61 protein-coding genes and 1 other annotated feature (2 of these 62 running past the window's edge) are annotated in these 56711 nt (G+C 50.7%); of the genes, 17 read left to right on the top strand and 44 right to left on the bottom strand.

Going from position 1 to position 56711, the window contains the following annotated elements; translation table 11 throughout:
• The 15 genes from uvrB to ACRPK8_RS02025 all read right to left on the bottom strand — a co-directional run.
• On the bottom strand, positions 1 to 1494 hold the 5' portion of the coding sequence (uvrB, locus tag ACRPK8_RS01955) for an excinuclease ABC subunit UvrB (protein WP_294743812.1). 474 nt of this gene lie to the left of the window's left edge; 1494 of the gene's 1968 nt are visible here — the first part of the coding sequence; the start codon lies at positions 1492 to 1494; its stop codon lies off the left edge, out of view.
• Between the two features lie 199 nt (positions 1495 to 1693).
• A complete protein-coding gene (locus ACRPK8_RS01960) occupies positions 1694 to 2857 on the bottom strand; it encodes a PDZ domain-containing protein (protein WP_432236663.1) in 1164 nt (387 codons plus the stop codon).
• A 22-nt stretch (positions 2858 to 2879) separates the two neighbouring features.
• Positions 2880 to 4304, bottom strand: a complete 1425-nt coding sequence (locus ACRPK8_RS01965) for a S41 family peptidase (RefSeq protein ID WP_432236664.1) — start codon at positions 4302 to 4304, stop codon at positions 2880 to 2882.
• Positions 4305 to 4398: 94 nt separating this feature from the next.
• Complete coding sequence (locus tag ACRPK8_RS01970; protein ID WP_432236665.1) at positions 4399 to 5775, bottom strand: peptidoglycan DD-metalloendopeptidase family protein; 1377 nt, start codon at positions 5773 to 5775, stop codon at positions 4399 to 4401.
• A 40-nt stretch (positions 5776 to 5815) separates the two neighbouring features.
• Positions 5816 to 6715, bottom strand: coding sequence for a permease-like cell division protein FtsX (gene ftsX, locus ACRPK8_RS01975; RefSeq protein WP_432236666.1), 900 nt, complete (start codon positions 6713 to 6715; stop codon positions 5816 to 5818).
• Entirely contained in the window at positions 6705 to 7391 is a 687-nt protein-coding gene (gene ftsE / locus ACRPK8_RS01980) for a cell division ATP-binding protein FtsE (protein ID WP_432236667.1), read from the bottom strand. Before ftsE ends, ftsX begins: the two co-directional genes overlap by 11 nt.
• Before the next feature lie 194 nt (positions 7392 to 7585).
• Entirely contained in the window at positions 7586 to 7957 is a 372-nt protein-coding gene (gene cccB / locus ACRPK8_RS01985) for a cytochrome c551 (protein WP_432236668.1), read from the bottom strand.
• Between the two features lie 115 nt (positions 7958 to 8072).
• Positions 8073 to 8942, bottom strand: coding sequence for a YitT family protein (locus ACRPK8_RS01990; protein WP_023469242.1), 870 nt, complete (start codon positions 8940 to 8942; stop codon positions 8073 to 8075).
• A 97-nt stretch (positions 8943 to 9039) separates the two neighbouring features.
• Positions 9040 to 9543 carry a GNAT family N-acetyltransferase gene (locus ACRPK8_RS01995; protein ID WP_432236669.1) on the bottom strand — a complete coding sequence of 168 codons (504 nt, stop codon included), beginning with the start codon at positions 9541 to 9543 and terminating at the stop codon, positions 9040 to 9042.
• Positions 9543 to 10310, bottom strand: coding sequence for a class I SAM-dependent methyltransferase (locus ACRPK8_RS02000; protein WP_432236670.1), 768 nt, complete (start codon positions 10308 to 10310; stop codon positions 9543 to 9545). Before ACRPK8_RS02000 ends, ACRPK8_RS01995 begins: the two co-directional genes overlap by 1 nt.
• A gap of 60 nt (positions 10311 to 10370) precedes the next feature.
• Entirely contained in the window at positions 10371 to 11471 is a 1101-nt protein-coding gene (prfB, locus tag ACRPK8_RS02005) for a peptide chain release factor 2 (RefSeq protein ID WP_432236671.1), read from the bottom strand.
• A 68-nt stretch (positions 11472 to 11539) separates the two neighbouring features.
• Positions 11540 to 14059, bottom strand: coding sequence for a preprotein translocase subunit SecA (gene secA / locus ACRPK8_RS02010; RefSeq protein ID WP_432236672.1), 2520 nt, complete (start codon positions 14057 to 14059; stop codon positions 11540 to 11542).
• A 3-nt stretch (positions 14060 to 14062) separates the two neighbouring features.
• Entirely contained in the window at positions 14063 to 14191 is a 129-nt protein-coding gene (locus ACRPK8_RS02015) for a hypothetical protein (RefSeq protein WP_432236673.1), read from the bottom strand.
• Between the two features lie 85 nt (positions 14192 to 14276).
• Positions 14277 to 14840, bottom strand: a complete 564-nt coding sequence (gene hpf, locus ACRPK8_RS02020) for a ribosome hibernation-promoting factor, HPF/YfiA family (RefSeq protein WP_035410035.1) — start codon at positions 14838 to 14840, stop codon at positions 14277 to 14279.
• A 286-nt stretch (positions 14841 to 15126) separates the two neighbouring features.
• Positions 15127 to 15327, bottom strand: a complete 201-nt coding sequence (locus ACRPK8_RS02025) for a cold shock domain-containing protein (RefSeq protein ID WP_023469248.1) — start codon at positions 15325 to 15327, stop codon at positions 15127 to 15129.
• Between the two features lie 251 nt (positions 15328 to 15578).
• Between ACRPK8_RS02025 and ACRPK8_RS02030 the strand changes: the two genes are divergently transcribed.
• From ACRPK8_RS02030 to ACRPK8_RS02065, 8 genes are all read left to right on the top strand, one after another.
• Positions 15579 to 16085 carry a competence protein ComK gene (locus ACRPK8_RS02030; RefSeq protein WP_029342501.1) on the top strand — a complete coding sequence of 169 codons (507 nt, stop codon included), beginning with the start codon at positions 15579 to 15581 and terminating at the stop codon, positions 16083 to 16085.
• Positions 16086 to 16193: 108 nt separating this feature from the next.
• A complete protein-coding gene (locus ACRPK8_RS02035; RefSeq protein WP_432236674.1) occupies positions 16194 to 18035 on the top strand; it encodes a hypothetical protein in 1842 nt (613 codons plus the stop codon).
• A 15-nt stretch (positions 18036 to 18050) separates the two neighbouring features.
• Entirely contained in the window at positions 18051 to 18341 is a 291-nt protein-coding gene (locus tag ACRPK8_RS02040) for an EscU/YscU/HrcU family type III secretion system export apparatus switch protein (protein WP_432236675.1), read from the top strand.
• Positions 18338 to 18730, top strand: coding sequence for a flagellar export chaperone FliS (fliS, locus tag ACRPK8_RS02045; protein WP_432236676.1), 393 nt, complete (start codon positions 18338 to 18340; stop codon positions 18728 to 18730). The genes ACRPK8_RS02040 and fliS (ACRPK8_RS02045) overlap by 4 nt, the downstream gene beginning before the upstream one ends.
• Positions 18727 to 19617 carry a flagellin gene (locus tag ACRPK8_RS02050; protein WP_432236677.1) on the top strand — a complete coding sequence of 297 codons (891 nt, stop codon included), beginning with the start codon at positions 18727 to 18729 and terminating at the stop codon, positions 19615 to 19617. The genes fliS (ACRPK8_RS02045) and ACRPK8_RS02050 overlap by 4 nt, the downstream gene beginning before the upstream one ends.
• A gap of 13 nt (positions 19618 to 19630) precedes the next feature.
• Positions 19631 to 20071 (top strand): YaaR family protein, encoded by a 441-nt coding sequence (locus ACRPK8_RS02055; protein WP_432236678.1) that lies wholly within the window; start codon positions 19631 to 19633, stop codon positions 20069 to 20071.
• A gap of 24 nt (positions 20072 to 20095) precedes the next feature.
• On the top strand, positions 20096 to 20758 hold the full coding sequence (locus tag ACRPK8_RS02060) for a DUF2225 domain-containing protein (RefSeq protein WP_432236679.1): 663 nt from the start codon (positions 20096 to 20098) through the stop codon (positions 20756 to 20758).
• Positions 20759 to 20845: 87 nt separating this feature from the next.
• Positions 20846 to 22585, top strand: a complete 1740-nt coding sequence (locus tag ACRPK8_RS02065) for a diguanylate cyclase domain-containing protein (protein ID WP_432236680.1) — start codon at positions 20846 to 20848, stop codon at positions 22583 to 22585.
• Between the two features lie 50 nt (positions 22586 to 22635).
• On the opposite strand, the gene ACRPK8_RS02070 is transcribed toward ACRPK8_RS02065, so the two are convergent.
• The 11 genes from ACRPK8_RS02070 to ACRPK8_RS02120 all read right to left on the bottom strand — a co-directional run bounded on the left by ACRPK8_RS02070 (position 22636) and on the right by ACRPK8_RS02120 (position 32827).
• Entirely contained in the window at positions 22636 to 22812 is a 177-nt protein-coding gene (locus ACRPK8_RS02070; RefSeq protein ID WP_169738097.1) for a hypothetical protein, read from the bottom strand.
• 27 nt (positions 22813 to 22839) lie between these two features.
• A complete protein-coding gene (locus ACRPK8_RS02075) occupies positions 22840 to 23193 on the bottom strand; it encodes a hypothetical protein (RefSeq protein ID WP_432236681.1) in 354 nt (117 codons plus the stop codon).
• The gene (fliS, locus tag ACRPK8_RS02080; RefSeq protein ID WP_432236682.1) at positions 23190 to 23558 is read right to left on the bottom strand and encodes a flagellar export chaperone FliS; all 369 of its coding nucleotides are present in this window, start codon (positions 23556 to 23558) and stop codon (positions 23190 to 23192) included. Before fliS (ACRPK8_RS02080) ends, ACRPK8_RS02075 begins: the two co-directional genes overlap by 4 nt.
• Before the next feature lie 15 nt (positions 23559 to 23573).
• Entirely contained in the window at positions 23574 to 25142 is a 1569-nt protein-coding gene (gene fliD / locus ACRPK8_RS02085; RefSeq protein ID WP_432236683.1) for a flagellar filament capping protein FliD, read from the bottom strand.
• A 17-nt stretch (positions 25143 to 25159) separates the two neighbouring features.
• On the bottom strand, positions 25160 to 25516 hold the full coding sequence (locus tag ACRPK8_RS02090) for a flagellar protein FlaG (RefSeq protein WP_432236684.1): 357 nt from the start codon (positions 25514 to 25516) through the stop codon (positions 25160 to 25162).
• A 505-nt stretch (positions 25517 to 26021) separates the two neighbouring features.
• Positions 26022 to 27209 carry a flagellin gene (locus ACRPK8_RS02095; protein WP_432236685.1) on the bottom strand — a complete coding sequence of 396 codons (1188 nt, stop codon included), beginning with the start codon at positions 27207 to 27209 and terminating at the stop codon, positions 26022 to 26024.
• A 214-nt stretch (positions 27210 to 27423) separates the two neighbouring features.
• Positions 27424 to 28707, bottom strand: coding sequence for a methyl-accepting chemotaxis protein (locus ACRPK8_RS02100; protein WP_432236686.1), 1284 nt, complete (start codon positions 28705 to 28707; stop codon positions 27424 to 27426).
• A 163-nt stretch (positions 28708 to 28870) separates the two neighbouring features.
• Positions 28871 to 30379: a peptide ABC transporter substrate-binding protein gene (locus tag ACRPK8_RS02105; RefSeq protein WP_432236687.1), complete on the bottom strand. Its 1509-nt coding sequence runs from the start codon at positions 30377 to 30379 to the stop codon at positions 28871 to 28873.
• 98 nt (positions 30380 to 30477) lie between these two features.
• Positions 30478 to 30715 (bottom strand) — a binding site (T-box leader).
• Between the two features lie 62 nt (positions 30716 to 30777).
• Complete coding sequence (locus tag ACRPK8_RS02110; protein ID WP_064299399.1) at positions 30778 to 31170, bottom strand: hypothetical protein; 393 nt, start codon at positions 31168 to 31170, stop codon at positions 30778 to 30780.
• Between the two features lie 280 nt (positions 31171 to 31450).
• Positions 31451 to 32281 carry an N-acetyltransferase family protein gene (locus ACRPK8_RS02115; protein WP_432236688.1) on the bottom strand — a complete coding sequence of 277 codons (831 nt, stop codon included), beginning with the start codon at positions 32279 to 32281 and terminating at the stop codon, positions 31451 to 31453.
• A 63-nt stretch (positions 32282 to 32344) separates the two neighbouring features.
• Positions 32345 to 32827: a hypothetical protein gene (locus tag ACRPK8_RS02120; RefSeq protein WP_432236689.1), complete on the bottom strand. Its 483-nt coding sequence runs from the start codon at positions 32825 to 32827 to the stop codon at positions 32345 to 32347.
• A 136-nt stretch (positions 32828 to 32963) separates the two neighbouring features.
• Between ACRPK8_RS02120 and ACRPK8_RS02125 the strand changes: the two genes are divergently transcribed.
• Positions 32964 to 33467 carry a hypothetical protein gene (locus ACRPK8_RS02125; protein WP_432236690.1) on the top strand — a complete coding sequence of 168 codons (504 nt, stop codon included), beginning with the start codon at positions 32964 to 32966 and terminating at the stop codon, positions 33465 to 33467.
• Between the two features lie 259 nt (positions 33468 to 33726).
• Here ACRPK8_RS02125 and ACRPK8_RS02130 read toward each other — a convergent pair whose 3' ends face one another.
• Positions 33727 to 34992, bottom strand: a complete 1266-nt coding sequence (locus tag ACRPK8_RS02130; RefSeq protein ID WP_432236691.1) for a histidine kinase dimerization/phospho-acceptor domain-containing protein — start codon at positions 34990 to 34992, stop codon at positions 33727 to 33729.
• Entirely contained in the window at positions 34989 to 35645 is a 657-nt protein-coding gene (locus tag ACRPK8_RS02135; protein WP_432236692.1) for a response regulator transcription factor, read from the bottom strand. Before ACRPK8_RS02135 ends, ACRPK8_RS02130 begins: the two co-directional genes overlap by 4 nt.
• 130 nt (positions 35646 to 35775) lie before the next feature.
• On the opposite strand from ACRPK8_RS02135, the gene ACRPK8_RS02140 reads away from it, so the two are divergent.
• The 5 genes from ACRPK8_RS02140 (at position 35776) to ACRPK8_RS02160 (ending at position 42026) form a co-directional block, all read left to right on the top strand.
• Complete coding sequence (locus tag ACRPK8_RS02140) at positions 35776 to 36930, top strand: hypothetical protein (protein WP_432236693.1); 1155 nt, start codon at positions 35776 to 35778, stop codon at positions 36928 to 36930.
• A 197-nt stretch (positions 36931 to 37127) separates the two neighbouring features.
• Positions 37128 to 39953: a sensor domain-containing protein gene (locus ACRPK8_RS02145; protein WP_432236694.1), complete on the top strand. Its 2826-nt coding sequence runs from the start codon at positions 37128 to 37130 to the stop codon at positions 39951 to 39953.
• Between the two features lie 86 nt (positions 39954 to 40039).
• Entirely contained in the window at positions 40040 to 40921 is an 882-nt protein-coding gene (locus ACRPK8_RS02150) for a YitT family protein (RefSeq protein ID WP_432236695.1), read from the top strand.
• 23 nt (positions 40922 to 40944) lie between these two features.
• On the top strand, positions 40945 to 41841 hold the full coding sequence (locus ACRPK8_RS02155) for an alpha/beta hydrolase (RefSeq protein WP_432236696.1): 897 nt from the start codon (positions 40945 to 40947) through the stop codon (positions 41839 to 41841).
• A gap of 17 nt (positions 41842 to 41858) precedes the next feature.
• Positions 41859 to 42026, top strand: coding sequence for a hypothetical protein (locus tag ACRPK8_RS02160; protein ID WP_432236697.1), 168 nt, complete (start codon positions 41859 to 41861; stop codon positions 42024 to 42026).
• A gap of 51 nt (positions 42027 to 42077) precedes the next feature.
• On the opposite strand, the gene ACRPK8_RS02165 is transcribed toward ACRPK8_RS02160, so the two are convergent.
• From ACRPK8_RS02165 to ACRPK8_RS02230, 14 genes are all read right to left on the bottom strand, one after another.
• Positions 42078 to 42902 (bottom strand): squalene/phytoene synthase family protein, encoded by an 825-nt coding sequence (locus ACRPK8_RS02165; protein WP_432236698.1) that lies wholly within the window; start codon positions 42900 to 42902, stop codon positions 42078 to 42080.
• Between the two features lie 194 nt (positions 42903 to 43096).
• Positions 43097 to 43321, bottom strand: a complete 225-nt coding sequence (csrA, locus tag ACRPK8_RS02170; protein ID WP_035410102.1) for a carbon storage regulator CsrA — start codon at positions 43319 to 43321, stop codon at positions 43097 to 43099.
• The gene (gene fliW, locus ACRPK8_RS02175) at positions 43321 to 43761 is read right to left on the bottom strand and encodes a flagellar assembly protein FliW (RefSeq protein WP_432236699.1); all 441 of its coding nucleotides are present in this window, start codon (positions 43759 to 43761) and stop codon (positions 43321 to 43323) included. Before fliW ends, csrA begins: the two co-directional genes overlap by 1 nt.
• A 4-nt stretch (positions 43762 to 43765) precedes the next feature.
• Complete coding sequence (locus tag ACRPK8_RS02180) at positions 43766 to 44344, bottom strand: DUF6470 family protein (protein WP_432236700.1); 579 nt, start codon at positions 44342 to 44344, stop codon at positions 43766 to 43768.
• Positions 44345 to 44357: 13 nt separating this feature from the next.
• Entirely contained in the window at positions 44358 to 45296 is a 939-nt protein-coding gene (gene flgL / locus ACRPK8_RS02185) for a flagellar hook-associated protein FlgL (RefSeq protein ID WP_432236701.1), read from the bottom strand.
• Between the two features lie 7 nt (positions 45297 to 45303).
• Positions 45304 to 46830 (bottom strand): flagellar hook-associated protein FlgK, encoded by a 1527-nt coding sequence (gene flgK, locus ACRPK8_RS02190; protein WP_432236702.1) that lies wholly within the window; start codon positions 46828 to 46830, stop codon positions 45304 to 45306.
• Positions 46831 to 46842: 12 nt separating this feature from the next.
• Positions 46843 to 47250, bottom strand: a complete 408-nt coding sequence (locus ACRPK8_RS02195; RefSeq protein ID WP_432236703.1) for a flagellar protein FlgN — start codon at positions 47248 to 47250, stop codon at positions 46843 to 46845.
• A gap of 98 nt (positions 47251 to 47348) precedes the next feature.
• Positions 47349 to 47597 carry a flagellar biosynthesis anti-sigma factor FlgM gene (gene flgM, locus ACRPK8_RS02200; protein ID WP_432236704.1) on the bottom strand — a complete coding sequence of 83 codons (249 nt, stop codon included), beginning with the start codon at positions 47595 to 47597 and terminating at the stop codon, positions 47349 to 47351.
• A gap of 36 nt (positions 47598 to 47633) precedes the next feature.
• Positions 47634 to 48014 carry a hypothetical protein gene (locus ACRPK8_RS02205; protein ID WP_432236705.1) on the bottom strand — a complete coding sequence of 127 codons (381 nt, stop codon included), beginning with the start codon at positions 48012 to 48014 and terminating at the stop codon, positions 47634 to 47636.
• A 42-nt stretch (positions 48015 to 48056) separates the two neighbouring features.
• Complete coding sequence (locus ACRPK8_RS02210; RefSeq protein ID WP_432236706.1) at positions 48057 to 48461, bottom strand: ComF family protein; 405 nt, start codon at positions 48459 to 48461, stop codon at positions 48057 to 48059.
• Between the two features lie 233 nt (positions 48462 to 48694).
• Positions 48695 to 49903, bottom strand: a complete 1209-nt coding sequence (locus ACRPK8_RS02215) for a helicase-related protein (RefSeq protein ID WP_432236707.1) — start codon at positions 49901 to 49903, stop codon at positions 48695 to 48697.
• Between the two features lie 221 nt (positions 49904 to 50124).
• Entirely contained in the window at positions 50125 to 50973 is an 849-nt protein-coding gene (locus tag ACRPK8_RS02220; protein WP_432236708.1) for a DegV family protein, read from the bottom strand.
• 133 nt (positions 50974 to 51106) lie between these two features.
• The gene (locus tag ACRPK8_RS02225; RefSeq protein WP_432236709.1) at positions 51107 to 51799 is read right to left on the bottom strand and encodes a response regulator; all 693 of its coding nucleotides are present in this window, start codon (positions 51797 to 51799) and stop codon (positions 51107 to 51109) included.
• A complete protein-coding gene (locus tag ACRPK8_RS02230) occupies positions 51796 to 52968 on the bottom strand; it encodes a sensor histidine kinase (protein ID WP_432236710.1) in 1173 nt (390 codons plus the stop codon). The genes ACRPK8_RS02225 and ACRPK8_RS02230 overlap by 4 nt, the downstream gene beginning before the upstream one ends.
• 100 nt (positions 52969 to 53068) lie before the next feature.
• On the opposite strand from ACRPK8_RS02230, the gene ACRPK8_RS02235 reads away from it, so the two are divergent.
• From ACRPK8_RS02235 to ACRPK8_RS02245, 3 genes are all read left to right on the top strand, one after another.
• The gene (locus tag ACRPK8_RS02235) at positions 53069 to 53710 is read left to right on the top strand and encodes a YigZ family protein (protein WP_432236711.1); all 642 of its coding nucleotides are present in this window, start codon (positions 53069 to 53071) and stop codon (positions 53708 to 53710) included.
• A gap of 68 nt (positions 53711 to 53778) precedes the next feature.
• On the top strand, positions 53779 to 54807 hold the full coding sequence (locus ACRPK8_RS02240; RefSeq protein WP_432236712.1) for an LCP family protein: 1029 nt from the start codon (positions 53779 to 53781) through the stop codon (positions 54805 to 54807).
• Positions 54782 to 55198, top strand: a complete 417-nt coding sequence (locus ACRPK8_RS02245; RefSeq protein ID WP_432236713.1) for a GNAT family N-acetyltransferase — start codon at positions 54782 to 54784, stop codon at positions 55196 to 55198. The genes ACRPK8_RS02240 and ACRPK8_RS02245 overlap by 26 nt, the downstream gene beginning before the upstream one ends.
• A gap of 51 nt (positions 55199 to 55249) precedes the next feature.
• Here the strand turns inward: ACRPK8_RS02245 and chrA are convergent, their stop codons facing one another.
• Both chrA and ACRPK8_RS02255 read right to left on the bottom strand, forming a co-directional pair.
• Positions 55250 to 56401 carry a chromate efflux transporter gene (gene chrA, locus ACRPK8_RS02250; protein WP_432236714.1) on the bottom strand — a complete coding sequence of 384 codons (1152 nt, stop codon included), beginning with the start codon at positions 56399 to 56401 and terminating at the stop codon, positions 55250 to 55252.
• A gap of 52 nt (positions 56402 to 56453) precedes the next feature.
• Positions 56454 to 56711, bottom strand: partial view of a DUF418 domain-containing protein gene (locus ACRPK8_RS02255; protein ID WP_432236715.1) — the final stretch only. It continues 846 nt past the right edge of the window; 258 of the gene's 1104 nt are visible here — the last part of the coding sequence; the start codon falls outside the window, past its right edge; it ends in the stop codon at positions 56454 to 56456.

Here is a 56711-nt window from a genome sequence, read left to right on the forward strand (position 1 = left end):
GACGAGGACATCGTATTTCCCGAGCCGCAAGTCGCGGATGATTTCAATCCGTTCCAGTGTCTTGATTTCCGAGTGCATGTAGTTGACCTTGACACCATTCTCTTTCAAGTAATCGGTTAAGTCTTCCGCCATCTTCTTCGTCAGTGTCGTGACGAGGACACGTTCATTCTTCGCCACCCGGTCACGAATGTTATCCATCAAGTAATCGATTTGACCCGTGATCGGATGAATCTCGATCGTCGGATCGACGAGACCGGTCGGACGGATGATTTGTTCGACCATCTCTTTCGAATGTTCGAGCTCATACGGTCCTGGTGTCGCCGAGATATAAATCGCTTGACTGACCTTTTCCTCGAACTCCTCGAACCGTAGCGGTCGGTTGTCTTTTGCGGACGGGAGACGGAAGCCGTGGTCGACGAGGACTTGTTTCCGCGCCTGGTCGCCGTTATACATCCCGCGAATTTGTGGCAACGTGACGTGCGATTCATCGGCTACGAGCAAGAAGTCTTTCGGGAAGTAATCGAGCAACGTATACGGTGTTGCTCCTTCCGGCATCAAGTTCAAATGACGTGAGTAGTTCTCGATTCCGGAGCAATAGCCCATCTCACGCATCATCTCGAGGTCATAGTTCGTTCGTTGCTCAAGGCGTTGCGCTTCAAGTAGCTGATTGTCTTCGCGTAATTTCGCGAGTTGGACTTCCAGTTCCTTCTCGATGTTCGCGATCGCTTTCTGCAGACGGGTATCCCCCGTCACGAAGTGGGACGCCGGGAAGATCGAGATGTGTTCGCGGTCCGCGACGATCTCACCTGTCAGCGGATCCATGTCACGAATCCGTTCAATCTCATCACCGAAGAACTCGACCCGGACACACTGTTCATCGCGTGACGCCGGGAAGATTTCAACGACGTCTCCACGGACGCGGAACCGTCCGCGCTGGAAGTCGATGTCGTTTCGCTCATACTGAATGTCGATCAAGCGACGGAGCATCTCGTTGCGCCCCATCTCATTACCGACACGCAGTGACAAGACGTGGTTGTTATACTCTTCCGGGTTACCGAGACCATAGATGCACGAAACGGACGCGACGATCAAGACGTCCTCCCGTTCGAACAGGGCGGACGTCGCCGAGTGACGCAGTTTATCAATCTCATCGTTGATCGAAGAGTCTTTCTCAATGAACGTATCCGTCGATGGGACATACGCTTCCGGTTGGTAATAATCATAAAAACTAACGAAGTATTCGACCGCGTTATTCGGGAAGAATTCCTTGAACTCCGAGTAGAGTTGTCCCGCTAGTGTTTTGTTGTGGGCAAGGACGAGCGTCGGTTTCTTGATTTCCTTGATGACGTTCGACACCGTGAACGTCTTCCCGGTCCCGGTCGCCCCAAGCAATGTCTGATGTCGTTCGCCTTGCTTCAGTCCAGTCACCAATTTCTCGATTGCCGTCGGCTGATCACCGCCTGGCTCAAATGGTGAAACGAGTTCAAAATCCATCGTTTGCTTCCCCCTCATCACGTTAAAAAATCTATTTCTATTGTATCACTTTACGAACAAACATTCGATTATGAAGTGCTCCTTTTAGGAAGTTACCCTTTTTTTCGAAAATGCAAAAGTTTCTTTTTGTCCGGACAAGCATTCCTCGTTCCTTCCGACTAAAAAATCCCCATCACGCGTTTGCGTGACAGGGATCTCTTTAGTGCAGGGAGCGAATCTTCGTCCGACCATGGACCGGCTCGTTGACGAACAGGATACCGAGCTCATGGTGGTCTTGTTCGTAAAAGGCACGTTGCGCAAACCGGATGTCACCGTTATGGTTCATGACTTCAAGACGGAGATACGGTTTGTGTTTTTGAATGGCTTCGTAGAAGGACGTTTCCGAATCGACCTTCTCTCCATTGACCTTATAGATCGCTTCGCCCGGAATCAAGCCCATCTCGGCTGCCGGTTTATCGGGAAGCGTCCCGAGAATGACAGCACCACGTGTTCCATTGAGGAACAATGGTGTCTGCGCCCGGTTCAAGCGTTTGACCCGCTGATGTAACACAATGTGCAGGACGAGCAACAAAACGATCCCGTACAGCCATTCGGCTTGACCGGTGACGTATGCAAGGACTGTCAACAGAATCGCGACAAGACTCGTGATCAAACGCCCTTGGACGAGCGGACGCATCAATTCTTTCGGCAACTTGCCCGTAAAGAGGAAGCTGAAGCCGATCGGTAACCAGAGCACGATCGGAACGAGCTCCGGGAAACTGTAGCGTGGCCACCACGTCTCAAGGACGTCACCTGGAACGAAGACGAGCAGTGGCAACAGCCAAAGTTTATTCGCTGACAGCCCACCGATGAAGCGACCGCGCTTTGAGACGACGAGTGACGGCGACAGGCGCCGCTGCCCGCGCCAAAAGACGAGGAGACCTTCCGCGACGAGCGTTAACGTCGCAAGCAATAAAATCATTTTCGGCTCAACCGCTCGAACCGGATCAAGACGTGAATCCATTAGGAACCAGCCGGCAAGTCCAAGCAAGACGATCGGCCAAAGCGGCAGATTCAAGCGGACGATGCCGATTAGTAACAACAGACTCGAGAGTCCGAGTAACAACAGAACGTATTGCGGCGTCAGCGTCAATCCGAGCCAGCCACTGACGACGGATAAGATGAGACCGACGAGTAAACCAGGTAAAAGTGTTTCGAGGACATCGCTTCGTTTTCCATGTGTCCGGGAGCGGAACAGTCCACGTTCCCGTTTGACACGCCGGATGCCGATGACCCAACTGACAAGGAGTGCTAACCACAAGGTCGGACTGGCGATGAGACTAATCGCGGTCCAACCAATTTCATCGAGTAATTCCACGCGCATTCAGACCTCTTTCCATTCCTTATTATTGAGCAGCGACCTCGAGCGCTTTTTTACGCTGGACATCATTCTTGTCGTCCTCGAGTTTCTTCAGGAGACGTGTCTCCATCTCACCCGCTGTCTGCTGATCGATTTTTCCAGTGACGTCGAGTTTCGCATCCTTCTGCAAGGCTTCGACGGCTTGTTTCATCGTGTCACCGAAATACCCATCCTGTCCTTTTGGCTCGTAGCCGATCGCTTCGAGCACGAGGTGGGCGTTTTCGACGGATTTTCCGTAATCGCCGACAGCAAGTGACTTTTTGTCAGTCAGAATCTTCGTGACGTTGAAGTAGGCCGGTTGTTTGACTTCGACCGTCGGCTTGACCCCTTTTTTGTGAATCCAGTTGCCGTCTGGTGTCAGCCATTTATTCGTCGTTAACTTCAAGTCGCTACCATCCTTCAAGTCATACGCACTTTGAACGATCCCTTTACCGAACGATTTTGTACCGACAACCTCTGCTCCAGCGCCTTCCTTCAGACCGGCTGCCAGAATCTCGGACGCGGACGCCGATCCGCCGTCTTCCAGAACGACGATGTTATAAGGCTTCTTCTCGTCTGCCTTACCGAATTCCTGCTGGCGTTCGTCTTTATTGTTCTCGACTTGATAAATCGGAACATCCTTCGGAATGAACGGGGCAATCATTTTCGAGACGGCCGTCAAGAGACCACCCGGATTTCCCCGGACATCGATGACGAGTCCATCGATGTTCTGACTTTCGAGTTTCGCAAGCCCCTTCTCGAACTCTTCCGCTGTTGGTTCCGAGAACTGTGTCACTTGCAAGACACCGATCTTCTTCCCGTTGACATCCTCCGTCGACGTATAGACTGTCTCAATCGGAATCGTATCCCGCTTGATCGTGATGTCCATTGCATCCTGTCCGCTGCGTTGAATCGTCAAGACGACGTTCGTTCCTTTTTCACCACGGATTTTTTTGACGGCTTGATCCGTCTTTTGCCCTTTCGTCGACTTGCCATCAATCTTTAAGATGACATCGCCCGGCTTGATCCCGGCTTTTTCAGCGGGTGATCCTTTAATCGGAGAAACGATGACGATCGATTCCCCTTTTTGTTCAAGCGTCGCACCAATCCCTTCGAAGGAAGACGATAGATTCGTATTGAACGATGCCGTCTCCGACTCATCCATATAGACGGAATACGGATCATCCAGCACTTCCGCCATACCGGACAATGCACCGTCCAGCAGTTCTTTATCTGTCACGTCTTCGAGATAATTCTGCTCGATCATTTGACGGACCTGATCAACTTTTTTCCAATCGCCCGTCGCATTCGAAGACGACGATGACGTCGAGACAGAATCCGTTCCGCCCGCTGCCAACATCCCGACGGCGCCTGCCCCTAAACCAAGCCCGAAGGTACTGACCGCGATGACTGCTGTTGTAGATTTTTTCACGCTTGATTCCCCACTTCCGTTAAAAAACGCAGTATTTTTTTCAGTATAGCAAAAAAAGATAGGTTACCCTATCTTTTCGGTATTCTATGGGATATCAAAAGATGTACGGTGCTGGGTCAACCGCATTCGGTTGTCCGACTGCCCATTCTCCCTTATGCAATTCGAAATGCAGATGTGGTCCTGTCGACCAGCCAGTTGAGCCAAGCGTCCCGACCGTTTGACCCGGCATGACGGTTTGCCCCGCCGACACACTGATTGAGTCGAGGTGGGCATAGACGGTCGTGTACACTTGCTGATCAATCAAATGTGTCACCATGACGACATTCCCATACCCGGTCGCAGTTCCTGCCCGGAGGACGATGCCACCTGCTGCCGCATGAATCGGTGTTCCCTTCGCATTGACGAGATCAATCCCTTTATGAATTTCCGGTTTTCCCGTCAACGGATTGTTGCGTGGTCCAAACGGCGACGAGACGTATCCTTTGACCGGTAAGTGGAACGGTCGACTCACATCGACATCAGTGCTCGTATCTGGTGTTTCGCTTGGCGCCTCGACTTCAGGAACCGACGTCTCTGCTTTAGGTGACTCACTCTGTTTCTCTTTCTCCGCCGCAGCACGCGCAGCTTCATCCGCTTCTGCCTGACGCTTGGCTTCTGCCGCCCGGGCGGCTTCTTCGGCTTTGCGTTTCGCCTCTTCTTTGGCTTTACGTTCCGCTTCTTGCAGCGCGATCAATTCGTTTTGGATCAATCGGCGCTGATCCGCGAGGATTTCTGCTTCCTCGGCCTTTGAGAACTGCTCTTGCTGCAGTTCCTTCACCTTCGTGTTCAACTGGACGACGAGTTTTCGCTTCAGCTCGGACTCTGAGATGATCCGCGTCTGGAAAACGAGTAACTTTCGCTGTTCTTGTTTCATGCTCTCGAGCAGTAACGCCTGCTCAGAACGCTGCTCGTTCAATTGTTTGACATTCCCCTTATAGGCTTGCAGCACACTATCGTCTTGTTTGATGATCTCACTGACGGTACTGAAGCGCGAAATCAAATCCCCGAAATCCTTCGCGTCGAGCAGGACCTCGATGTATTTGACGTCTCCTTTTTGCTGGACGGCACGCAAGCGGCTGCCGAGCAGCTCTTCTTGCTGATGGAGTTCCTGTAGCGTCTCGGAAATCGCTGCTTCCGTCAGGCGCAATTGTGCCTTGGATGCAGCAACAGCCGCTTGTTGATCGGCTATTTTAAGCGCTAAATCATCCAAACGGCTGTTGACTTCATCCAGTTGCGCACGGGCTTCCTTGCGCTCCTGTTTCGTCAAGATCAACTTCTCTGATGTCTGATTCTGTGATCGTTCCGTCTCTTTCAAACGGCTTTCGACCTCCTGTTGTTCCTTCAGCAAATCTTCTTTCGACGTGGCATCAACGGACACACTAGTTCCAATCAAAGCTAGGCTCAGGACGGCAGAATAGAATCGGACTTTCATGAGAAGCATCTCTCCTCTATTTTATTTTTGAGTAACTGATTTAAATCTTCAGGAAACGACCGAGTGATGTCGTTGATCCCCATACGCCGATGAATGCACCGAGTCCAAGTAGGATCAAGACGACTTGCGCCGACAGTTCACCTGGTGGAATCAAGGAGAAGATTCCCGCATTCACGGTAGCGAGCTGCGGTTGGATTGCGTTATAAGAGACTTCATAACCGAAGTAAACGACAGCAATCGGGATGAGGGCACCTAATATCCCCATCAATAATCCTTCGACGAAGAACGGGGCACGGATGAATCCGTTTTTCGCTCCGACGAGGCGCATGATTTCGATTTCCCGGCGACGTGAGAAGATCGTGACTTTGATTGTGTTCGAAATGAGGAACATCGCCATGAACGTCAATCCGACGATCAGGATGATTCCACCGATCCGAACTCCTTCAAGGAAGTTAAACATCTTTTTAACATAGTCCTTACCATATTCGACACTATCTACATTTTCCATTTTTTTGATGGAATTTGCAAGTGTTTCTGTCTCTTTTGGTGAGGTAGCTTTGACGATGTACCGATCGTGAAGCGGGTTATCCTTTTCAACCGACTGGTAAGCTTGTGAACCTTCGCCAAGTTGCTCCTTGAAGCGGTCCAGTTCTTCTTCTTTCGAACTGTAACGAACAGAGTTGACACCCGGCATCTGCTTGAGTGATTCACCGACTGCATCAATTTTCGACTGGTCTGCTTCGCGTTCGACGAACACTTGGATTTCTACGTCTTTTTCGACATTATCGGAAATCTTGTTGACGTTGAACATGAGCATCGCGAATATTCCTACGAGAAGTAACGTGACGGTCACGGCACTGACGGAAGCGAATGTCATCCAGCCGTTCCGGACGAGACCTTTTGCCCCTTCCCGTAAATGACGGAATCCATTAAACTTCATAACCGTACATTCCTTTCTCTTCGTCTCGGACGATTTTTCCTCCATCGATCGCTAAGACACGGTGACGCATCTTGTTGACGATGTCGCGGTTGTGAGTCGCCATTACGACCGTTGTCCCACGGCGATAAATTTCTTCGAATACTTCCATGATCTCCCATGCTGTATCCGGGTCCAGGTTTCCGGTCGGCTCGTCAGCGATTACGAGTGACGGACGGTTGACGATGGCTCTCGCGATCGAGATTCGTTGCTGTTCTCCCCCGGATAATTCGTCCGGATAGTTACGTTCCTTGTGCTTGAGCTTCACGAGTTCGAGGACCTCGAGCACTTTCTTCCGGATTTGTGCTTTGTCATCCCCGACGACTTCGAGGGCAAACGCAACATTTTCATAAACCGTCAATGACGGGAGTAATTTAAAATCTTGGAAGATGACGCCGATTTGGCGACGCAGTTCAGGAATTTGACGGTTCTTCAGCTTCCCGACTTCAATTCCTTTAAACAAAAATGAACCGCTCGTCGGTTTCTCTTCGCGGTACATCATTTTCATGAATGTCGACTTACCCGCACCTGACGGACCGACGATATAGACGAATTCGCCTTGATTAATCGTCAAATCGACCTCACGGAGTGCCGTGACGCCGTTCGGATAAATCTTACTGATTCGTTGCATCTTGATCACGTACTTCACATCCTTACTGGTTTACTGATGCTGAACAGATAGGTCTAAAAACCTACCGACCACCATTATAACAGGGACAAAATTGAACGCACATTACAATCAAATGTCATTTCAGGCGATTATACCATAAAAAGGGGGTACGAATGACGAACACATGTCGCGTGTGTCATCTCGTACCCCATCATATCCCATAATTATTTTTTGTCAGCGAGCCAGTCCGCAACAGCCATGATCTCTTTATCATCCTTCAGGATTCCAGCAGGCATTTGCCCTTTCCCGTTCTTGATGATGTTTTGAATCTCTTCTGAAGAGTATTTCGAGCCGACCTTCGTTAAGTTCGGTCCGACGTTCCCCTCCAGATTTTTACCGTGACACGTCGCACAGTTGTTCGCGAAGATTTTTTCCGCATCAACGGCTGATTCCGTCTTCGACGAATCATCGTTCATCGTTGATTCGTCATTTGACCCTGACGATGAGTCATTAGAGCTGGAATCGTCACTGCCGCACGCTGCGAGCGCAAGCGTCGTTCCTAGTCCTAATGCGAGTAACAAGTTTTTCAGCTTCATCCGGATATCCCCCTCAAATAAGTATCGACATAAACGCTTCTGACCTAGTAAGAGTATAACCGTTATCCGGTAGAGTTAAGCGTGATTTCACAAAAACTTCACGAGTTCGGAACAATTACGGCACATTGCGGTAGCGTTTATCATCCGTGAAGCCGAGACCGAGCACTTCATGGGCTTCACTGACGACAAGAAATGCCGACGGATCGATGTGTTTGACAATCTCTTTGAGCGTCGTGATTTCCCCTTGACGGACGACGACCATCAGCATCGGTTTCCGGGTCCGCGTGAAGGCTCCCGCCGCTTCAATCTCCGTCGCCCCGCGATCGAGCGTCTCGAAGATTTCCTTCACTAACGCTTCGCGCTGATCGGAGATGATATAGGCGAGCTTGTCGTTCGTGATCCCGAGCTGGACGACGTCGATCATCTTGATCGTGATGAACAGGGCGACGAGTGCATACAGACCGATTTCAAGCGAGAAGATCGTCGCCGCACTGATGACGATCGTTCCGTCGAGCAAAGCAATACAGAGATGGAGCGGTAGCTTCGTGAAACGGTGCAGAATTTGCGCGATCAGATCCATCCCTCCGGTCGACGCACGACCGCGGAAGATCAGACCGAGTCCGATCCCGACACCGGCACCACCGAAGATTGCAGCAAGCATCGGGTTCATCGTCGCAGCCGGGACGTCGAACCGTTCATATACGAGGATGACGACCGGTAAGAAGATCGACCCGACGAGTGATTTGACGCCGAAACCCATCCCGAGAATCATCCAGCCGATTGCGAGCAAAACGACGTTTGCGACGAGTTGGAACAAGCCGGGTGAGATCCCGAACAGATCGTTTAAGACGATCGATAACCCACTGACCCCTCCCGAGGCGAGCTGATTCGGTGCTAAAAATAAACTAAAGGCACTTGCGACGAACAAGGACCCGATTAACAAATACGCATAATCGCGCACGACTTCCTGACGTGTCGATGTCATGACATTCCATTTCCCCTTATCAATTGATTCTCGTGTTTCATTTTAGCGGAAAAGTCAGACAACGACTAGACAGGCGGAACAACTCACAGTGTTCCCTTTATACCGCACTAAAGGGTGGACTGTAGCGGACGATGCCGCTGACGCCACGCAGTCCATTCCGTTCAAGCGCAAGGACGAGAAAGACTTCCGGTGGAACGGGGAACGGTGGCTCAATCCCGTAGTCAATCGCCCGTTCGAAACCGAACTGCGGATAGTAGCTGTCGTGACCGAGTACGACAATGTGTGATTCACCAGCCTCCCGCGCATCCTCGATTACTTGGCGGATCAACTCAGAGCCGATTCCTTTTCGTTGCCAGACCGGCAGGACGCCGACCGGCGCTAAAGCAAGCGACGGAATATCACCGATATGAATCCGGCTCAAGAGGACGTGTCCGGCGATTTCTCCTTTATCAGTCACCGCGACGCGACCGAAGACCGGTTGCGCCGCTTCGTCCTCGCGTAACGCCTCGACAAGATTCGCTTCGTTCGGTTGCTCAAACGCCGCTTCGTGAACGAGTCGGATTCCCGCTGCATCCTTGAAGCCTTCTTTCCGAATGATCATCAACCATTTCTCCCTTCACGTGATTTAGTTGCGAGGAGCGTGAATTCACCCGGAATGTTCTCACCGTTCCAGCCGCGATGCTCCTCAAACTGTTGCAATGTAAAATGCGTCGCGATGACGCCATTTAGAATTTCACTCAGCGTAAAATAGCGGACGGCAACGTCCGGGAAATCTGCTTGTTCCTGATCGGTAAAGTGCGATTTGTACGCCAAGTCACTCGCGTGCAACGCTTGATCGAAATAGCGCGGTCTATACGTCAAATCCGCATCGATCCAGCGTCCGACCGGATGAAAGTCACTGAGGATCAGCTGTCCACCGGGCTTCAAGATCGCAAAGAGAATCTGCAAGAAACGCTTCAGATCAGCAAAATAATGTAAGATACCGCCTTCTAAGTAGAGGATATCAAACCTATCACTGTATCGCGTAAGATCGATCGCATAAATATCACCGATGATGTACTCGATTTTTGTCTCAGCATAGTGCGCCAGTTCAAGTGCGTACCGCGCATTCTCTTCTGAGATATCGAATACCGTGACGTCTGCTCCAACTAACGCTAACGGAACAGCTTTGCGTCCATTCGAACCGCAGATGTTCGCGATCGCCTTGCCCGCGACATCTTCGAAATAATGCCGGTGTTTCTTCAGCATTGCTGCTGGATCTGCTTTAATGCTGGTAGCATATTCTGCCGGTGCCCCGTCACGTTTTACCCAAAATTCATACGCCCGGTATTCCCACGCCTGCTTGTTGATCCGACTTTGTTCCTCCATCGTTTTTCCCCCTTTGACGGTCAAAAAACCAGTCGAACATCGTCCGACTGGTTGGTTGTCTTACATATTCATGAGACGGAGGTACGCATCGATGAAGCCCATGATGTCGCCATCCATTGCTCCTTGCGTGTTCCCGACTTCATAGTTCGTCCGGTGATCCTTGACCATGCTGTATGGGTGGAAGACGTACGAACGGATTTGGCTACCCCACGCGATATCCGATTTTTCGCCACGGATCTCGTCGAGTTTCTTTTGTTGCTCTTCGATTTCGCGTTGGTAAAGTTTTGCTTTCAACATCTTCATCGCCGCTTCACGGTTTTTGATCTGCGACCGTTCTTGTTGACAGGAGACGACGACGCCTGTCGGAACGTGTGTGATCCGGACAGCCGAGTCCGTCGTATTGATGTGCTGACCACCGGCACCAGAGGCACGGTACGTGTCGATCCGCAAGTCTTCTGTTCGGACTTCGATATCGATGTCATCGTTGAATTCTGGCATGACGTCACACGAGACGAACGATGTATGACGGCGACCTGACGAGTCAAACGGCGAGATCCGAACTAAACGATGGATCCCTTTTTCTGCTTTTAAGTATCCATAGGCATTGTGCCCTTGAATACGAAGCGTGACCGATTTAACACCTGCTTCATCACCCGGTTGATAGTCCATCGTTTCGACTTTCCAGCCCTGCTTGTCGCAGAAACGTTGGTACATCCGCAGCAACATCGATGCCCAGTCTTGTGACTCGGTACCACCCGCACCCGGGTGTAGCTCGAGGATTGCGTTGTTCGCATCATATTCACCATTCAAGAGGATTTGCAGTTCGAAGTCGTCGAACTTCTTCTTGAGGTCACCGAGTTCTGACTCGAGCTCTTCTTGAAGATCCGCATCCGGCTCTTCCTTGATCAATTCGTACGTCAAAGCGACGTTCTCGTGACCTGCTTCGAGTTCTTTATATTTGTCGACCATCGCTTTTAAGCCGTTCGACTCATCGATGACTTTTTGTGCTGATTCCTGATTGTTCCAGAAGTCCGGGTACGTCATCTCGTTTTCAAGTTCTTCGATTCGGGCAATCTTCGACTCGAGGTCAAGTGATGCCTTATATTCGTCGAGTTTCTTTTCCATCCACTCGGCGGTGTTGCGAATTTCTGCTAATTCCATGGGTTCCACCTTCTCTTTCCGTGAAAAGAGGCAGGAATCTCCTGCCTCTCTTTCAGTCGATTCATCACTTATGCCTGACGGCCGTGACAGTTCTTATATTTCTTACCGGATCCACACCAGCACGGATCGTTACGTCCGATTTGGTCGTTTGGATTTTTCCGGACCGGTTTTTTCTTGACCGCTTTGTCTTCCTTACCAGAAACCGCGACTTCGTCCTGGACGACTTTTTCGCGTTTGAGGTTCGGATCGAGATCCGCACGAAGGACGAATTGCGTCACTTCTTCTGCGATCGCAGCGTTCATCGCATCAAACATCATCGAACCTTCCGATTGGTATTCCCGGAGCGGGTCGTTTTGACCGTATGCCCGGAGGTGAATCCCTTCACGGAGTTGATCCATCTGATCGATATGGTTCATCCAGTGTTGGTCAACGGCACGCAGGACGATGACTTTTTCGAACTCATCGAATGCTTCTTCCGGTACTTCCGAGCGTTTGTGCTCGTAGTGCGCGAACGTCCGCTCTTTGAGCAACTCGATGATTTCTTCGCGTTCTTTTCCGAAGAGGTCGCTTTCCGTGACCTTATCTTCAATCGCAAGCGTCTGGTTCGCCCACTCTGCAAGCGCACCGATGCTCCACTCCTCCGGTACGAATTCGACCGGCGTATATTGATGGACGCCTGCTTCGATCGTCTGCTCGATCATCGGACGGACGATATCTGAGACCGAACCGGCATCGAGAATCGCTGCCCGGTCGGCGTACATGACTTTCCGTTGGTCTGCCATGACGTTATCGTATCCGAGGACTTGTTTCCGTGCATCGAAGTTATTGCCTTCGACCCGTTTTTGAGCCGATTCAACGGCACGAGACACCATCCGGCTCTCGATCGGTTGTGAATCATCCATTCCAAGACGATCCATCATCGATTGCAACGAGTCGGAACCGAAACGACGCATCAGTTCATCTTCAAGTGACAGATAGAATTGCGACGCCCCTGGGTCCCCTTGACGACCGGCACGACCACGGAGCTGGTTATCGATCCGGCGTGATTCGTGACGTTCTGTCCCGAGGATATAGAGACCACCTTTATCTAAGACACCTTGTCCAAGCTTGATGTCGGTACCACGACCGGCCATGTTTGTTGCGATCGTGACCGCGTTCGGTTGACCGGCGTTCTCGATGATTTCCGCTTCACGCGCGTGGTTCTTCGCGTTCAAGACTTCGTGACGGATGCCGCGTTTCTTGAGGATGTTACTGAGCAACTCTGACGTCTCGACGGCAACCGTACCGACGAGGACGGGTTGTCCTTCGCGGTGGGCACGTTCGATTTCATCCGCGACGGCTGCGAACTTCCCGTTCATCGTCTTGAAGATCAAGTCCGGCATATCGTTTCGGACGACCGGTTTGTTCGTCGGCACCGGTACGACGTGCATGTTGTAGATATTACGGAACTCTTCTTCCTCCGTCTTCGCTGTACCGGTCATCCCGGCAAGCTTCGTATACATCCGGAAGAAGTTCTGGTACGTGATCGTCGCAAGCGTCATCGATTCGCGTTGAATCTCGACGCCTTCCTTCGCTTCGATTGCTTGGTGCAGACCTTCCGAGTAACGGCGTCCTTCCATGACCCGACCTGTGAATTGGTCGATGATCATGACTTCGTCTTCGCGGACCATATAATCTACGTCACGGTGCATGACGGCGTTCGCCCGCAGTGCAAGACTCAAGTGATGGTTGAGCGAGACGTGGTCGAGACCAAACAGGTTATCGATGCCAAAGTATTTCTCAGCCCGGTCGATTCCCTGCTCCGTCAGCAGGACACTCTTCGTCTTGATGTCGACCGTATAGTCTTCATCTGCCGTCATGATTTTCGCGAACGCATCGGCTTGCGAATAGAGCGCTGTCGATTTCTCGGCCGATCCTGAGATGATGAGTGGTGTCCGCGCTTCATCGACGAGAATCGAGTCGACTTCATCGACGACGGCATAATTGAGTGGACGTTGAACGCGGTCTTCTTTATAGAGGACCATGTTGTCACGCAAGTAATCGAAACCGAACTCGTTGTTCGTTCCGTACGTGATATCACAGCCATAGGCTGCTTGTTTTTCCTGACGTGACATGCTTGAGAGGTTCAAGCCGACCGAGAGACCAAGCGCCGCATAAAGCGGCTCCATGATGTCACGGTCACGTTTTGCGAGATATTCGTTGACGGTGACGACGTGTACGCCGTTACCAGCAAGAGCATTTAAATAAACAGGAAGTGTCGCGACGAGTGTCTTCCCTTCCCCGGTTTTCATTTCAGCGATATCCCCGTTATGCAGGACATATCCACCGATCAACTGGACGCGGTAGTGGCGCATGCCGAGAACGCGTGTCGAAACTTCGCGACAGACCGCGAAAGCTTCCGGTAAAATATCATCTAAGTCTTCTCCGTTAGCGAGACGCTCACGGAATTCAACGACTTTTCCTTCAAGTTCTTGATCCGATAATGCACCGATTTGTGTCTCGAGTGCTTCCACAGCGTCTGCTGCTTTTTCGGCTTTCTTCAGGACACGTTTCGTTGGTGCAAATAATTCTTTTAGAAAATTAGCCATGCCTTACAGTCCCCTTACTTCGAACGATTCTTTGAACGAACAGAATTCCGAGATTTTTCCTTTATTCAGTGTACCGAATACGACGTCAAATTTCAACAAGCGGACCGAGCCGCCGTCTCGGTCTTTTGTCATAGGGCAAACGTAACCGGTTGAAAAATAGTTTTTCATCATATCAAAAAAAGGGACCCGCCCGTAAGAGCGAGTCCCTGTGTATTCATTATTCTGGTTCAATCAAACCGTAACGACCATCTTTCCGACGGTAGACGACGTTCGTGTTGCCTGTTTCTGCGTCTGAGAAGACGAAGAAGGCATGTCCGAGCATGTCCATCTGAAGAATCGCTTCTTCCGTATCCATTGGTTTGAGTGTGAAACGCTTCGTCCGAACGAGTTCGAGTTCTGCCTCGTCCTCTTCATAGACTGGCGCTTCCGCTTCCGGTCCTTCGAGCGTTTTGAAGTACTCTCCGATGCCGCCTTCTTTAGCACGCCCTCTCCGGTTCAACTTCGTTTTGTGTTTCCGGATCTGGCGTTCGAGTTTATCGACGACGAGGTCGATGGCTGCATACATATCGCCATTGACATCCTCTGCACGGAGCAAGAGGTTTGGCATTGGAATCGTCACTTCGACTTTTTGTTTCTCATTGTTGACTTTGAGATTGACATAAGCCGTTTGCGCTTCCGTAGGAGTTGTAAAATAACGAGTTAACTTTTCAAGCTTTTTCTCGACGTAATCCTTGAGAGCATCTGTGACGTCCAAGTTTTCACCGCGAATGTTGTAGATCATGTAAACTCCTCCTTAAGTAACCGGTTGAACCTATGAATTCGAGATGCTTCAGTCGTTTCCTTCTGAATATTCGAAATTCTTTTGGTTCGTTTTTATTATAGCACGATAAGTGAAGGAAGACCATGAAAACGGTGACATTCTCATGAACGTTCCCATCGGTTCTTAGCGTACGATAATATTGAAGCATGTTGATGTTAACGTATATACCCGTTTTATTCGAACTCAAAACAAAACAAAAAACCGCTTTTAGGCGGATAGCCTAAAAACGGTGGCGGCTGCTATTGGATTAGATCTTTGAAACGTTCGCAGCTTGTGGACCACGATCGCCTTCAACGATTTCAAATTCCACTTCTTCGCCTTCTTCAAGTGATTTGTAACCATCGACTTGAATTGCTGAGAAGTGTACGAATACGTCTTTAGCGTCAGACGTTTCGATGAAACCATAACCCTTTTCAGCATTAAACCATTTCACTTTACCTTGTTCCATTCGAATTCACGTTCCCTTCGCAAACCAGAGTTCGAGAGCAAGCTCTCTACGGCTTAGTCTATCAAAAGAAGGAATTATTGACAATTAAAAATTCTGATTAATTTGAATTCATCGCAGAAAATGAATAATTTTCCCTACTTATTGGTGTATATTTTAAAAAATTACATTGTCATTACAGTTGTATTATTGTATTATATCGTTAGTAATTACCTATTTTATCCATTGTCCTATCTTAAGGAGGATGTAGTCGAATGCGACCATTCCATAATGACGAAAAGTATCGAATCACGAAACGGACGGTGGCGATTCTCCCGTGCTACGACATGATGAAGCAATCCATCATCGTACTCGAGGATGGCTCGACCATCATGACACCGCTTCGGCCGTATCAACTACTGCAGCTTTCCTGCAGGCAATACAACAGTTCCATCGAAGAACGCATCGTGACAGCAAAACGCGTCGCATCCGTAAAAGGAAAAGTCCCCGTCGTCATCGAACCGACACTTGGTCTCGTCTTTTTCCCAACGAAATCACCGAAACGTGATGATTGCGAGTGGTACGCTTGGAGCCACATGTCCGAAGTCATCGAGGAAGACGGACAGACGAAGCTCAAGACTCGTAACGGCATGATCCTTCCCGTAAACGCCTCTCCTTACATCGTCCGCAACCAAATGAAAGCAACTGGCGAGCTGATGGCTCGTTACCAACAATTGAACGCGATGACATTAGAGGAACGCTTTAATGCAATCAAATCTTAAGCAGGAACCGTAAAAAAATCAGGGTTGGGCGATGAATTCGCTCAATCCTTTTTGCTTTCTGCCGATATATAATAAGATGACAGTTTTAAAAAACAAGGAGGCTTCTCGATGAACATCCAATTGAACCCGGCACGACCGGCGCAACCGCCCGGTCAGGCGCCGCTTTCGGATACGAAGACCTATAAAGGAACGGTCCTTGAGCAGACCGGTCCGCATACGGCACTCGTCCAGGTCGGTCGGGATAAGATCGAGATGACCTTCACGGGCGACGTCCCGACAGGTGATTTCCAGTTCAAGGTCAAAGGACAGACAGCTGAAGGTTACCTGATCGAACAATTAACTCCCGCAACACCGGACGCAGAAACGCCACCCGTCCTGTCCGTTCCGTCAAACGTCGATCCCGCGTTGCTCGAAGGCGTACCGGCTGAATTGAAGCAGGCCGTCGCGAAATTGCTCGCGAGTGGTCAATTGCCGCAAACTCCGGAAATCGTCGCTAAGCTTGTAACGGCACTGCAAGGGACATACAAGGACCTGGCACTCGAACTCGTGTCGCGACCGGATGCGGCACTGCCGGTTGACGCCGACGTCTTGATCGCGAGTCTGCTGGCGACGACGGAAGACTATTCGGACGTCCTGCCGGAACGTGACGCTTTAAAGGAGCATCCGACGTTCGAAAAAGCCGTCGCCCTTGATGTCGCCCGCGTCACCCTGCCGACGCAACGCGAGATCGAGACCGCGTCGCCTCTTCACATCCGTCAGTATATCGAACACCTACCAGCAGAAAAACGACCAGCACTCGTCGCTACGCTCGACCAAGGTGATGTCGAGACGGTCCGCACACAACTGGCGCCTTACTTCCCGCAAGCGCCACTTGAGCCAAAGACAAGCGTCCGCGAGCAACTGATCGGTCTGACGGCACGGGCAAGTCAACCGGAATCAACAGGGCAAACGGCACCGGTCCGATCAGCCTTGACGCTTGTCCGCGAAGTGACGCCACGGCTCGCTGAGATCACGAACGATTTCAAGAGCCAACAGCGAACAATCGTCTCGCAACTCCGGCAAATCGAACCACTTGTCGAGACACGTCCCGTCCAGATGGTCGCCGTCATCGAAAGTACGGCGCAACGCTTAAAACAAGTCTTTCAGCAAACCGACGCCCTACTGCACACCTCGATGAAGGACGAAAAACAACTGATCCACTTCTTATCGAAACTCGAACGGGGGGCGGAACTGGCATTACTCGGACGCGGGACGGAAGCAAAAGCCGTCTTACAGGACGTCCGGGTCGCCTTTGAAGCGTTCCGGTACGCGCCGGCGAACGTTCGTCCGACTTACTTACCGGAGATGCAGGGGCCGCCACTTGCGCTACCAGCGCAAGCAGCAACAAAAGCTGTTCCATATGAGCCGCAACAGAACAGTCCACGCCTCTTACAGGAGACTGTCCAAAAGACGCTCCAGCTCCAGTCGGCGGAACTGAAACTCAGTACGCCGGCAGCGAACCCGGAAGCTGCGAAACTGCAGACGTTCCTCACAACACAACAGCAAGTCAATAAACCGGACAGTCAGCAACAGTTGAACCAGATTCTCCTCGCACTACCGGTCCAACTCGTCGAGGCAACCGCCGGACTCCACGTCCATTTGCAAAACAAACGCCCGGACGAAGTAATCGACTGGGAAAACAATACGTTGTACGTCCAGCTCAACACACCACGCCTCGGAGAAATCGGTGTCCGGGTCGAGACCGTCAACCGAAAGATGCAGATCACGATTGAAAATGATTTCCCGGTCCTTGAGCAACTGGCGACACCGTTCCTCGACCGGACGACTGATGCCTTGCAAACGACCGGTTATCAGGACGTCCGGATCCAGTTCCGTCCGTTCACGCGCGAGCAGATCACGGAAACCGTCAAACAAGACGAGACACCACGTGGCTACGACTACCGTATTTAAAAAGGAGAGACCGTTATGTATCAGAAAATCGATTTAACCGGACGCAAGACGGCTGCCGTCCTCCGTTACGACGAAGCATCCGGTCAGGCACCGGTCGTCGTCGCTCGGGCTAGCGGTCAAGCCGCCGATCGAATCCTGCAGGAAGCACGGGCGAATGGCGTCGCGATTGAACACGACACTTCATTGCTTGGTCACCTGCTCGACCTCGACCTCGGGACGGCGATTCCGCCGCAACTATACGACGTGATGGCAGAATTGCTCTTATTGATCGAAGAACTCGACAATGCGAAAGGACGGCACTCATGACAGAACAAGAACTTTACGCGATGACCCCGCAACAGTTGACGGAAGTCATGTTGACGGGACTCGTCCTCCAATACGACCAGGCTATTCTCGCGCGTGCCGCGAACCGCTTTGACGAGGTAAACGAACGCTTACAAAAAGCTTATCAGTTACTCGACAAGCTGCAGGCAGGACTGCACGACGACGGCGGTATCATCACGGCACAACTTGACGCACTCTACCACTATCTCGCCGAGCAAACGTTACAGGTCTATACGACACCAGCAGTCCTCGACGAGTTACTCGAACTGGCAGAAGACTTACGCGTCACCTGGCAAGCGGCACAGACCGTCGATCGACCGCTCGTGCGCGCCACACATCATCAACGATACGAAGGGATGGAATACGAATGAGAATCACGAATAACGTCCAAGCCTTGAAGGCTTATCGCAATCTCAGCATCAACCAGACGAACGTCAAGACGACGATGGATAAACTGTCGAGCGGTCAGAAAATCAACCGGGGAGCGGATGATGCAGCCGGACTCGCCATCTCGGAGAAGATGCGCAATCGCTTGAAGGCACTTGATAAAGCGGAACAGAACGTCCTTGACGGTGTCTCGATGATTCAAACGGCTGAAGGCGGTTTGAGCGAGACGCATAACTTGTTGCAACGGATGCGCGAACTCGCCGTCCAAGCCGGGAACGGCACACTTGCGACCGAAGACCGGACAGCGATCCAGGAAGAGATCAACCAACTGACGAATGAAGTCTCGCGGATTGCAAAGACGACCCAGTTCAACGGCAAAGAGTTGTTGAGCGGGAAGTTCAACGATGCCGACAACGCCCTGTTCATCCAGACGAATGCTGGGGCAAACGAAGGCATCTCAATCACGATTAACGACATGCAAGCCCTCGCGATCGGTGTCAGTTCAACGACACAAGCTGATCCCTCGATCCGTCCGCTCGATTTCCCGAGTGGTGACGCACCGGAGTACGCCCTGAGCGTCATGACGGCAACGGACGCGAACGACGCAATCAGCCGTTATACGAAAGCAATTGATACGATCTCCCAGCAACGGGCACAACTCGGGGCAATCCAGAACCGGTTCGAAGCGACATCGTCCGTCCTCAGCGTCAGCGTCGAGAACTTGACGGCTTCAGAATCACGGATTCGCGATACCGATATGGCACGTGAGATGATGGAATATGCAAAATATAACATCCTCAATCAATCGGGGATGGCGATGATCGCTCAAGCGAATGCCCTGCCGCAAGGCGTCTTACAATTACTCAACTAAGGAGGCAGAACCGATGGATATCCGCCGCATCCAGGAAACACAACGTCTACAGTCGCTCACAGGCGGTCCGCGTGAAGTCGAGGCGTCGACGACCTTCTCTGCCCTGATGCAGGAGAAACGGGAACATAAAGGGTATGAACGTCTGCAACAGAAACTCGCCCTCGTCGAAGAACACGGGCAATTGCTCGCTGAGAGTCAGACGATTGAACACCTCGAAAGCTATAAAGAAAAGATCAAGGACTTCTTAAAAGATGCCCTCGACCAGTCGCAACAACTCGAAGAGAAGCGCGGCTTCAACCGCCGCGGTCGGACGAAGATTTATAAAGTCGTCGAACAAGTCGATGCGAAGCTTCTCCAGTTGACGGATACGGTCATCTCCGGTGAGTCGCGCCGCCTCGATATCCTCGACCAAGTCGGCGAGATCAAAGGTATGCTCGTCAACGTCTTCGTGTAATTCATAGTTAGAGGAGTTCCCTACATGCCAGACTTATATCTTAAAAGATGCACCTGCCCCTATTGCTTGAAGACAACGGAAACGAAACGTGTCCTGTCACGGCACATCCGTGTTGCCTCGACCGACTTTGATGGCTTCATCCGTCATCAAGGCGTCAATGTCTATCTCTACGAACCGGTCCAGTGCAGTCATTGCCGGTTCTTCTTCCATGAATCGTTCGAAAAGTTATCGCCGGACGTTCGGACGACACTGCAGGACCACATCCTGCCGACGCTTCCCGTCTTACCGTTTGCTAGCACGGAGCGGACGATCGAGCAGGCGATTCAGCTCTATAAGCTCTGCCTTTACACGGCACAAGTGACGGAGCAGAAACCGGCAATTCAAGCGATGCTTGGTGTCCGTCTGTCCTGGTTGCATCGTTTGACTGAGCAGTCGGAAGAAGAACAGCTTTGGGCGAACCGGGCGATCGAGAAGTACCTTTTGCTTTATGAAAGCTATACTTCGGTCAAGGAAAGCGGGATTCCAGAAGACGTCCTCTTGCTGCGGATCGCCGATTTGTACGCTGTGACGAAAGAGAAAGAACAGGCCCGGCTATGGTACAGCCGTTTGTTCCAAAGTAAAACGGCGACTGACAAAATCAAAAAAGACGCACGAATCCACTGGGAATGGGTGCAAGAGCAGGACTAATCCTTGTTCGTCAGTAGACGGAACAAGGATTTTTTTCACCACTCGTCGAAAAAAGCCAACACACTGTCTTAGGAAAGGAGGTCCGGCATGCGACCGACGTTACCCATTGTTTATCTACTGATCAGTTATGGCTTGATGGTGCTCTTTAGCGGCACGCCCTTCGTTCCACCCGTTGCTGTGCTTTCAACGCTACTCGGCGTCACCTATATCGCGATAAAAGCCAGGCGCTGGTTTTTTCCGCAACACCCAAAACGTTCGGTTGGCATCGCAATCCTCCTGTTTGCAAGCGGTCTGTGGATCAACTTCATCCTGACCTTCATCCCGCATCCACCGGAAGTCGACTCTGCTGCCAACCTGACGCTGACTGCCTTTCTCGCGCTGACTGCGATCGCCTTTGCCCGGTTGATCGACTGGTCATCGATCCGCCATGCGCGACTGCTTTATATCGATGGCATCCTGTTATTCGGAATGGTCTTCGTCTTCGGCTACACAGTCATCCTACAGCATTTACCGACCTTCGCTCGCTCCGACATCGAGTTCGTCGCCATGCTTGGCTACGCCATCAGTTTCATTGCGCAGTTGTTTTTCTTTCTGATTTTGTATGCGACGGGACTCCGGGGGCCGGCACATCAACGGCTGATCGTCGCCATGATGGTATTCATCGTGGCGAATCTCGGATATTATACATTCTTCCTGCGAAATGAATTGGTCTACGCGGCATGTTTCTTCCCGTTTTATGCGGTCAGCTTGTATCAGTTAGCACTTTACTTCAAAGACGTCCCACCAAAGGAGCCGGCGCGCGACCGGCTCGGACGACCGTACCTCCCGTATATCAGCCTGATCGTTTTACTGACAGGCGTGACATTCCTGCCGATGGCGCAGGATGTCTACTTCCCGACACTGATCGTCCTGTTTTCGTTGTTTACGTTTCGCCAGTTTTTCTCTGAACGGCTGAATCGCCGATTACTGACCGAACTCGAGACATTCGAAGTCGACTTAACACACCGGATCGACCGTCATACGGCACAGCTGGAACTCCGAAAGGAAGAGTACCGGCGTCTGTTCCTCGCTCACCCGCAACCAATCGTTCGATTCGACGGCAATGGGCATGAGAAAGCGATGAATCCGGCGGCAGAACGCTATTTTCCACATGGTTATGTCCCTGATGCGTTAGTCGATCAACTGATTGCGGCGTTTCTTAGACTAGAGACAGATGAAAAGCAACTGGTGATGCGTCCCGTCGACGGACGGACGTTCGAAGTGACGTTGATTCCGATTCCGGGAGAAGCGGATCTCTATGTCATCCTGTCCGATGTGACGGAAGCCTTATCGCAAGAAAAATGGCTCCAGGAACTCGGTTATCATGACGCCTTGACGGCACTTCCAAATCGCCGCTACTTCGAGGATCATCTCGGAGCGCAACTGGCGACCTTGACCGAAGGATCACTTCTGTTCATTGATCTCGACGGCTTTAAGCAAATCAATGATCGCTATGGACACGATGCCGGCGATTACGTCCTGCAGGAGACGGCGCGACGCTTGCAACTTGATTTAACATCTGATGATTTAGCGGCACGGCTCGGTGGTGACGAGTTTATCGTGTTCCTTGCCCGTAGTCGCGCGGAGACGATCATCTACGCCGAGAATGCCCTCCTTCGCCTGAATGATCCGTTCTTTTTGGATGCCGAAGCGATGCATGTCACCCCGTCGATCGGCATCGCCCGTTATCCTGAGGATGGACGAACGACGAGTCTATTATTGATTCGCGCCGACGAAGCGATGTATAGCGTCAAACAAGCTGAGAAGAATGCGTACCGCTTTAAGTGAACGGCAAAATGCCCTATCCACGGAAATGGACAGGGCATTTTTTCATGAGGTTACGACTCACGACGATATTTTTCTTCTTCATAGGCATCTGGTGCATCGGAGACAGGGCGTTCGAACTCTTCCCATGATTCCGATTCAACGTCCGGTTCAATGAACTGATCGTACGAGCCATCCGATTGGAAATACGGCTGCGGTACGGGACGCTTTTTGTCTTCCCGCTTGGTCACGAAAGATCCCTCCCTCACACAAGAAAGTTACTGACGAGAATCAAAATACGGTGAAAAACTATGATCGACTTCCTCGTACGGATCGACGTACGATTTACGACTCGTTTGCGTCTGACGCAACTGACTGATTTGTACCCCTAATTTAGCCGTTTCCGCCGATAATTTCAAGTCGATTTTCCGACTATCGGCGACGAGTTCCTGGATGATGGCTTGATTGGCACCAGCCAGCAGGTTCGAGTGCGCCGCAATGAACGCTTCCCGTTCGTTCAAGAGACCTTGAATCTTCTCGATCCATTCGTCGTACGTCTCCTCATCCGGCGTTTGATCAAGCAGTTCGATCAGTCGTTTTGTCTTCAGGCGAAGCGGATTGAGCGGACTCATCGTTGCCGCGCGAGTTTCATCGCTTCTTTCCACGTCTCGCGGAATTCTTCGGCAAAACCGATCACTTCGTCGATTGCAACGAGGTCATTTTTGACGTTGGCATCCATCAAGCGTGTTTGCATATAGTCATACAGGCTATTCAAGTCTTTCGATAAGGCGATCGATTGATTGAGCGTCAATTGCAATTCGGTAATGATCGCCTGCGCTTTTTGGATATTCGTGTTTTTTTGTTCAATCATCTTCTGTTCGATCGCACGTTTCGCAAGCATCGAGAATTTGATCAATCCTTCATATAACATTAGTGTTAAGTCTTGAGGTAACGCTGTCGTTACCGAGTTCGTTTGATACGTCGCATAAGGGTTCATCGCGTTTCCTCCTTTTTATCCTTGTCCGAGGTAGCCGGCAAGCGTCGCCGATTGACTGTTCGCTTGGTTCATCGCTTGTTCCATTGCCGCGAATCGGCGATAGTAACTGTCTTCTTTCCGCTTTAGCTTGTCTTCCCACGACAACATGCTCTTATCGAGATCAGCGAGTGACTTTCCGAGTCGATATGTCGTTGCAACCGCTCCGTCCCGTCCGGCGACTCCAGAAATCTTATCGCGGAGCGTCGTCGCAAACCCTTGAATCTGACGGACAAATCCGTCGAGTCCATTGGGGTTCGCAACAGTATTACCTTGTGCATCTTTCGTCGGCTCCGGTGCATCAGCTGTGAATAGCTTAAAGACACCTTCCGGCTGTTCTTCAAGCATCTTCTTCAGTTTTGTCTCATCGATTTTCAGCTTCCCGCCGTCCCGGAAGTCACTCGTTGAAGTGATTCCGATTTGCGACATGTACTGGAGTTGAATCGTATCTGTTCCTGACGTGTACGAATAACCGGTATCGATTTTTGAAGAAATCGCACTTCGGAATTGATTCAGCCCGTCCTGTAAGTAGCTATCGTTCTTCAGCACACCACTCATTGCTTTTTCTTCCCACTTCTTGACTTCATCCTCGCTCAGTTCCTTACGTTGAGCATCCGTCAATGGTTGGTAGTCACGATATTTTTCTTCACGAACCTTTTTGTTCATCTTATCGATGACATCGTTATATTTATCAACGAAGTTCTTGATCGAATCAAAGTTTTTCTGCGTATCGAGCGTCGTATTAATCGTCGTCGCTGTTTCCGAGACATTATTCAAGGTGATCGTCAGACCGTTCTGCGTGAATGTATTTGTCGTCTGTTCGAGCTGTTGTCCACCAATCGTGTATTTCGCATTTTTTCCTTCACGACCGAATGTTGCGTCCTCTGAATTGACCTTTGCAGTGTTATTCGAGGCATCAACAATCGAGATATCGGCACCTGCGGGATTTAAGTTACCGGTACTCGTTTTCGTTAAGACGAGTTTTCCTGTTAAATCGTTGAAGACGGCGTTCATCCCGAGACTGGTTTTCCCGTTGATTGCCGCTGTCAAATCCGAGATCTTTTGCGTTGCATCGAGCTGCAATGTCTCCGTCACGGCTACACCTGCCGCATCAAAGGTATTGATTTGCACATTGATCTTTCCATTCGCATCCTTCGCAAACAATCCACTCTCTTCAAGTGTGGCATCACTTTTCTTCCCGCTTGCTGCGACCATCGTTACCGAAGCGGCACTCGCGAGCTGATCAATGCTGTCAATCGTCACACTGCCCGCTGGTGCACCGGGACTTGCCGTTACCGTCAATGCCGTCGGATTGGAACTCGTAACGGTTTTTGATTGATAGTTCTTTGATAAGAGCATATCGCTTGCGGCTGTCCGGAAATCAAGCAGCGCCCGGTTCATCTCCCGGTAGGCATCACGTTGCCACGTCAACGTCTGTTTCTTTTGCGATAACCGGTCGACCGGCGCTCGTTCCGCCTGCATCAACTGTTTGATCATCGTTTCCGTATCAATCCCACTTGCAAGACCACTTATTCGAATACCTGCCATCCAATCAGTCCTTTCCGTTAAACCCGTTTATCAATCAATTGATTAAATTCCATGAAGGCCGCAAAGAAATCGAGTTCTTTTTTACTTGGAATTTCTTGAACGACGTTATTATTCGTATCAACGACTTGAATGTAATATTCATTCAGTTGTTCATGTTTGACGAACTTCAAGCCCGTTCGTTGCAGTTCGAGCTTTACGTTCGCTTGCTCCATTGCTGTTTCGAGCTTTGTAATATGTTGGGGTGTCGGTAAGACAACGACTCCTTCTTCTGCTAATGCTTCCTGATTCGCTTCCACAAACACATTCCGTGTCGCTTCGTACGGTAGGACGTTCGAAGGCAGATGAAGGCGAATTTCCGTATTAATGGAATTCATAGTCGGTCACTCCTTATTTGTTCTCTATGTAGTATATCGGTCAATTCATTGAATTTGTTAGAGTTCGAGTAGAACAAAACAAAAAAGGCCACGGAACGAGTCCGTGACCTGAACAATCGATATGTGCCAATTACGATTAACGGAGTAATTGGAGAACGCCTTGCGGCTGTTGGTTCGCTTGCTACGCGCATTAGCTTTCGCTAATGATAAGACTATATCTTCATCCTTAAACTTCAAGGAGCTGGGCACTTCCCCCGCCGTTTACGGAGTACGGATTTCATAACCATCGGACAAGTCCATTAGGTCGTCTATCCTAGTCGTTGAACCTTCACCAAGGTTTCCCTACAGGTGCTTGGCTGCTGATTGTCCAATTCTTGATGTTTTTCAGAACGATCACGCTCGCCGTTTCCAGCCACGTTGTCGTACATCAAGACTCTCAGGAGTTCCAGCAATTCACCCAGTCATGATCTAACCCGTTACCAGATTAGACGCCCGGTGGAATCAATCATCGAAGGAGTTGAAGAACGCCCTGCGGTGTCTGATTCGCTTGAGCCAACATTGCTTGTGCAGCTTGTGCAAGAATCGAGTTCTTTGTTTGGTTCATCATTTCTTTTGCCATATCAACGTCACGAACGCGTGATTCAGCCGCTGTTAGGTTTTCAGAAGATGTCTTGAGGTTGTTGATTGTGTGCTCGAGACGGTTTTGGTTTGCACCAAGTTTTGAACGCTCAGCAGAAACTGTATCGATTGCAGTTTGAATTTTCGTAACTGCACTTGCTGCGTTAGCATGTGTCGAGACATCTAATGCTTGTTCAGTTGTAGTATTATTAGTGCCATCTGTGACTGCTAATTTATCACTTGTTCCAGCTGTTGTGATTCCAAGAGCAGAAGCACGCATGTCTGCAATATCGAGCGTCAGACTTTGATTTTCGTTAGCACCGATTTGGAATTTCAAGCTCTTTGATGCATCTGCAATGACTTCTGCTTTCGCCGCTACTCCAGCGTTGTCAATTGTCATCGTTCCGCCTGCAACAGTAGGGTTAGTTGAAGACTCCGCACCAGCAGCTTGTGTAAGTTCAAGTTTCCCACCTACATTTGCCGCAGTATATTTTGCAGTAAATGCTGCATCTGCTCCCATAGCAGTTACGACCGCATCTACGTCTGCTCCAGTGAAGTTTGTTCCATCAACTGTAACACCTGCTGTTACAGTATCAGTAACACCGATAGTAAATTTACCAGCTACAGCCGTTACCGCTGCACTACCTGCACCATTTTTACCACCATCAAGTAATTTCTGAGTATTGAACTCAGTAGTGTTACCGATACGGTTAATTTCAGAAGTTAAAGAGTTAATTTCTTTTTGAATCTCTCCACGGTCAGATGTTGTGTTTGTATCGTTTGCCGCTTGGTTGGCAAGTTCACGCATCCGTTGAAGAATATCGTGTGTTTCATTTAAAGCACCTTCGGCTGTTTGAATGAGTGAGATGCCATCTTGTGAGTTACGTCCAGCTTGATCAAGTCCACGGACTTGAGCACGCATTTTTTCAGAAATCGCAAGACCAGCTGCATCATCGCCTGCTTTGTTGATACGAAGACCTGAAGCCAATTTCTCCATTGATTTACTTTGAGCTGCAGTAGCACTCGAAAGTTTGTTGTGTGTGTTAAGCGCTGTTACGTTGTGATTGATAATCATTGTAATTTCCCTCCATAGGATTCATTTTTTGTCTCTTTGAAGATCCGTCTTCTCCGAGATGTGCCCCCTGGCCGGCCCAAGGGCGACACGGTGGATGAAGTCGATGACTGCTTCCACCCTATATATCGTCGTCCGCCCGAAATGTTTAACAACTTTCTTCAAAAAAATGCAAAAAAATCGTACATCCGGTTTAGATGTACGATTTCCTCATAGTTTAGAGACGCGTTGCGCCCGTCTCTTCCTGTAATTGCTCCGCTACCGCTACAAGCTCTTCCATCGCTCCGTTGACTTCGCCGAGCGATGCTGCTTGATGACTTGACGCCTGCAAGACTTGCTCTGCGTGATTCGATGCTTCCTCGACCATCGCAAGGATATTCGCAGTCGTTAAACCGACTTGATCAATCTCTTGATCCGATTTGACAACGAGCTGGTCAACCGATTTGACACGCGAGTAGACGTTCTCCGTCGAATGGTGAATCTCTTCAAATGACGATCCTGCTTGCTCAACAAGTCCAACACCTGTCGCTACTTCACTCTGAACATCGGTCATTGCGTTTGCCGTATCATTAACAAGACGCTTGACACCAGAAATCAAATCCGTGATTTCTTTTGCGGATGTCGCTGTCTGTTCCGCCAGTTTTTTGACTTCTGCTGCGACGACCGCAAAGCCACGTCCTGCCTCTCCTGCACGTGCCGCTTCAATCGATGCATTTAAACTGAGCAAGTTCGTCTGTGCCGAAATATCACTGATGACATCCGTGATCCGCGAGATCTCACCTGTCATATCCGTCAGACGACCATTGAGCGTTGCCGACTGCTCCATCTTCTTCGAAATCATATGCATCGCTTCGACGGAATCGGTTGCGAGTGTCTTCCCGTTCTGAGCTTCCGTCTGCATGACCGTCGCCGATTTCAACGCTTCATTCATCTCTTTTGCGACTTCATCCATCGTCCGTTTGACGGCACCGAGGGCATCCATCGATAGGTACGCTTGGTCAACGTTCTCGTTCATCTTCGCTGACAGCTCTGCCATTGCTGAACGAATGCTTTCACCCGATGCGTTACCTTCCTGGACTGCTGCTGCAATCTCTTGTGCGGACGCTGTCAGCTTATCGCTTGAGCTTCCCATCTGTGTCGCCTGTTTGCGGATATGTAAGACCATCACTTCGAGTTCGTGCATCAGTTGGTCAACTTCATCCCCACGCTTCGCTTCTTCGAAATCGACGTTGAAGTTACCATTTGCGACTTCGCGTGCCGTTTCTGTTGCCTTTTCGATTGCTTTGATCGGTTGACGCAAGATCAACTGAATCAATGACGTCCCAATCAACGATAACAATAAGCCAATCCCTGCTCCGAACCAAATCGCGTTCGTATCCGCGACATCAAGTCCACGATGGAGATAAAGCACAAGTTGGGCTGAGATGCCGCTCGTGATGACTGAGATGGCTAAGACCCAAAAGAATAACCGTACCTTCAAGTTGCTTCGTAATTTACGCATAACCGAAACTCCCTTTCCTGTATCTTCTTTCACCGTCCTCTCTATCGGTTTCTTTTGTAACCGTTTCAAGTCAGTTGACCTGATTTTCAAAAGTGATTACCAGCGAACTGACAAAATCCATTAAAAAGAGTGATGGACCAAATCATCCATCACTCTCTCTTTCTTATTTCCGCTCAATCTCAACATATTTATATGAGATATCCGTTCCAACATTATGACGGACGAGATTTTTGACTTCCGTGTTTTGCAGGAAGGCATTCTTCCGTTGGTAGACAGGTGAGATCGCTTGATCGTCGAGCAATACACTTTCTGCTTTACTGAGTAAGGCAAGACGTTTGTCTTGATCGAGCTCACTTTCAGCCTGCTTCAAGAGACGGTCATATTGTTTGTTCGAGTAGTCCATCATGTTGAACGGGTTACCCGTCGTGAACAAGTTCAGGTATGTCGTTGCATCCTGATAGTCCGGCGCCCAGCTCGCGAGTGACAGATCGTAGTCCCCTCGCCCTTCACGCGCAAGACGCTCTTTCTTCGGCAGTGACAACAGTTTCACGTCGACGTTCTGTTTCTTCAATGCCCCTTGGATATACTCACCGATTTTTTTCGAGACGTCATCGTCTTCAATCAACATCGTCAGCTCAAGCTTTTGCTTCGCCAGCACTTTGTTTGCCGCTGTAACATCATATGACGATTCGATTTGACGCGCACTATCGTATTTCGGATCAAGTTCTTGTGGCACGATGTAGTCAGCAGGGAGTGATCCGTTTCCAAGTAACGTCTCCGTCAACGCTTTCTTATCGTATGCTGCGTCGATCGCTTGGCGTGTCTGCTTGTCTTTCAAGGCATCCGTCTTTTCGTTCATCCGGATGAAGAACATCCGCGAATCGCTGAACGTGTTGTACTCTTTTTTCCCTTTGTACGTGACGACGTTCTCTGAGTTGAGTGGTGCGACATCGAGATCGCCGGACTCGAACAAGTTGATCGCAAGCATCGGATCTTTGATGATTTTGACGTCGACTTCGTCGATTTTGACGTTTTTCCGGTCTGCATACTCAGCGTTTTTCGCAAGCGTATAGCCTTGTTCGGCTTGATATTTTTTGAATGTGAATGGTCCGTTGTAAACGTTCGTTTTTGGATCCGTCCCGAACTGGTCACCTTCTGCTTTGACGATATCTTCCCGGACTGGCATATATGTGCCGAACGTCGTCATGCTGAGGAAGTATGGTGTCGGACGTTTCAATTCGATTCGAAGTGTCTCGTCGTCGACGGCTGTCGTTTTTTCGACTGGCTCAAGCAAGTAAGCGAACGGTGAGTTCGTTTTGACGACACGCTCGAACGCATAACGGAAGTTCTCCGCAGTGACCGGCTTTCCGTCCGACCATTTCGCATTCGGGTCAAGCTTGAACGTATAGACTTTACCGTCTTCAGAGACGCTATGCGATTTCGCTGCCGCTGGAACAAGTTCGTTGTTCGCGTCAAAGCGATAGAGTCCTTCGTAGATTTGGTTGAAGATGTTTGATGTGATGGCGTCTGCCGGGTCAACCGACAGGAGATCGTAACTTTCCATCGTATGCAGGACTTTTTTGTCCACTTGTTTGTCTTCTGCTGGTTCTGTCGTTGCACATCCTGCGAGTAAAACTGCCGTACTCGCCGCTGCGATCAATGTCTTTTTCATGTGTAGTGCCTCCTGAGAAATATGATGAGCGCTGGATGATTCGGCATACCTTGACGTACAACAAAAGGCGTCCTCTATGCATAGCTAACAGCTAATGCATAGAGGACGCCTGTATCCGCGCGGTGCCACCTCTGATTGAGACGAAACATCGTCTCCACTTGTCACTGGTCCAACAACCAGCTAGCCCGGTAACGGGGGCAACCGTCCTGTCTACTCGAAGGTTCAACAGGCTCTCAGCGGTCCATTCTCGTTCAGCTTACCGTGTCAGGCTCTCACCATTCCTGACTCGCTTGGTCGGCAGTGTTGACGATACTTACTCCGCGTCGTCGATGTAATTGATATGGCTTAACTTGTTGTTTACTTTACACGGCTTATTTTTCGCTGTCAACGAAAAAAACTCAGAACGGATGGTCTTCTTGTTTTTCTTGCTCCCGACGGACCGGACGTGGTCGAATCGGTTCGACATGTTTGACATGTGTCCGTGTAACGATTCGGTTACTGAGTGCTGCATCGACGAGAATCGTGATTGCTGCTGCCATGTGTAAGAACATCCCGACGACCGGAATGACACCGACCGTTGATGCGACGATCCCGACGATGTTCCCTTTTGAGACGTTCCCGGCACGTGCCGTCAATACGACGACGACGATGTGAAACGCGAGCATCAACCACAGGGCATTGTAACCTGAGAAAATAACGATTGAACCACCTAGGAGCGGAATCCCGAGCACCGCTTCCATTCCACCTGATACCCACTTCAACGTCCGCAATGAATCCTGTCGACTCTCCATGACGTCGCCTCCTCTTTTTTTCCATATGTCTAGTATACGACGGATTGCAGAAAAGGTTCCAACGTTTTTGTTTAGTTTCTGTATTAATCATCACAAAAAAAAGAACGATCCGGAGACCGTTCTTCGATGAGGCATCACACGTCCACTCGACTCCTACAGGAAAAAGCGCAGTCGCGCTGTCAGAGACAAACAAGACCCGGCTCTGCGTCGAAGACGACAGCGCCGCGGCTTGTGTCTCGCCTGAGGAAAGCGAGTGGAAAAGTCGTGATGTTTGCTTCAATTAAACCGCCAACACGTGGAACTGATAGCCACGATGGACAACGAATCCTGCCTCTTTGTAGAGATCGAGCGCACGATCGTTATCCGTCTCGACGTCGAGTTCGAGTTGTGTCCGACCTGTCCGGAACAACGCTTGAACCATCAGCTTCAGCATCTTCTTCCCGTAACCATTACCTTGCGCCTCCGGACGAACCGCGAACGCATGGATGCTCGCTTGTGTATCGGAAGCGAGATAAGCACGGATGACGCCGACTGGTTTGCCGCTCGCGACACCGATGAACGTAATCCGGTCGTCGGATTCAATCGCTTGATAGATCGATTCCGCTTCTTCGTCCGTGTTCCCGAACGCTTTCCCGAGTGTTTCGACGATGAACGGACGATCGTCCGCTGTCGCTTCCCGTAGCTCAAAATCAGGGTCCGCTTTTAGGAACAACTGTGCCTTCTTCAGGAGCATATTGTACTCGGTCATCCGGTACTCCGCCCCTAACCGTTGAAGGACGGCTTGACCTGACTCACTTGCGTCATCGATGACGAACGTGAACGCTTCAGCCCCTGCTTCCGTTGCACGCACGCGCGCTGCTTCAACCAGTGCCGTGAAAATGCCCTGCTTCCGGTAATCCGGATCAACGAAGACATTGACCTCCCATTCCGTCGGCAAGTACGCGAATGCCTGCAAATACCCGACGAGTTGTTCGCCGTCGTAGACCGCAAAATCGTTCTCGCCGACCCAGTCCGCTGCGACTTTCAGTTCAATGCCATCGTGATCGTTGACACATTTTTCGAGTTGTAATACATCTGTTGTCTGTTTGACGTCTGTGACGTTCCATTCCATATTCACTCACCTCATTTTCAACTATACCGAACGAACAAAAGAAGCACTAGCAAAAGCTAGTGCTCATTGCAGTTTGAATGTCTTCATCATCTGCGGGACGTCCTTGACGATTAAGTTCTCGATCGCTTTCTTGCCGACAGCCCCTTCAACGGCTTCCGTCGGTAAGACGTAGTAGTAGGTTTTGCTACCTTTTGTCCCGAGATATGTACCATATCCGATTTCGCGGTCGAACTGTTTTTTTGAGAGTTTCTTCGGCTCATAGTTCAAGTTGACGAGCAGTTGATCGGCTCCCTTGACTTTATAGTACAAGGCGAACGTACCATTGCGTGTGATGACACCGTATTTCGACTTGACCGTCTTATTTTTGACGAGTTCGACTTTGTCTTGCTGGATTGCCTTTTTTAACGCACTTGTCGTCTTGACCGTATAGCCGAATGTCTTGTTCGCGACGACCCCTTTACTGTATGTCACGTTACTTGCGGCAAAGCCCGTCACCGGAGTCAGACATGCTCCGAGTAAGACTCCTGTCATTGCGATTCGTTTCATGCTGACTCCCCCTAAAATGATTGATAGTAATGGATTCCCTTTTGTGAAATAGGTAAACTCTATTCTCGAAAAAGATTTGACGGAATTGTCTAAATTTCTTACGATAGGGATAACGAAACGAAATGGGGTTAAAGCGATGACTGAACAAGAACAATTAACGCAAGAACAGCTCGATAACTTGCTCAAGAATGCGTTTGCAATGCAGGTTCCGATCCTCGAGAAGTTCATGAAGGATACACACGATCGCTACGCACTGGCAACGACGTCGTTCAAACGTGACATGGAAGCGATGAAAGAGACGGAATGGCATCAGTTCTTCGCTGGTAAACTGTTACCGCACTTCTTCCTCGAGCACCTCGGATTCGGGGCATCGTTCCGCTTCAACGGACACGATAAGGAAGTTGATCTTCCGGAAAACGTCGTCCCGGTCCGTAATGATGCCGATGAGCAAATCGAAAAAGTCGTCCTTGGGGTCAAAAAGGCGATGCAGGACGAGCACATCAAGAACCACGATCTCGTCGCGAACTTCTATAAGGAAACACTCGAACTCGCTTGCCAGATGGGCAGTCGCGTCGGAATGAGCGATGAGTTCTATACTCTCGTCAAACCAAGTCTCGTTCATGCGAACGACGGTCAATAATCTTTAAATGCTACCAACATGAAAAGGAGAACAGCTTCTGTGTGATACGGAAACTGTTCTCCTTTTTTCGTATGCCTGTTCCAGAACGAAGCAGCTCATCCGCGACTCCTACAGGAAAAGAAAGTGCCAACAGCACTTTCGTCAGGGACTAGTAAGACCCGGCAGATGGCACGGAGTGCGAGATGCCGCGGCTTACTCCCGCCTGTGGAAAGCAAGGATGATGGAATCGTTCGTCAGAATCCTCTACCATTCTATCCAATCAAAACCGAACGTAGAAGACCGCTCCCCCACCACTTCGGTCACGGACACCATAGTCGAACTGATGACTATCGAGAATCATCCGACTGATCGCAAGACCGAGTCCGTGACCGGCACTACCTTCTTGTTTGACGTAGACGTCCCAGATCGTCGCCCGGTCTTCGGTGCGAACCCCTGCTCCTTCGTCCTCGACCGTCAATTCAGTATCCGTTAAGCGAACCGTAACCGTTCCGTTAATCGGTGACGCAAAACGAGCGTTCATCAGGAAATTGATCAAGACGCGTTCAAACATCCGTGAATCGAGCGACTGCTTCATAGGCTTGAGATTCGTCGCAAGTGTCAGTCCTGCTTGCGTGAACGTTCCGCGGAGTCGTTCGACTGTCGCAAGCACGAGTTCATCGAGTGCCACATCTGTTCTTTCAAGCGGCATCCGTCCACCAGCAAGCTTCGAGTAGAGTAACGTCTCATCAATCAGATGCCCGAGTCGGTCCGTCTCCTCGATGATGCTCGTCGTCACATCGGGCAGTTCAGCAACGGGAATGACACCTGCCGCGAGTGCCTCGGTCTCGTTCCGAATAATCGCGAGTGGCGTCCGCAAGTCGTGGGTGATGCCGGCGATGAATGTCTTTTGCAGGTGGTCTTTCTGCTTCAACTGTGTCTGCATCTCGTCGACCGCGTCGATCAACTCTCCGACTTCATCCTTCGGTCGCGCCGGCAGGACGACGTCCGTTTCACCGGCACCAATCTTTTGGGCGACGGAACGAAGCGTCACGATCGGTCGTGTCAGGTGCCGCCCCATGTAGTAGGCAAGTAAGGATGCAAGCAGTAACGTCACGAGTAAGGCAAGTCCGATTGCGAGATAAACACCACTCAGCGCACTACTGGCAAGCGGCGCCTGGCGGACGGTCGTGATCCGTGTCCCGTCAACCGTCAGCTGGTACGTCAACAACCGTTCGTCCTGCACTTCGATGACGTCTTCCTTCTTTAGGTTATCTAGAAGTGGTAACCGCCCAGCGGGTCCGCGTGCCCCGATTCGTTGCGTCAACCCGTCGGTCGTCAAGAATCCTTGGATGTCACGCGGAATCGGCGTGTCGGCTTCAATCGCTTGTTTAATGATGTTCGCTTCGCGCGCGAGTTGATCGTACCGTTCGCCTTCCGCGAACCGATTGACGAGAAACGCCGTCAAAACGAAACTGAGGACGCCCATGACCAGCAACGGACCGACGACGGCAAACAGGAACTTACGCATCAAAGGACGTCGTTTCATTCGATCGCCTCCAATCGATAGCCGACCCGGTGCACCGTCTTCAGTTGTTGTTTAATGACCGGTAATTTATCCCGCAGTTGTTTGACGTGTGTGTCGACGGTCCGGGTATCGCCACCGAACGCATAGCCCCAGACGTCATCAAGAATCTGGTCCCGACTGAGTGCCTCCCCGAGATGTTCGATGAAATAAAGCAACAGTTCGAACTCCATCTTCGCGAGACTGACCGCCCGATCACCGGTCTTGACCTGGCGTCCTTTCTCGTCGATCGTCAAATCACCGAACGCATGGCGGGCGACCGGACGGACCTTCAATGCCCGCTCGAGCCGAATCGTCAACTCCTTCAGGACGACCGGCTTGACGAGATAGTCATCGGCACCGAGTTCGAGTCCGAAGACGCGATCATCCGCTTCCCCGCGTGATGTCATCATGAAAACGACCGGTGGCTGGGCTTGCGATTTGATGCTCGGAACAAGCGACCAGCCGTCACCGTCCGGTAAGCGGACGTCGATCAAGACGGCATCAAACGCTGTCGTCAAGCACTGTTTCGCCTCCGCTAATGAACCGGCGATCGTCACCTCATACGCATGGTGACGCAGGAAACGGGCCGTCACCTGTGCTAATTTTTGTTCATCTTCAATCAATAATACGTTCATCGTCATCCCTCCACTCCTAGTGTAGCGCCTTTTTGCCCGCATTTGCCTTTCTTCGCAGTTTCTTTGCAACTTCCTCACAACTTCTCTTTCGTGACCCTCTACCATAAAAGGTGAAAGGAGTGATCATCCCATGACATTCAAAAAACAATGGATCACTGCATTAACAATTAGCGCATTAACCGTCGGAGGAGCATCCGCATACGCTGCAACAAACGACGATTCGAGTACGACGACAAAACAAACAAAACACGGGCACCACTTCGAAGGTATGAAAAAACAGGACATGACGTTACTCTTGAAAAAATTGAACATCACACAAGCCGAGGCTGATACTGCCCGTGAGAACGGACAGTCGATTGCCGATCTCGCAAAAGCAAAAGGGATCTCGTTCGCTGATTACAAGAAGGCGGAACTTGCTGCAGCGAAGGAACAACTCGCTAGCCTCGTCAAATCAGGTGACCTGACACAGACACAAGCAGACGACATGCTGAAGCGTCAAACGGAACGGTTCAGCGGCGTCAAGAGCTACGCTGAACTCAAAGAAAAAATGCCGATGGGACGCCACGGTGGACCAGGTTTCTTCAATGAGTCGTTGATTGCTGACGTCTTAAAGGCACTCGGACTGAGCCAATCGAAGTTCGATGCCGCCAATCAATCGCTCGCTGCCTATGCCAAGGCACAATCAATCAAGTTCGCCGACTATAAAAAAGCATTGCTTGCCGCACAGACGAGTCAGCTCGACCAACAAGTCAAAGACGGTAAGATGACAGAAAAGCAAGCAACAGAAATCAAATCCCGTCTGACGGAAGAATACAAGGACGCGAAGAGCTACGACGATCTTCCGGATCGTGGCGAACACGGTAAGCGTGGTGACCATGGACCGGGTGGTGTCTTCGGTGACTCGACGTCAGCAATCCTAAAAGCACTTGGACTCGATGAGGCGAAATTCGAAGCTGCCCAGCAATCGTTGCCTGAATTTGCGGAAGCGAATAAGGTCGCTTACGCCGATTTCGAGAAAGCCGTTCTCAACGCTCAAATCGCAGCCGTCGATCAACAAGTCAAAGATGGCAAGCTGACAGAAAAACAAGCGAAACAAATCAAGGAACACATCCAGTCACGCGCAGATGAGGTCTCAAGCTACGCTGACTTGAAAAAAGGTCCAGCACGCGATGGTCATGGTCCAGGACACGGACATGGTCCGAAGGGTGACATGCCGGGCGCACCGGATCAGGGAACGGATGCCGATCCGAATGCGAGTGATACATCCGTCGATTTAGCGATTTAAGATTTAGACCGAAGCTCCTTTTTCGAGCTTCGGCTTTTTTGTGTGCCCTTTAGGACAAATGTCTTTTAATCGTGATTTTCATATACTGGTTCACTTTTTTGAAAAATAAGTCTATTCCTTGAACGAAGGTTGCAATTTCCATTTCCTTCACCCGATACTAGTAAAGAGAACGTTAGTATCGTAAGGAGGTGACGTGGATGGCTTTTCATGAAGCGATGAATCGGATTCGTCAATCCGATACAGCCCCACTCTATATCGGTGGTCTGGAAGTCTCCCGTCCGGAGACGGCGGAAGCCTTCTTCCAGCAGCAGACCGATGCGATTTTTTTGTTTGATGCGCAAGGGACAATCATCTATTTCAACGAACAGTTACCGGACATGCTCGGGTATTCCGCCGAGACGCTCTACGAACACTTTGCCGTCTTCAATCCGCCGGATCAGGTCGAAGCGGTGACAACCTTCTTCAATCGTGCCCTGAGTGGTGAGACCGTTCATTATACGGCGCAAGGACTCCATGCCGACCAACACCGGGTCACATTGAAGATCACGAACATGCCGGTCGAACAAGACGGGCAGGTCATTGGTGTCTACGGCGTCGCCCGCGATATCACTCGTGAGAAACAGCTCGAAGCAGACGTCTCGTCGATTCGTTCCCAACTCGAACTGACGGAACAGATTCCAGAACTCGTCGTTTTCCACTTTGATGTGACGACACAATCAATCGAATTCTCGCCCGGTCTGCTCCAATTTTTAGGACTGTCGGTGGAAGACGCGTCAACACTGGATCAAGCACAATTGTTCAGCCGGATTCATCCACGCGACTTCGATCCACTACGCTTTGAGATGGCGCAATTGATCGCCGGTGAAAAAGGACGCTCTGAGATGGAAGTCTCTTTATTAACTGCTGACGGTACGTATCAGTTATTGCGCCTGAAAGCGTTCCCCCGCCCGGACCATCCCGACCATCTGTCGGTCGTCCTTTATGACTTATCGGAAGTTGATGAGGCACGGCGTCAACTCGTCACGGAACGGGCACAGGCACGTGAAATCTATGAGGCCGTCAATGCGGCGATTTCGCAAATCGACTTATTTACGGGACGGATCCTGTTTCACTCACAAGGATTCCTGCATATCTTCGAAGAGTTGCCGCAGGATTTAGTCCTCAGCCGAGAGTGGTTGTTCGAACGATTGGACGTCCGCGATCACGAGGTGATGAAACAGTTTATCGGACGATTAGTCGACGGTCAGGCGGGCACGATCCAATACCGGCTTCACTTCCCGGATGGTCGCGCCAAGTGGATTGAGGACCAGCAAATTCCGGTCTTTCAGCTCGACGGCACGATCGCCTACACGAATAGCATCATGCACGACATCACGCTTCAAAAAGCCTATGAGGAACAACTGCGGCAACTCGCGTTACGCGACGCTGTGACACAGCTGCCGAACCGCCAAGCCTTGATTGAGACGATCCATGCTTGGCAGGCACAGGATCTGTCGTTCTTCGTTCTGTCCGTCTCGTTCAACCGGATTGCCGAGATCAATAACGCATTCGGTCACGGCTCCGGCGACCAGTGGTTAAAAGGAACAGCTGCGTTGTTACAACAAGCAAAACCAAATGAGACGTTCCTCGGACACCTCGGCGGCGACGAATATGCTTTGCTCGTTCCGACAAGCTATAAACAGGATGTCACGACGTGTGCCCAATCCCTTCTCGACTTATCGGAAACACCGATTTCAATCGAACCGTACGCCTTGTTCGCCCGTATATCGGTCGGGGTCAGCCGCTATCCGGAAGACAGCACCGATGCCGTGGAACTCTTGAAACATTCCTATACCGCCTTGCGCCGGTCGCGTCGGGAAAATCACAGCACGATGCATCACTACGCCTCGAATCTCGATATCGATTATTACCGGCGTTACCGACTTGAACAGGATCTACATTATGCGATTGAGCGCGATGAACTGTTCCTCGAGTACCAGCCAAAAGTCGATAGCTGGACCGGGAAAATCGTCGGGATGGAAGCATTGATTCGTTGGCAACACCCGGAATGGGGACGGATTCCTCCGAATGATTTCATTCCGCTCGCGGAAGAGAGCGCCCTGCATGTCGCCATCGGTGACTGGGTCGTCGAGACAGCGTGTCGTTCGATGCAACACTGGAAGACAACAGGGGCGCAGCTCGTCCCGCTGTCCGTCAACGTCTCACCGAAACGATTCTTGATTCCCGGCTTTGAGCACCATATCGAACGGATGCTGTCGACATATCAGTTGGCACCCGAGTTACTCGAGCTTGAGATCACCGAGGCGGCTTTGATCATGGATGATCCGATGACGACTCGGACACTCGAATACGTCAGCCGGATCGGTGTCCGGATCGCTCTCGACGATTTCGGGAAAGGCTACTCGTCGATGGTCTACTTGCAACGGTATCCGATCGACGTCATCAAAATCGACCGGCAGTTCGCGACGCACATCACGGATGACGCCAAAGCCCAAGCTATCGTCAAAAGCATTCTTTACATGGCAGGTGAGTTCAATCTGACGGTCGTTGCAGAAGGGATTGAGACACTCCGTCAGCTCGATACGTTCCGGACGCTCAATTGTCCGAGCATCCAGGGCTATTTGTTCAGCCGACCGGTACCTGCCGCTGTCATGGAGTCGTTCCTCCTGCGCGAGATCTTGTATCCGATTGAGGCCTGTTCCCTGTCGAGCGACACCGTTCCGAGCTTCTCGGTCGCGGGAAAAGTCCGCATGCTGACACATCATGCCCAGTCGTTCGAACTGCCCTTCTCGGACATCGAAGCCCATCAAACGAGCACGCGTGCGCTCTATTTTTCGACGAAGACATCGTTGCCTTTGTCGGATGCGACGTTTGAGATTCGATTGAGTGAAGGTCTTCAACTCGTCTCCTGCACGGTGACGATCACGGGGCAGAAAGATGAACAATATATCGGCGAATATACGAATCCGACAGACGCAGAACAAATCATGCGTTTCTTCCAGTCGTTACGCTATCACCCTTAACTTCACCACGAAGACGTTCACACACGTCTTCGTGCTTTTTTGTTATAGTAATCGTAAAGCGCTTCACTTCAGAAGGGAGGAATGGCATGCAGTTACCATTACCTACGAAACACCATCGCCGCTCTACGAAAGGACAACTGTTTCGGCGGATGCTGATGCTGACGATCGGTGCCGTCATCTTCGCCATCGGACTAAAAGGATTCCTTGTTCCAAATAACATCATTGACGGAGGAATCGTCGGGATTTCGATCATCGGCTCAAAGGTGACGAATACAACGCTCGCCTTGTGGCTGTTCTTCCTGAACATCCCGTTCATCTTCTTCGGCTATAAACAGATCGGAAAGACGTTCGCCTTATCGACGTTGTATGCAATCTTCATCATGGCAATCGCAACGAAACTACTCGAACATATCGGTCCGTTGACACGGGTCGACTTACTCGCGACCGTCTTCGGTGGTCTGATTCTCGGGATTGGTGTCGGAATCGTCATCCGGTCGAGCGGATCACTCGACGGAACGGAGATCCTTGCTGTCTCCTTCAGCCGTTCGACGCCGTTCTCCGTCGGTGAGATCGTCATGTTCTTCAACGTCTTCATCTTAGGCGCCGCAGGATTCGTCTTCGGTTGGGACCGGGCGATGTATTCCTTGATTACGTATTTCGTCGCCTTCAAGACGATCGACGTCGTCATCGACGGGCTCGATCAGTCGAAGAGTGTCTGGATCATTTCCGAAAACTACGAAGAGATCGGTCTTGCCATCATGGACCGGCTCGGCCGCAGCATGACGTACTTAAACGGCGAAGGCGCCTTTACGGGTGACGGGAAGAAAGTCATCTTTTGTGTCATCAGCCGGCTCGAGGAATCGAAACTCAAGGACATCGTCCGTGATTTTGATGAACAGGCGTTTATCGCAATCGGCAACATCCATGATGTCCACGGCGGTCGCTTCAAGAAAAAAGATATCCATTAACCGAACGAAGGGAAGGAACACGGGTGTGGAAAAAACATCGTAAGAAAATCATCGGCGGCGTCATCATCATCGTCACGCTTGCCGTCATCATCGTGATCGGGATTTCCGGATACGTCGGATCCTCGCTGACGCAACCAGAACGCGAAGCCTTGACGACGACACCGAAAAAAGCGGAAGGTCTCGATTATGAGGACGTCACGTTCCGGTCTTATAAGGACCGGACACGACTCGCCGGCTGGTGGATGCCGAGTGAAGACGCGAAGCTGACCATCGTCTTCGCCCACGGCTACGGAAAAAATCGCGAGCAGGAGGATGTACCTGTCCTGCCTCTGTTTAAAAAGTTTCACGATGCCGGCTATAATGTCCTGACGTTTGATTTCCGCGGATCCGGTGAATCGGATGGCAAACGCGTCACGGTCGGTGCAAAGGAACAAGATGATTTGCTGACGGCCGTTCGCTACGCAAAGTCGCGGTCTTCTAAACCAGTCGTCCTGTACGGCATCTCGATGGGGGCTGCAACATCTCTCGTGACCGCTCCAAAGGCGGATGTCGTCGGTGTCATCGCCGACAGTCCGTTCAGTGACCTTGAGAATTATCTCGCAACGAATCTCCCGGTCTGGAGCGGACTACCGAACTTCCCGTTCACACCAGTCATCCTTCAAATCACGCCTCCCCTGACCGGACTCAATCCAGAGCGGGTCAAACCGGTCGAAGCCGTCCGGCGGATCGAGTATCCGATCCTGTTGATTCACGGGAAGGACGACGATGCGATTCCGGTTACGGAAAGCATGAAGATTCAAAAAGCCGCGCCGCGCTCCGAGCTCTACGTGACGGAAAACGGCGGACACGTCCAGTCGTATGCCCATGACCGAAAAGCCTACGAAGAGAAAGTCATGACCTATCTATCTGATCTGCGTTGACGAAAGGAGACGATTGTATGCAACACCTGTCCCTGTTTCTGACGTTTTTCGTCGCCCTGCTCGTCATGTCTACCGGGTTATTCTTGTCGTACCGGGCCGGTTATCGGTTGCGTTACGGACGGACGATCGCCTTGATTTGGATCGGTTCCGCCTTGATCGGATTAGCTTTCTACTTCTTTCGTTAAACGAACAGCCGCCCGCTTCCCTGACGGAAACGGACGGCTGTTTTTTCATGTTTATCGTTTTAGTACGGCAGCGCCGACAATCTTCAACACTTCCGGGCGACTGAGTTTCTCTTTTCCTTTTGCCAGCGCATCGAGCGTTCCGTGTGCGAGCGCGAGCGGAATATGACAAAACTCATAAATCGTCGTTTCCTTCGGGATCGAGGCGAGATAGGCGTCGGCTTCTGCGAGGTTTTCACGCGCATAGGCGAACATCGTATCCGTCGTCCAACCGGGTGGGAAATAACCGACACCCCGCTCCGCATCTTCCTGTTGGTTACGGAGGATGTTGACAGCTTGTAAACCACGACCGAATCCGATCGCTTGCTGTTTATCCGTGACGATTCCCGCTTTCCAGTACCAGATATCGGATAACATGACGCCGACCAGCCCTGCGACATAATACGTATACTCGTCAAGATCCGCTTCCGTCTCGACCGTCCAGTCCCGTTCAGCCCAGACCGCCATGCCTTCCGCCATCTCCGCCGTCGAATCAAGCACCTTCGGACGGATTGCGGCCGGACAGTAAGCAATCCACTCCGGTAGACGGAGCGTCACTTCCGGTAACTGTGCCGTATACGGCGCAATCAATTCAAGATAGGCGGTAGCCGAAAACGTTCCGCGCATCAACAATGCCGTCTCCCGCAGTAACATCGTCTTGACGTCTGTTGCCAAATCCTCATGGTCTTCAATCTCATCGATGGCGCGCATACATAGATAAGCAGCACCGACCGCTTCCTGTAAGTCCTGCGATAGTCGACTGATCGGAATATAGAAGGTGCGACTCGTCGCTTTCAATACACGGTTCGCGTCTTTTTTCAGCTGCTTCGTCTCATTCATTCCTGACAACTCCCTCTTTGGCTCAAAAGGTTTCTTTTCTCTTCATTACTATACACGATTCAACGCGTTTCAGCATTTGTTTCATGATAAGAAAGACTCCCTTTGCGCTAGATTCAGGCTAAGGGAGTCTGTTCGTCTTGATTTGAAGCGGATCGTTCCAAGGAAAGATACGTTCCAATGACATTCAAATGCTATTATTTTTCCTGTTGTTTCAACAGTTGTCCAATCAAGCCGGTACTGCGGGAAGCTTCCGTATTCTCTTCCTGGATCGACAGATAGACTTCCTTCCGGTGGATATCGACCTGGCGTGGTGCCTTGATGCCGAGCTTGATTTGATCGCCTTCGATCGCAAGAATCGTCAGTTCGATGTCGTCGCCGATTTGAATCGCTTCCCCTGTCTTACGCTTCAGTACGAGCATCAGCGACCACCTACTTCCGTCAGACTGCCGATCAGATGACGATTCGTGTATGTATCGTCCAGGATGATTTGTTTCGCGAGTCGTTGTTTCGTCTCCATGACGAACGGTGCCCGCAGATTTGTCGTCGATTGGCTGAACGGATCACGTAACGTGACCGTCGTATAGACGGCGACCTGTGCCGTATCCTCGATTCCGAGTTGCTCCTTTGCTGCTTCCGGTAATTCGAATACATACTCGGGATCAATCCAGAACGGATTCGTCACGACGAACGCACATTCCGGCTGATCAATCGATTGAAACGACCAGAACGGAACACCTTCTCCGAATGGTAGCAGTATGAAGCGTTTGGCGTCCGGGAAACCTGGTAATTCAGACGCAAACGTAATGATTTCCGTCTCGTCAATCGTAATGGTTCCAAAAAAATCAGTTTCGATCTGCATGTCGTTATCCTTCCCCATCGAATATGCCGCCAACCGGCCACATATTCAGTTGATTTTGTTCCTGTAAGTAAATCTCGACCTGTCCTTTTTGAACGGTCAGTTCCGGTCGATGCGTTTCGACTTCGATTTTCGGACGATTCGCGGTATAGTTCACCCGGACCTCAGCCGGCGTATAGGTCGTCTTGACCCGGTCGAGACTGCGGGGAATGAACCCGAGTGTCGTCACTTCAGCCGGTGGGGTATCGTTTGCTTGTGCAATCCGCGCGACCGCATCGCCGCCCTGCTCGATCCGCATCAGCTGATCCCCTTCAGATGCACGTTGCGCGACGGCCTCTTGTCCTTTTTGCCGACCATAGGCAGCATACTGACGGACGGATTCGAGCGCAGGAACGCGTCCCATCTCGATCCAGGCTTGTGTTGAATCAATCTCCAGGCGCGCGGCAACGGTTTCGAGCGACAGTTCCCCACGCGGCTGTTCAATCGATAGGGAGGCAGGTGTCTGCTTCTGCTCGATTTGCGGACGCGTGATGTTCATACCGATCCGTGCCGCTGTCTGCCGCATTTCAAGGTGCGGAAGATTCATCTGCCTTCACTCCTTATCGTAAGAAATCAAGCAATGTCGGCTGAATGATACGAGCCCCTGCACTGAGCGCTGCCCGGTGCAACGTTTCGTATGACTTCAGGTCCATGATGACTTTTTCCGCTTCGATGTCTTCATTGTTCGACATGACGGTCTTCGCAATGATTTCCTGATCCTCTAGACGCGACGTGTTCAGATCCATCCGGTTGACGCGTGCCCCGAGATCCGCACGGGTCTCGACCGTTTTGTTGAGCATCCCGTCGATGTCTTTCAACATGCCGGACAGCTCAGCACCATTGTTGTCGGCGTTCGTCCCGAGCGCATCATAGACTTTCTTTAATGTCTCGAACGTATCGGGTCCGAAGACGTTCAACGGTGAGATATTGACTTGGACTTCAATGCCAGAAGAGACTTCGTATTGAATCGCTTCCGTCTCCTTCCCGGTCGGATCGCCGTCTGTGAAGACACCGTTAACAGCACCTGTCGCACTTGCTAGATAATCGCGCAAGCCATCCATCGAGACGAACTCCGTATCCGTCTTCGTTCCGTTGAAGATGCCTTTTTCATTGTATTTCGTATTCGCGAGTGTTCCGATATGTTCAATCAGTTGCCCGACCTCACTTTGGATTGCTTTACGTTGCGTCGCATCGTACGTATCCGTCGCCGCTTGCGTCGTCAGCTCGCGAATCCGGCTCATCGCTGACGTGACTTCGTTGAGGGCGGAATCCGTCAAATCCATCCAGCCCGTTGCTTCACTGGCATTTTTCTTGAACTGTTCGACTTCCCGTACTTCCGTCCGGTAGCGGACCCCTTGCATCGCAACGACCGGATCATCGGACGGACGCTGAATCTTCTTGCCACTGATCAATTGTTCCTGGAGTGTACTCAAGCGCTGATAGCTTGAGGATAAATGTCCGATATTCGTCTTCGTCAACATCGTTTGTGTTACTCTCATCTATTCATCACCGTCCTACGAGTCCCATACCGTTGATGATTTTATCAAGCATCTCATCGACGGTCGTAATATTTCGTGCTGCTGCATTATAGGCATGTTGATACTGGATCATCATCGTCATCTCTTCATCGATCGAGACGGCTGACATCGACATGCGGCGTTGATCCGCACTTTCCATCAGGACAGCAGCGCTTTTTCCGAGGCGTCCGACCTGGTCGGTTGCTACTGCCATGTTGCCGATGACGTTCTGGTAGAACGAACCGATCGTCGTTGTCGTCTGCGACTTCGTAAATTCAATGCTCGTCGTCTTCATCCTCGCAAGCTTCAATGCCCCTTGGCTGTCACCGATATTGCCGTCGGTCGATGTCGCGATGTTGTCGAGGCTTGCTTTGATATCGGACCCAACAGCAATCGTCGCTGCCGTGATCTCACCGCTTGTTGCCATGAAGAAGGCATCCGAACCAGCCGTGCCGTCTTTTTTCAAGTTCGTCGCGTGGGCCGCGTTGAACGCGTCAGCGAACGTCTTCGCCATCTCATCGAGCTGGCTTTCCATCTTGACGTATTCCCCGGTCATTTGACCGTCGCGCTCCTGTCCGTACATCTCGATCAATCCCGTCAGGCGTCCGGTAGAAAACCCGCCGAATTGGTCGAACGTATACGTTTGTGTTTCTGATTTAAAGCCGGTGTAGAGCCCCTGATCGTTCGTCGTGAACGTCAACGTTCCTGCTTTTGGCAAGTCGGAGTCGACGGCAAGAAGCTTGTCGCCGTTCGGGAACTTGATTTGGACGTCGATCCGTCCTTCCGCATTCCGCAGGGCATTCCCCATCTCGCCATTCTCGATCGCTTGGGCATCCACCGTCACTTTTTCGAAATCGACATATTGAGCGAGCTCGTCAAAATAACGATCGCGTTCATCATAGAGCGCATTCGGCAAGGTACCGAGCGGTTCGACGACATGGATTTCCGTGTTGATGTTGTGAATTTTTTGCAGGAGATCGTTGACCTTTTTCGTCGACACTTCGATCTCACTCTTTAAATCCGATTTCACCTGGTTGATCGCTTTTGCCATGTAATTGAACGTCTGTGTGAGTGTCTCCGCCTTTTGACGGACGACACTCCGGGCACCGGAATCTTGCGGGTTCGTCGATAACGTCTGCAGAGATTCCCAGAATCCGTCGAATGCTTTCGCAAGACCTGTATCCGATGGTTCGTTGATGATGTCCTCCATCCGGCCGAATGCCGCTTCCTTTGTTCCGTAATACGAAACCTTCGTCACTTCGTCCCGGTACTGTTTATCGAGCATGACGTCGCGAATCCGTTCAATCATCTCTCCCCGGACGCCGGTCCCGATTTGACCATTTCGTCCCGAACCGAGCGAAATCGATAACTGCTCCGTCGTTCCCATGACGAGACGCTGACGGGAGAATCCTTCCGTTCCGGCGTTCGCAATGTTGTTTCCTGTCGATTGCAGGGCCCACTGGTTCGTCGTTAACGCCCGACGCCCTGTCTCAAGCCCCATGAAAGTCGATCCCATCCGTATTCCTCCTTACGCGTTTCGATTGAAATGTGTCTGGTTCAATGCAGACTGTCCATATGTGAAATCATCCGCTTCCGGTATCAATAATTGCAGATGCCAATCCAAGTACTGCAACGACTGTTCGAGAAGTTCTGCATTGAGTGCATTCAATTGCCGTAGCTGGCCGATCGTCTGTAGCAATTCCCGGAGCGACGCGACATCTTCCGGATGTGAGGCGATCCACTCCGTCATCGTCATATCCCCCATGAGGGCGAGACGCTCCTGTTCTAGCCCTTCGATCCGTTTGATATGTACGGGTTCTTCCTTGACGATTTCAGACAGACGGCGCATGTCATTTGCGATCAGAACCTGTTTTTTCTCTTCCGCTAACTTCAGTAAGACGATGTGCGCCTCGTTGAGTTGATTGATGAGTTGCATTCGGTTTCTCCTTCCGAATCTAAATCCCGTTCTATTCATATAAAAAACGACCCGCGCATCCGTGCCCCGAGTCGCCTCTTTTGTCTACGATGTCCCTGTTATAGGTTCAAGAAACGTTCCGCGATTTTTTTCGCATCCGGTTTATAGGTTCCATCCTGGATTGCCTGTTTAAGGGATTCAATCTTTTCCGTCCGTGACGTCTGCGTCTCATTGAAACGCGCACGCGCTTCACTTGAGATGCTGACTTCGTCTGGGCGGTTCGTGCGTTGGTTTTTTGTTCCTTCTACTGGTTGAGTTCTTTCGTACGTTTTGGGCATGTTCACCCATTTCGTAGAATCAATTCGCATGTGAACACCTGCTTTCTAGACTACAAGATTCTTAGTTCAAGTCCGATACGTCCTTGGTTTCGAAGAGTCAGAAGAGTCAAGCATCGCCTGGGCGAGGTCGCGTCGTAAACGATCGCGACATGCGGCACAAATCGTGCCTTCACGGGACGGTTTCCCGCAACTCTCACATATGATTTCCATTTGGGAAATCTCAGAGATCAATAAGCGCCCTTCCTTGATGTAGCGGAAGACGGTATCTTGACCGACACCCGTTTCGATCTCGACATCTTTAGGTGAAGTCCGGATTTTCCGTCGTTCTCGCAGGAACTCACGTACCTTCTCGAAATTCGTATGATCCTGTCGTATACAATCAATACACAGTTCTGAAGATTGACGCACGACTAACTTCCCGCAAGATTTACAATTGATGACATCCATTTCCTTCACCTCATACAGAGTATCGGCAGGAATGTGACTTTCTTAAACACTTCGAAATAAAGTTACAGCAGAAATTTCATCCGCTCCTGCTTGTTTGAGCCGAAACATCGCCTGACGCAATGTCACACCCGTCGTATAGACGTCATCGACGAGGACGATCTTCCGCCCTTTGACGTCACCGGATACATGATATGGATTGCGACGCGTCAGTCGCGCTTGTCGTCCTGCCTTACTTTGCGCAGGACCATCAATCCGACTTAAACAAGGAACGATTTTTCCGCGTATCCGCCGCGCGATTTCATCCGCCTGATTAAAACGGCGTTCAGCTATTCGTTCCGCACTCAGCGGAATCGGCACAAGAACTGCTTGCTTGATTTTTACCTTCTTCAGCTCATCCATAAACATCTCAAGTAGGACGGTATCACCGAGAAACTTGAAGCGATGCATGAACTCCTTCGCTGCATCATTGTATAGATAAAGAGGTGCTGTTTGGAGCGTCAGCCCTTGTCTTCGCCATTCTGCGCAGTCTGAACAGCACACTGGACCCGGCTTTCCACAATCGACGCATTCCCCTCTTTTTACAAACTTTATTTTACAGGTCGGACAGGTCACTTGCCTAGTCCAGAGATTTCCGAGCTCCCAACTAGGTAGATAGACCTCTTGACAGAACAGGCACCGGCTCATGCGCGCCTCTTATTCGCTTGCTTGATTTGATAAACCGCCTCATACATCGCATCACTCCGGTCGTTCGCACAAAATACGATATCGCCATCCGGATGCACGGTGGATCGACCGACACGCCCGCTGATTTGAATCAGGGCTGCTGCACTGAATCCATGATCGGCATCCAACACCATCACTTGAACATTTTCAATCGTGACACCTCGTTCGAGAATCGTCGTCGTCAACAGGATAGTCGTCGAGGTCCGGAACCGCTTGACCTTCTCGATCCGGTCCGGATCAGCGGCGTGGACGGTCTCGACGTCTAATCCGCTCGCAGCAAGTATGCCTTGCCACCGGTCAAGTTCCGCAATGCGGGAAACGAATACGAGACGCGGCGCACCATCGTGCTGCTTCAGCCAATCGCGAACCGTCTGCGACGTATAGGGAATGACTTGTCGCGGTACCGGTAGTGGATGACCATGGTACCTGCGCATCAGCCGGACCGTCGGCAGACGTCGGTGCCAAAACGATGGTGTCGCGCTCAAGAGGATCATGGCAGCATCCTGCGTCATCGCACGCCGGACAAAACGCCGTAACGTCCGGTCCATCCGGTATGGAAAGGCATCGACTTCATCGATGAAGACGACATCGAAGCAGTCTCGGTAATGAATCAATTGATGCGTCGTACTGACCGTGATATCCCCGATTTGCAGACGCTCGGGCGATCCACCGTACAGGGAGACGATCGTAGCAGTTGTAAACGCCCGTTTCAAATGTGCAGTCAATTCCCGGACGACATCAGCCCGGGGTGCCGCAACGAGTACGCGGCGTCCGTTTGCGAGTGCGGCTGCAATTCCCGGAAAAAGCATCGGTGTTTTACCGGCGCCACAAACAGCGTGGACGAGCAGACGCCCTTTCTTTAAGACGGTCCGCTGAATCACTTGGGCGACTCGCTGCTGATCGGACGTCAGTGTCAGCGGTCCATGTGTCGACGGGGCAACCGGATCCAGCCTGCGCGGATCCGTCACCAGTTTTCCGCAACTCCGGAGTTTGCCATAAGCCAGGCATTTCCGGCAATAATAACACACCTTTTTACAGGTACAAGCCCCCCGCACCGGTAGCGCACCGCACCGCTGGCAACACCAGGTCACGGCAGGGAAGACTCGGTATGTCGGTAAGATCGTCCCGATTGTTTCGAGCGGTACGATTCGTCCCCGAATATCCATCAGCATTCCTCCTTTTGGATGGCTTCTTCCCGGGAATCGAGCCCGATTCCTTCATACCGGCTTTGTACACGGTTGAGCTTTCCGGGCACGATGTGGAAGAGAACAATACAGTCTAGATCACGATCGCCCGGCTCCACATCGGCATCTTTCACAAAAGCTCATTTTTACAATACAAAAGCAGCAGGTATTCTCTTCTTACGAGAACGCCTGCTGCTTCTTTTTTATTCTGCTGATTTGTACCACGTGATCCCAATCGCACCTGGTCCAAGGTGCGTACCGATGACCGGTCCAAAGAAACTCATCTCGATCCGGGCTTGCGGGAACCGTTTCGCCAGTTCACTGATTTCCGCTTCCGCTTTTGCAGAATCTTCCGCATGAATGACACCGATGACGTAACCCGTGCCATCTCCCTGAATGTCTTCCTTCATCATTTCCTCGATCCGATTCACGGCACGCTTGAATGTCCGGATTTTTTCGAACGGGACAATCTTCCCGTCAACGAAATGAAGGACGGGCTTGATTTTCAGAAACGATCCGACAAAGGCCTGCGCAACGCTCAATCGTCCACCTCGCTGCAAATGTTCGAGGTCGTCGACGACGAAATAGGCCCGGATCTGCTCTTTTAATGTCTCCAGGCGATTCACGATCGTCTCCGCCGTGGCTCCTGCATCTCGCAAACGAACAGCCTCTTGGACGAGAAACGCTTGCGGCATACAGGAAATACGTGAATCGACTGGATGGACGTTGACATGATCGAGCATCATGTTGATCGTATGTAACGCTTGATACGTTCCACTGATCCCGCTCGACAATGTAATCCCGATGATGTCCGTTCCTGCCGGCAACTGTTCGAACGAGGCTACGAGATCGCCAATGTTCGGTTGTGAGGTCGTCGGGAGGCTTCCCGTTTGGATTCGTTCGTAAAAATCGGCTACTGAGATATCGAAACCTTCCCGGTAGGCGTCACCTTCGAAGATGACACTAAGTGGTGCGACATGCACTTGATGGTCTTCACAATAAGTAGTAGGCAGATAGGCTGTGCTATCCGTTAAAATCACAATCTGGCTCATCCGTGAATTTCCTCGCTTTTATAGTTCCGTCGTGGCGCTGCCGAATATGACACGCCACAATCGCTTTTAAGTGTAGCATTTTTCACTGGATAAAAAAAGAAAGACGGGAGCAGCGCTCCTGTCTTTCTAAAGGTCAGACGACGACCCAGCCGCGACGAATCGATTCGACGACGGCACCGGTCCGGTCTGGTACGTTCATCTTCCGAAGAATCGACGAGACGTGGTTTTTGACCGTCTTCTCACTGATGTATAACGTATCGCTGATCGCCCGGTTCGAGAACCCGTCCGCAAGCAGTTGCAAGACTTCGCACTCGCGACGCGTCAAGACGTGAAGCGGTGCTTCCGCGACACGCTTTTCAACAGGTTGTGACGCCATCGTTTGTTTCATCTTCATCAGACGGCGGTATTCCTGTAGTAAGTTCGGTGTGACTTTCGGGTGGACATAGCCACCTTCACGATAAACGGAACGAATCGCATTGACGAGTTCATCCGTCGCCATCTCTTTTAAGAGGTAACCGACGGCTCCGGCACCGAGCGCGTGCATGACGTATGTCTCATCATCATGAATCGATAGGATGATGACGCGTACATCGGGATACACTTCCATGAGACGTTTCGTGGCCTCGACACCGTTGACTTGCGGCATGTTGATATCCATTAAGACGATATCCGGTTGGTGGGTTTCGACGAGCGGGATGACTTCCGCTCCGCTCTCCCCTTCCGCTACGACGACGAACTCTTCTTCAAAATCAAGAATTCGTTTGACGCCTTCGCGGAATAACTGATGATCGTCGACGATGACTACTTTCACTTGCTCGTTATTCACAGTGTTTCCCCTCTCGCTTCGGATTCCTCGATCGGAATCTTGACCTTGATGACCGTACCTTTTCCGGGTTGCGTTTCGATCTCGAATTCACCATCGATCAATTCGATTCGCTCCCGCATACCGACAAGTCCGAATGACTCGTCGCATGAAGCGACGATGGAATCGAACTCGAATCCAACGCCGTTATCCTTTACATGGATCCGCACGGAATGTTGATATTGTTCTATGATAATACGAATGTCGCTCGCTTTGGAATGTTTTACTGCATTTTGTACAGCTTCCTGAACGATTCGGAAGACAGCAACTTCATACGTCGAATCAATCCGTTCCCCGCCACCGAGATAATTGAAGTGAATCGGAATGTTCGAAATTTCTTGAATATGACGAAGATAGCGCTCGAGTGTCGGAACGAATCCGAGATCGTCAAGCGTCATCGGACGTAAATCATATATGATGCGACGTATGTCTGCAAGTCCGTCTCGAATCAATGTCCGCAGACGATGGATTTCTTCAAAGGCTGCCTCGGCACCATTATGCTGATGAATCTTTTCAATCAAGTCTGCCCGGATCAGGACGTGGGCAAGCGTCTGCGCAGGTCCGTCATGCATGTCGCGCGATAATCGGCGACGTTCGTTTTCGGCGGATTGGAATACTTTTAGACCCATTTCCTGCTTTTGCATCGCCTTCTCGTACTTTTCATTCATCGTCTGCATATCGTCCGTCAAGAAGTTCAGGACGACCGAAACACGTCCAATCAATTGATCCGCCCGTTCGATTGTCTCATCTAGCTGCATCAGCCGGCGCTCCAGTTCATCGCGTCGCTTACGGCAATTCATCTCGTCTCGTTGATTGATGAACGATTCAAGTTGTAACGCATTCGCCGTCTCGTATGCCGAGCGGACATCCTGTTCCGAATAGCTGTCGAAGTTTTTACTGACGACGACGAGTCGCGCCTTCGCATCCTTGATATGCCGTTCGAGTCGTTCTGCTTCTTTTATATAGTCGTGCACCCGAATCTTCAGGTCGCGTAGTTCTTGCTGGATTTCCGCATATTGCTCACGTGAACTTTCCGTGATTCGGACGATTTCTTCTCGACTCTCTTCTACGACGCCGATGATGTTCTGTACGATATCATTCAAGGATAGCCGCTCCCTCATCTCATTCGTCATGGTACTCCCTCCATTCCTTGCCAGTCGTCTACGGTTGTCTCTCTCTTGGAACGTCGTTATGCTAGAAAGAACTAGTCTAACGAGGAGGACATTTTTGATTATGACATTATCTAATTATTATACAGTAAAAGAAAACGGTTTCCACGAAATCATTATTCAAAAGTCACGATTCATCACCTATTTAGCCCGCGCAACGACGGAAGAACAGGCACAGACGTTCATTTCCGAGCTGAAAAAAAAACATCATGATGCGAACCATAATTGCTCCGCCTACGTCATCGGCGAACGAAATGAGATTCAAAAAGCAAATGATGACGGAGAACCGAGCGGAACCGCGGGTGTTCCGATGCTTGAAGTCTTGAAAAAACGTGACTTACGCGATACGGTCGTCGTCGTGACACGCTATTTCGGCGGCATCAAGCTCGGCGGCGGTGGATTGATCCGTGCGTATGGTTCAAGTGTCTCGGAAGCCCTGAACGCAGTCGGTGTCGTCGAACGGATCGAGCATACCGTCGTTTCCGTCAACGTCGACTACACATGGCTCGGAAAACTCGAGAACGAATTGCGAGCGAGCGTCCATCCGATTGATCAGATTCATTATTTAGATCAGGTTCAAATCGACGTCCTCGTCAAGACCGCTGATGTTCCCGATTTTCTCGACTGGATGACGAACATGACAAACGGTCAAGCTGATTTGTCAAGCGGCTCTACGCGTTACCTCGAACGTGACATTATTTCCTGACCTGCTATACTAATTGTAAAGAATTTTAAAGTTTTTTAAAATTTCAGTTAAGTTAGGAGTTAATTCACGTGGAAGAGCGAACCCGCAGTAATAAAAAGATAAAGAAAAAGCGTTCCTGGTTCAAAGTGTTCGTCATCAGTTTCCTTGTCGTCTTACTCGGAGGTGGTGCTACCTTCGCTTATGTCGCTTATAAAACTTTTCAGACTGCGAATGAAACGAAAGTCGATTTAGCCCGAGGAGATAAATCCGAAAAACGGGAAGCCGCGATTGATTTGACGAAAGATCATTTTTCCGTCTTACTCGTCGGTACGGATGAGCGTCCTGGTGATACCTCCTCCCGCGCTGACACGATGATCGTCGCGACATTCAACAAAAATGATCAGACCGTCGATATGGTCAGTATCCCCCGTGACTCACTCGTCGAGATTCCTTCCGTCGGTTATGAAGATAAGATCAATCACTCCTATGCTTTTGGAGGCATCGATTCTACGATCGAAACGGTCGAAACTTTGCTTGATATTCCGATTGATTATTATGCATCGATCAACTTCAATGGCGTCGTTGCGATCGTTGACGCGTTAGGCGGAATCGATGTTGACGTCAAGTTACCGATCAATACGCTCGACTCGTCCGATAAGCGCAACGGCGTCAAATTGGAGCCGGGACAACAGACATTGAACGGTGAAGAGGCACTCGCCTATGCCCGCATGCGCTACCAGGATCCTGAAGGTGATATCGGTCGGACAAAACGGCAACAACAGATCGTCCAAGCCATCGTCGAACAATCGACTTCTTTTGGTTCCATCACGAAACTGAACGGTCTGATGGATGCGACAGGAGACAATTTCCAAACGAACATGTCGTTGACGGAAGCTTTTCAGTTGCAACCGTTCATCAAAAAAATCGGTTCGATCAACCGGATCGACTTAAAAGGAACGGATGCGAAAATCAATGGCGTCTATTACTATCAGCTTGATCCGACTTCCCTTGCGGACGCAAAGACGACGTTGAAGGAACAACTCAACTTGCCTCTGGATGAGACGACGGACGGCATGACGACAGAGGCTGCAGATGATTCGTCCGCTTCAACCAACTGATCATGCATCACTGTTACAGGTGCAACGTCGTGCTTACCAGGTAGAGGCAGCATTACTCGACGTTATTGATTTCCCACCCTTACGCGAAACATTGGAGGAAATCGGCGTCGAAGCACCGATCGGCTTTGTTTTTCTCGTGGGCGATACGCTTGCTGGTGCCGTAACGGTTGACGATATGACGATCACCCGTCTCGTCGTTGATCCGTTATACTTCCGCCAAGGCATCGCACGATCCTTGCTGCAACATCTATTGGAACACAGTCACGCGAAACATGTCATGACCGGCGCGCGTAATCAACCCGCGCTCGCTCTTTATGCTCGCTTCGGCTTCACGGAAACTCGGCGCGCGTTCCGCGATGAGATTGAACTCGTCTTCTTGACCCGCACGTGACGTCTAAATAACAAAGCGGCAGTGGATGCTTGTCCACTGCCGCTTTGTTATTTAGAAGAAAAGAAACCCGAGCACCGCGCCAAGCAGGACGATGCGAAGCGGTGACTGCTTGTAAAAACGTAACAGACAAAATAATCCGAAAGCGATCAAGAAATCAAGTCCACTTTTTATGCTCGATGTAAAAATCGGATCGTATAATGCCGCGAGTAAGATACCGACGACGGCTGCATTGACTCCGATCAACATCCGTCCAACGGATTGGTTCTTCCGAATGCGTTCCCAGTACGGTAAGACACCGATGACGAGCAGGAATCCTGGGAGGAAGATGGCGAGTGTCGCAAGCAGCCCTCCGGAAACCCCTGAAATCACCGTCCCGAGATACGTCGCGAAGGTAAAGAGTGGTCCCGGTACCGCTTGTGCAGCAGCGTAACCAGCAAGGAACGTATCCGTGTTCATCAATCCAGGTACGAGCATCTGCTCAAGAAACGGCAAGACGACATGTCCACCCCCAAAGACGAGTGCTCCCGCACTGTACATGATACTCGTCAGTTGGACGGTTCCCGTCGCAGATTGCGCGAGAAACGGTGTGACGACGAGTAAAACGAAAAACAGAACGAGGGCTGTGGCGCTAAGGAAGCGTGGCATACGAATCGACAAGGTTCCCCCCGTCGCCGTCTCTTCTTTGAACCAAAAGAAGGCAAGGAGACCTGCCAGCACTAAGACACCGACTTGTGCCAGTGGGTGCGCAATCAACAGTACGCCGGCTAGCGCCAGCAGCATCAATGTCATGCGCTTAAGACCGGTCGCAAGCTTCATCCCCATACCGAGGACGGCGTCAGCAACGATCGCAACCGCAACGAGCTTCAGTCCATGAATGAATCCGGCTTCGGCGACATCGAACTGCGTCGCAAGGATCGCGAACACGGTCAAAGCGATACTCGATGGTAACGTGAAGCCAACGAACGAAATGATGGCCCCCGCTACCCCGCCTCGGATCAGACCGATGCCCATACCGACCTGACTCGAGGCAGGACCGGGAAGGAATTGACAGAGTGCGACAAGATCCGCATATGCTTTCTCATCGATCCACTTTTTCCGTTTGACATATTCTTCATAAAAATACCCAAGATGCGCGACCGGACCACCGAACGACGTCAGTCCGAGCTTAAACGATACAAGAAAGATTTCCATTAAACGATGCATGTGTCACCTCCCTCTTTCATTTTACACAAAAGATGTTAAGTTCTTGTGAACTTCAACGTTTTTCCTTCCCATATGTCCCTTTTCGCCACAATTTCTCCATGGGACCTTGTGGATGAGACTGGAGATATCTGTTTGAAGCGATACCTTGAGTAGTCAAAAGAAGTAAGACGAGCAGTAATCCTTGCCAAAGTGGTGTCGTTTCATATTGACCACTCAGGAAAATAAACAGTGTGAAGACGAGTGTCTGCATCAGGTAATTCGTCAATGCCATTCGCCCGAGTGCCGCAAACCCGTTCATTCGCCCGGCACG

This window comes from Exiguobacterium sp. TDN 0502 (assembly GCF_050846835.1).
In the GTDB taxonomy this organism is placed as follows: Bacteria; Bacillota; Bacilli; order Exiguobacteriales; family Exiguobacteriaceae; genus Exiguobacterium_A.

What these genes read in the sequence shown, in the direction of transcription:
- ACRPK8_RS01960 (WP_432236663.1), bottom strand. Translation starts at nt 2,857, where the DNA reads ATGCGCGTGGAATTACTCGATGAAATTGGTTGGACCGCGATTAGTCTC.
- ACRPK8_RS01970 (WP_432236665.1), bottom strand. Translation starts at nt 5,775, where the DNA reads ATGAAAGTCCGATTCTATTCTGCCGTCCTGAGCCTAGCTTTGATTGGA.
- ftsX (WP_432236666.1), bottom strand. Translation starts at nt 6,715, where the DNA reads ATGAAGTTTAATGGATTCCGTCATTTACGGGAAGGGGCAAAAGGTCTC.
- cccB (WP_432236668.1), bottom strand. Translation starts at nt 7,957, where the DNA reads ATGAAGCTGAAAAACTTGTTACTCGCATTAGGACTAGGAACGACGCTT.
- ACRPK8_RS01990 (WP_023469242.1), bottom strand. Translation starts at nt 8,942, where the DNA reads ATGACATCGACACGTCAGGAAGTCGTGCGCGATTATGCGTATTTGTTA.
- ACRPK8_RS01995 (WP_432236669.1), bottom strand. Translation starts at nt 9,543, where the DNA reads ATGATCATTCGGAAAGAAGGCTTCAAGGATGCAGCGGGAATCCGACTC.
- ACRPK8_RS02000 (WP_432236670.1), bottom strand. Translation starts at nt 10,310, where the DNA reads ATGGAGGAACAAAGTCGGATCAACAAGCAGGCGTGGGAATACCGGGCG.
- prfB (WP_432236671.1), bottom strand. Translation starts at nt 11,471, where the DNA reads ATGGAATTAGCAGAAATTCGCAACACCGCCGAGTGGATGGAAAAGAAA.
- secA (WP_432236672.1), bottom strand. Translation starts at nt 14,059, where the DNA reads ATGGCTAATTTTCTAAAAGAATTATTTGCACCAACGAAACGTGTCCTG.
- ACRPK8_RS02015 (WP_432236673.1), bottom strand. Translation starts at nt 14,191, where the DNA reads ATGACAAAAGACCGAGACGGCGGCTCGGTCCGCTTGTTGAAATTTGAC.
- hpf (WP_035410035.1), bottom strand. Translation starts at nt 14,840, where the DNA reads ATGATCTACAACATTCGCGGTGAAAACTTGGACGTCACAGATGCTCTC.
- ACRPK8_RS02025 (WP_023469248.1), bottom strand. Translation starts at nt 15,327, where the DNA reads ATGGAACAAGGTAAAGTGAAATGGTTTAATGCTGAAAAGGGTTATGGT.
- ACRPK8_RS02030 (WP_029342501.1), top strand. Translation starts at nt 15,579, where the DNA reads ATGCGACCATTCCATAATGACGAAAAGTATCGAATCACGAAACGGACG.
- ACRPK8_RS02035 (WP_432236674.1), top strand. Translation starts at nt 16,194, where the DNA reads ATGAACATCCAATTGAACCCGGCACGACCGGCGCAACCGCCCGGTCAG.
- ACRPK8_RS02040 (WP_432236675.1), top strand. Translation starts at nt 18,051, where the DNA reads ATGTATCAGAAAATCGATTTAACCGGACGCAAGACGGCTGCCGTCCTC.
- fliS (WP_432236676.1), top strand. Translation starts at nt 18,338, where the DNA reads ATGACAGAACAAGAACTTTACGCGATGACCCCGCAACAGTTGACGGAA.
- ACRPK8_RS02050 (WP_432236677.1), top strand. Translation starts at nt 18,727, where the DNA reads ATGAGAATCACGAATAACGTCCAAGCCTTGAAGGCTTATCGCAATCTC.
- ACRPK8_RS02055 (WP_432236678.1), top strand. Translation starts at nt 19,631, where the DNA reads ATGGATATCCGCCGCATCCAGGAAACACAACGTCTACAGTCGCTCACA.
- ACRPK8_RS02060 (WP_432236679.1), top strand. Translation starts at nt 20,096, where the DNA reads ATGCCAGACTTATATCTTAAAAGATGCACCTGCCCCTATTGCTTGAAG.
- ACRPK8_RS02065 (WP_432236680.1), top strand. Translation starts at nt 20,846, where the DNA reads ATGCGACCGACGTTACCCATTGTTTATCTACTGATCAGTTATGGCTTG.
- ACRPK8_RS02075 (WP_432236681.1), bottom strand. Translation starts at nt 23,193, where the DNA reads ATGAGTCCGCTCAATCCGCTTCGCCTGAAGACAAAACGACTGATCGAA.
- fliS (WP_432236682.1), bottom strand. Translation starts at nt 23,558, where the DNA reads ATGAACCCTTATGCGACGTATCAAACGAACTCGGTAACGACAGCGTTA.
- fliD (WP_432236683.1), bottom strand. Translation starts at nt 25,142, where the DNA reads ATGGCAGGTATTCGAATAAGTGGTCTTGCAAGTGGGATTGATACGGAA.
- ACRPK8_RS02090 (WP_432236684.1), bottom strand. Translation starts at nt 25,516, where the DNA reads ATGAATTCCATTAATACGGAAATTCGCCTTCATCTGCCTTCGAACGTC.
- ACRPK8_RS02095 (WP_432236685.1), bottom strand. Translation starts at nt 27,209, where the DNA reads ATGATTATCAATCACAACGTAACAGCGCTTAACACACACAACAAACTT.
- ACRPK8_RS02100 (WP_432236686.1), bottom strand. Translation starts at nt 28,707, where the DNA reads ATGCGTAAATTACGAAGCAACTTGAAGGTACGGTTATTCTTTTGGGTC.
- ACRPK8_RS02105 (WP_432236687.1), bottom strand. Translation starts at nt 30,379, where the DNA reads ATGAAAAAGACATTGATCGCAGCGGCGAGTACGGCAGTTTTACTCGCA.
- ACRPK8_RS02110 (WP_064299399.1), bottom strand. Translation starts at nt 31,170, where the DNA reads ATGGAGAGTCGACAGGATTCATTGCGGACGTTGAAGTGGGTATCAGGT.
- ACRPK8_RS02115 (WP_432236688.1), bottom strand. Translation starts at nt 32,281, where the DNA reads ATGGAATGGAACGTCACAGACGTCAAACAGACAACAGATGTATTACAA.
- ACRPK8_RS02120 (WP_432236689.1), bottom strand. Translation starts at nt 32,827, where the DNA reads ATGAAACGAATCGCAATGACAGGAGTCTTACTCGGAGCATGTCTGACT.
- ACRPK8_RS02125 (WP_432236690.1), top strand. Translation starts at nt 32,964, where the DNA reads ATGACTGAACAAGAACAATTAACGCAAGAACAGCTCGATAACTTGCTC.
- ACRPK8_RS02130 (WP_432236691.1), bottom strand. Translation starts at nt 34,992, where the DNA reads ATGAAACGACGTCCTTTGATGCGTAAGTTCCTGTTTGCCGTCGTCGGT.
- ACRPK8_RS02135 (WP_432236692.1), bottom strand. Translation starts at nt 35,645, where the DNA reads ATGAACGTATTATTGATTGAAGATGAACAAAAATTAGCACAGGTGACG.
- ACRPK8_RS02140 (WP_432236693.1), top strand. Translation starts at nt 35,776, where the DNA reads ATGACATTCAAAAAACAATGGATCACTGCATTAACAATTAGCGCATTA.
- ACRPK8_RS02145 (WP_432236694.1), top strand. Translation starts at nt 37,128, where the DNA reads ATGGCTTTTCATGAAGCGATGAATCGGATTCGTCAATCCGATACAGCC.
- ACRPK8_RS02150 (WP_432236695.1), top strand. Translation starts at nt 40,040, where the DNA reads ATGCAGTTACCATTACCTACGAAACACCATCGCCGCTCTACGAAAGGA.
- ACRPK8_RS02160 (WP_432236697.1), top strand. Translation starts at nt 41,859, where the DNA reads ATGCAACACCTGTCCCTGTTTCTGACGTTTTTCGTCGCCCTGCTCGTC.
- ACRPK8_RS02165 (WP_432236698.1), bottom strand. Translation starts at nt 42,902, where the DNA reads ATGAATGAGACGAAGCAGCTGAAAAAAGACGCGAACCGTGTATTGAAA.
- csrA (WP_035410102.1), bottom strand. Translation starts at nt 43,321, where the DNA reads ATGCTCGTACTGAAGCGTAAGACAGGGGAAGCGATTCAAATCGGCGAC.
- fliW (WP_432236699.1), bottom strand. Translation starts at nt 43,761, where the DNA reads ATGCAGATCGAAACTGATTTTTTTGGAACCATTACGATTGACGAGACG.
- ACRPK8_RS02180 (WP_432236700.1), bottom strand. Translation starts at nt 44,344, where the DNA reads ATGAATCTTCCGCACCTTGAAATGCGGCAGACAGCGGCACGGATCGGT.
- flgL (WP_432236701.1), bottom strand. Translation starts at nt 45,296, where the DNA reads ATGAGAGTAACACAAACGATGTTGACGAAGACGAATATCGGACATTTA.
- flgK (WP_432236702.1), bottom strand. Translation starts at nt 46,830, where the DNA reads ATGGGATCGACTTTCATGGGGCTTGAGACAGGGCGTCGGGCGTTAACG.
- ACRPK8_RS02195 (WP_432236703.1), bottom strand. Translation starts at nt 47,250, where the DNA reads ATGCAACTCATCAATCAACTCAACGAGGCGCACATCGTCTTACTGAAG.
- flgM (WP_432236704.1), bottom strand. Translation starts at nt 47,597, where the DNA reads ATGCGAATTGATTCTACGAAATGGGTGAACATGCCCAAAACGTACGAA.
- ACRPK8_RS02205 (WP_432236705.1), bottom strand. Translation starts at nt 48,014, where the DNA reads ATGGATGTCATCAATTGTAAATCTTGCGGGAAGTTAGTCGTGCGTCAA.
- ACRPK8_RS02210 (WP_432236706.1), bottom strand. Translation starts at nt 48,461, where the DNA reads ATGCATCGCTTCAAGTTTCTCGGTGATACCGTCCTACTTGAGATGTTT.
- ACRPK8_RS02215 (WP_432236707.1), bottom strand. Translation starts at nt 49,903, where the DNA reads ATGGATATTCGGGGACGAATCGTACCGCTCGAAACAATCGGGACGATC.
- ACRPK8_RS02220 (WP_432236708.1), bottom strand. Translation starts at nt 50,973, where the DNA reads ATGAGCCAGATTGTGATTTTAACGGATAGCACAGCCTATCTGCCTACT.
- ACRPK8_RS02230 (WP_432236710.1), bottom strand. Translation starts at nt 52,968, where the DNA reads ATGACGAATGAGATGAGGGAGCGGCTATCCTTGAATGATATCGTACAG.
- ACRPK8_RS02235 (WP_432236711.1), top strand. Translation starts at nt 53,069, where the DNA reads ATGACATTATCTAATTATTATACAGTAAAAGAAAACGGTTTCCACGAA.
- ACRPK8_RS02245 (WP_432236713.1), top strand. Translation starts at nt 54,782, where the DNA reads ATGATTCGTCCGCTTCAACCAACTGATCATGCATCACTGTTACAGGTG.
- chrA (WP_432236714.1), bottom strand. Translation starts at nt 56,401, where the DNA reads ATGCATCGTTTAATGGAAATCTTTCTTGTATCGTTTAAGCTCGGACTG.